Here is a 56,380-nt window from a genome sequence, read left to right as displayed (position 1 = left end):
TGTCGGTCTGGCCGTCGTCGTCACAGGAGCCGTACTTGCGCTCGATGTGGGAGGAGGTCAGGTCGAAGCCTTCGCCGACCTGGGAGCCCTGGTTGTTGGAGTTCGCGGTCCGGCCGTCGATGGCACCGCTGCTGTACGAGAACGACATCGCGGGCACGGGCCCCGCTGCGGCGGGCGGGACGGCCAGCGTATACGACCAGGTGAGGCCTCCGCTGGAGGTTCCGGATCCCCAGGTGGAGGAGGCGGAGAGCGGGGTCGCCGCGAAGTTGCCGGCGCCCTTGGGCGATGCGGTGTCCGTGGCCATGACCGCGAAGACCGCCGGAGCCTGCGCCGGGGTCTTGGACTTGGCCGCGGAGGAGGTTCCGGCGGGGAGTGAGGCGACGTCGGCAGTTACGGTCTGGTTCTTGATGTTGTTCGCCGAGGGCAGGGGCGTTGTCTTGCGGCACTCCGCCTTCTCGGGGGTGGTGAGCGCACACGCGGGCAGGCTGACCAGCCCGAGGCGGGTGGACCAGCCACCGCCGACCGCGGAGGCGAAGGACCCGTAGTTCACGGTCAACTGAGAAGGTCCGCCGGCGGTGTCGGCTGCCGTGAACAGGACGCCGGTGATCCCGGCCTTCTCGGCCGCCTTCTGGTCGAGGACCTTGACGGTCGACTTCCCGACCGCTCCCTCCGGAGCCGCGGCGGGCGCCGCCGGCCCCTTGGGCACGGACGGATTGAGCAGCGGGCTCTTGACCCGAGCCGTGGACCGTACGTCGACCAGCGGGCGCGAGCCCGACCGTACGGCCGAACCCTCCAGCGTGGCCGCCTTCGGCCAGGCGGCCTTGGCCTCGGCGCGGGCCCGGTCCGCCTGGACCTTGTTCGCGGCCTGGTTCCTGGCCACCAGCTCCCGGGCTTCCTTCGCGCCCTGCGCGTTGACGGCCCGGACCTTGGCGTCCTTGTGCTTCGCGATCTTCGGGGCACCCGGAAGGTCCGCGGCCTCCGCTGTCGGGGTGATGACACCCGGCACCACGAGGGCCAGGGCCAGTGCGGCCGCCAGCGGCAGCCGGCGGCGGATTGTTCCGCCTGGTGGTCGGATGGACACGAATGCTCCACGTGGATAGGAGTTTTGGGTACGGGTGAGGCCGTGGCCGCCCCTGTGCGGGGCGGCCACGGCACATCGGTGGTGGAGTCGGAGGGTCAGCTACCGGAGCCGAAGACGGTGTCCGTGACCTGCTGGGCGTCCTTCATCGCGCCGGACCACAGGCGCATGTCCTTGATCTGCCCGGGCAGGAAGTTGCCCCAGACGCTGTTGGTGAAGCCCTTGCCGACGGCGAGCTCGCCGCTGCCGACGCCGGCCGTGTAGGCCTTGGGCTGGGCCTGGCCGACCGCGCCCACGTAGAGGGTGATCGTGCCGTCCTGGGCGTTGTGGACCCCGGTCACCTGGACGCCCGCGTCGAGTGCGGCCAGGCTGTCGCTGACCACCGAGGTACCCGTGCCGTCGGCTGTCAGGCGGCCGAAGTGCCAGCTGCCCTCGACGAAGTCCCGCATCTTGGTCGGGTCCTGCTCGTCCGGCTCCTGGCGGATGCCGGTCTTCTCGAACCACAGGCTCCAGGAGGTACCGGTGGCCGTGCGCTGGCCGATGACCTGGGCCTTGTAGCCGTTCGGCTTGGCGAGGAGGGCGGTGTTGTCGAGCTTGGCCTCGGCCGTCACCGTGAACGAACCCGTGTCGTCGACGACCGGACCCGCGACGGTGGCCGCCTGGGTGGAGCCGTTCAGGACCAGGGCGCCGCCCGTGACGGGCGTACCGGTGGTCGCGGTCAGGGCGCGGCCACTACCGGATGTGTCGGCGTAGGCGGGACCGGCCGTGGTGAGGTTCCAGGAACCGGCCAGGTCGACGTGGAGCTTGCCGGTCGCCGGGTCGACGAGACCGGCGTCCTTCTTGATCTCTTCGGCGCTCTTCTCGTCCTGCCATGCCTCGACCTCGTCGATCCGGCCTGGAAGCTGCTCCGACCAGGCGGCGGACTGCTTGGCGGCTCCGATGGCCATGACCCCGGTGGAGGCGATGGGGTTGGTGACGGTCATCTGGCCCTGGGGCTGCCCGTTGACGTACAGCTTCGCGAGGTCGGTGGACTCGTTGTATGTGGCGGCGACGTGGGTCCATACCCCGGGCTGTGCGGGGTTGAGGCCGTTGAGTCGTTTGATGGCGCCGGTTCCGCCTGCCGTGTCGTCCGTGGCCATCTGCATCGACCAGGGCTGGCCGGCGGCGGCGGTGATGGCGACACCGCTGAAGTTCTTGCCGCTCTGGCTCAGCATCGAGTAGGTGCCGTCCGTGCGGTCCAGGCGGACCCAGCCGGCCACGGTGAAGGAGCTACGGGTGTCGAAGGCCGGCTTGGCACTGTTCGCGTACTGGCCGTTCGTCAGCTGGAGCGAGCGGTCCTCGTGCGGGGTGGGCGTCTGCACCCAGCCCCTTCGGCCACTCGCAGGACGCTGGGCTCCTGCGGCGAGGTACAGGTTGTTCCTGAGCGCCGGGTCGGTGGTCGAGGTGTCGATGGCCTGGCCGGAGGCTTCGTCGAAGGTCCAGCGGCCGATCGCGTCGGGGCCCTCCTTGACCACGAAGTCGACGATCTTCGTCGCGCCCCAGCGGCCTGCGGAGTCCTTGGCCTTCACGCTCAGCTTCATCGTCCCCGACAGCGGCGGAGTGATCGAGACGGTCGGGTTCGAGCCGGTGATCTCGGTCCAGGTGGTGTCCGTGGACAGTTTGTACTGGAACGCCGTGACGGTGTCGCCGCTCGCCGGAGCGAAGGTGAACCGACCCGCCTGGCCGGGCTTGCCCGCCGCTGTGCACGCGGTGCTGGTGCACTGGCTGTAGGGAGCTCCGAAGGTGACCGCCGGGGCCTTGGGGGCACTGGAGTCGACCTTGAAGTAGCAGTCCTCACTGGGAGCGCTGGTTCGTTCGTTGCCGTCCGCGTACGACCGGGTCCAGGTCCGGAAGCGGTACTGGGCGCCGTCCGTCAGCGTGGCGGGCGGGTCACTCGTGACCGGGACGTTGTCCCCCACGAATCCCGAGGACGGCCGACTGATGTAGTCGGCGTCGGCCGCGTCGGCCTTGACCGGAGCCCAGGTGCCGTTGGTCTCCTTCTTCTCGGTCTGCATGAGAATCCGCAGCTGGGCGCCGGATTCACCACCCCATACGGTCTCGGTGATCGCGGTCATGGCCGGAGTCGGGTCCGAGACGATCGACGGCTTGGCCGGGTCCTTCGCGCAGATCTCCCCCGCACCCGTGACCAGGCCGACGTAGATCGGGGTGTTGGGCTTGCCGATGTAGTCGACGGACAGGACCGCGTCATTGCGGAAGCGCTTCCATGCGGCCGTGTCCGACTCGTCCTCCGCGCGCAGCTCCAGGTTCAGCCGGTTGTACCGACCGTTGGCGAAGTCGCGGACGGTGGGGGTGAGGTTCTCGTCCGGCTCGTCAGGGAGGTTGTCCGAGAATTCGACCGGTGCTGTGGGCGAGTTCGGTTCGCACAGTGAGCCGCGACCGGCGGAGAGCCAGCGGTCTCCCATAAGGTCTGCGTAGTTGGGTTTGTTGCCCCAGTTCGTCGACGGGCCGATCTCTCCGTCCATGCGGACCAGCCACACATTACGCAGGTCGCACTGGAAGGCCCACGGCTCGGTGACTCGGAAGCGGGCGTTCAGGACTTCCTTGCCGACGAGCTTGCTCGGCGAGAACTCGAAGTAGAGGCGCTGCACGTAGCCCGGACCGCAGTAGTAGCCGTTCCAGGATCCGCACTTGCCCATGCCCTTGCCCAGGCCGTCGTCGCCGTTGTCCCAGTTCCAGAAGGACACTCCGTCGTTGCGGAGCGCGGTGTGCTCGGTCCCGTCGTCAAGGGCGACGGAGGGGTCGATGTAGAGGGGGAAGGCCGCGGGGTCCTTCTGCTTCAGCAGCGAGGAGTCCGGTACGACGGCCAGGGAGTCGGCGTCGACCTCGACGGGCATGTTCGCCGCCCCGGAGCCGAGGGCCGGACCGTCGGCGGGACGGCTGCCGGGCTCCGCGCCGGCGGGCGCCTTGGGCAGCGCGCCGCCCTCGCTCCTGACCGCGGCCATCTTCGCCTTCGCAGACATGGCCGGCGAGGTGGACAGGCCCTTCGAGTCCCACATCAGGGCCGGCGGCGCCTTGAACACCGGCTTGCCGTTGGCGTCCGTGGCGGACAGCCCGCCGTCCTTGGTGGAGTTGAGGCGAACGTCCTTCGCCGCAAGGTCGAACTCGACACGCTGGAGCTTCGGGTTCGTCGCCGCCTCCGGCGTCTTGACCACGAGGACCTCGCGGAACCCCTTCAAGGTCGCCGTCATCCGCAGGTCGACCCCGGGCAGCACCTCCTGGTACACGGCGCTGTCACCGTCGAGCACCGGCTTGGGCAGCTTGCCCCCCTGCCAGCCCAGGGTCATCGACCGTCCGCCGTGCTCAATGGTGACCAGACTCGAATCGCCGCCGCCCGAGAACCCGACCGAGGCCTGGGCGGCCTTCGGGCCCACGGTGCCGTCCGGGCGGACCTGCAGCATGGCGTCGGGGGCGACCCAGCCGGAGCCGTCCTTCGCCTTGACCCGGACCGGAACGGCCGAGGCGTCCAGGCGGAAGGACTTGCCGTCCGGATTCGCGTACGTCGTCGTGGACTCGGTCCGTTCACCGAGCACCTCGACGGGCTTGCCCGATGCGGCTGCCGCTTTGAGCGCCTTCTCGCCCTCGTTCACCGGCAGCGCATCTGCAACGGCGGCTACCGGCGTGTACACCGAAGCGACACTCATCACCATGGCCAAGCCGAGCGTGGTCGCCACGGCATGACAAAGCCGCCGACCAAGGGTTGCAGACATTTTCTCCCATTTCATATGACGCGGAGATCTCCCCGGGCGCCGCGCCATGCCCTCAATAGCTATGGCGGTTGAACGTGAAAACGCATGGTGCTCGGTCCGAACCTGTCCGCTTGATTTCGGAAGGTGATCGACCGGGGTTTTCCTGACGGAATACCGGAGTGCTCAGCGAAGGCCCGGCCCGTCGTCGGCAGCGCCGTCCGACAGACGCCAGGCGATGAGCTCGGGTGCGCGCTCAAGGGCGCGCAGACACGCCGCGCGAGCGGTGAGCATGGCCTCGGCTTCCGAGTTGGCGAGGGAGAAGAGAACCAGATCGATGCGATCGTCTCCCGCATCCGCCGTTGCGGTCACGTGCTCGATGCCGTCCGCGGGAGCGAAGTGGGCCGTAAGAAGGTCCCTGACATCGTTCGGGGCTGTGACTGATCCACAGGAGCCGATCAACTTGAACGTGATCATATACATGGTGACTTCCGGCGGCTTGGCCTTTCTCGCTCTGCATCGAAAGCGAAGCTACGGGTGGGCGATACCGTCGCGCGGCGCGCTCCATCCGTAGCCGTCGCCGGCCAGCACGTGGTGCGTGCTGCTCCACCCGAAACCATCGCCCGCAGTCGTGTGCCGCGTTTCCGAGAGGCCGAGAACGAATACACCGGATCCGATGGCGGCGAGGAGTGCGGCGGGCACGAGCAGGCGTGCGGTGACGTAGGACATGAAGAACTCAACCCCAACTGGCGTGCTGGCCGACGGATTCATCTCATCTCCCCCATTCAGGGAAATGCCGTGTGCGATGGAGCAAGCCTGTCCGCGCCGTGAGCCGATGTCACTAGCATGCGAGTGGCGTCAAGACGCCTGGCGCCTTGACGCCACCTGGGTGCCTGTCCGCAGCCGGACCACGCCAGGCTCGAGCGTCAGGAGCGCAAGCAGTCGCCGGACGAAGCCGCAGGCGGCGGGAAGATGCGTAGGCGGGTCGAGCAGTTCGCGTCATGGCGTCGGTGCGGCAGCACGTAGCCACCCGCACTCATACGCCCCGCTCACCAGAACGGTGGGAATGCATCGCAAATCGGTCGATCCGCCAACCCGCGATTTTCTCCACCCACACCGCCTCAGCCCGCAACACTCCCGCCCTTTATAGGCGGAACTTCCTCCGAAAATGGCCTGCAACATCCTTTAGGATCAAGGCTTCGTATCGGGGGGATCTCATGTTGCAGTGGCTGGGCTTGTCTGCCCACGCAGAAGCTGTTTATCGGGCAATGCTCGAGCGACCTGACCACGGGGTGGCCGCCCTCGTCGCGGACACCGGACTGGACGAGCAGGCGACACGGAGCGCCCTCGACGAACTCGCCCGCCTCGCCCTACTCAAACCGTCGGGCCAAACGGGGGCCGGCCTCCGCCCGGTCAGTCCCGAAGTCGGACTCGCCACCCTGCTGGCCTCCGCCGAGGCGGAGATCGCTGAACGCCAGGCCCAGGTGGAAAGCGCCCGAGCGGAGATAGCAGCCATCGCCGCCGCCCACCTCGGCACGAGACTGTCCGACAGCGCCACCCGGCTCGAAGGCCTCGACGCGATCCGCACAAGACTGGAACAACTCCAGCGGACCACGCACTTCGAATGCCTGTCACTGAACCCCGGCGGTGCCCACCGCCCGGACGCCCGCAGCGCAGCCACTCCGCTCAACGAAGAGGCCCTGCGCCGCGGAGTCGTCATCCGAGCCGTGTGCCGCGACAGCTTCCGCAATGACCCCGACACCCTCGCGTACGCCCGATGGCTGACGGAGCGCGGTGGTCAGATGCGCACCGTACCCACCGTGCCCATACAAATGATCATCATTGACCGCCGTGTCTCCATCATTCCCGTCGATCCCGAGAACCCCCGCGCGGGCGCGCTCGAAATCCTCAGCCCGGGCATCGTCACCGCCCTCCGTGCGCTGTTCGAGCAGTGCTGGTCCGCAGGTACACCCTTTGGGGCGCCTGCCCGCCCCGACTCCAACGGCTGCACCCCCACAGAACGAGCGCTCCTGGCCCTCGCCGCCGCGGGCGACACGGACGAAGCCGCGGCCCGCACGCTCTCCGTCTCCCCCCGCACCGTCAGCCGCATGATGTCCAACCTGATGGAGAGGCTCGAGGCGGTCAGCAGATTCCAGGCAGGGGTGAACGCCACGAGGCGCGGATGGCTGTAGCGCCGGTACAAACCCGATAGCACGGCGGGGGCGATGTCGCGGACCCGGTGGCCGAGCAGGTCATCGGCCCGCACGTAGCCGCGGTGGCCGACGAGGTTAAGGGCCCCGACCGTCCGGGGGGTGCCGAGCGGGGCGGTCGAGACGGGATCGCGACCGCCCAGGCGTGGGACCGGCTCCGTCTCCGGTCGACACGCAGGGCCGCGTGGGGGGATCACGGGGGCCGTCGCCGATCATCGAGGGCACGGTGATCCGGTCGGCCGTGGCGAAGCCGCCCAGCGGCGGGGGTCGACAAGCCGGTCCGACTGTGGTGCTCGGGCACGGGCGCCCTCGCGAACGTCGACCGGTGTGGGTAGGCGTTCCTGCGCAGGTTCGACGTCGAGCACACGTTCCGCCTGCTCGAGCGGACCCTCGGCCGGACCCGGCCCGAGCTCCGCGACTCCGCTGCGGCCGACCGCTGGACCTGCCTCGTCCTGGCCGCCCACGCACAACGTGCCTCGCCCGCCCGCTCACCCCAGACCTTCGCCGGCCGTGGGAACCACCGGCGGAACCGAACAAACCCACCCCCGCCCCCGCCCTCAGGCTCCGGGGAGGATACGGCGCGTTTCGTAGGCCCACATCGCGATCTCGACCCGGTTGCGGGCGCCGAGTTTGGCCATCAGGCTGGCCAGATGTGTCTTCACCGTGCTGAGGCTGATGTGTAGTGCGTCGGCGATCTCGGTGTTGGTCAGCCCGCGAGCGACGGCGAGGAGCACCTGCTCCTCTCGGGCGGTGACCGGGGAGACCGGCTGGGCCACGGGCCGGCCGGCGGGCAGGTCCGCGAAGGCCTGGAGCAGACGGACGGTGACGCTGGGCGCGATGAGCGCCTCACCGCCGGACGCCGACCGTACGGCCTGGGCCAGGAGGTCTGGTCCCGTGTCCTTGAGAAGGAATCCGCGGGCGCCGGCACGCAGTGCGCCATAGACGTACTCGTCGAGGTCGAACGTGGTGATGACGACCACGGCCGGCGGGTCGACGACACCCGGGCCGGCGACCAGCCGGGTGGCCTCCAGCCCGTCGAGTACGGGCATGCGGATGTCGAACAGACAGACGTCGGGGCGCAGTTCACGGGCCAGACGTACCGCCTCCAGCCCGTCGGCGGCCTCGCCGACCACCTCGATGCCGGGCTGGGCGTTCAGCATGATCCGCAACCCGGTGCGGATGATCGTCTGGTCGTCAGCGACGAGGACGCGAATGGACACCGCTCTCGCTCCTCGCTCTCGGCAGTTCGACGTCGACATGCCAGCCCCGGTCGGTACCCGGGCCGGCTTGTAGTGTGCCGCCGAGCAGCGTCGCGCGCTCGCGCAATCCGGTAAGTCCGTATCCGTCGCGACCCCGGCCGGTGCGCCGGCCGTTGTCGCGCACGCTCACCCGCACCATGTTCCGTGCCGCGGCGACCCGGACGACGACCTCGGTCGCGTCGACCGCATGGCGCATCGCGTTGGTCACCGACTCCTGCACGATCCGGTAGACGGCCGCGTCCACGGCCGGGGGCAGCGCGTCCAACTCGCCGTCGAGCCCCAGGTCGACCCTGAGGCGACCACCCGGCGTGCGCACCAGGCGCTCCAGATCCGCGACACCGGCGGGCGGGGCCAGCTCGGCGCCGACCCCGTGGTCGCGCAGCGCGGCGACCATGGCGCGCATTTCCTCCAGCGTGCGCGCCCCTTCCTCCTCGACTCCCTCCAGCGCCTCGACGGCGGCGGACGGGTCGGTGCCCGCGAGTACCCGGCCCGCCTGGGCGATGATCACCATGGCCGACACGTGGTGGGCCACCGTGTCGTGCAGTTCCCGGGCGAGCTGCTCGCGCTCGCGGGAGCGCACCTGCTCCAACTGCCGCTCGCGAGCGGTCACCCGGAACCGCACGGCAGCCCCGACCACGCCGGGCAGCAGCAGGAAGACGAAGCCCACGACCTTTTCGACGACCGGGGTCTCGTCCGTGACGACACACAGCGCGCCGACCGCGAGGATCACCGCGCCGCCCAGCACGATCTCGCGTCCCGATCCCCATCTGGGCAGCGCGTACACCAGCACGAGCACGACGGCGCCGGTGTACAGGCCGACGGGCTCGCGCGGTGCGGCGACGAGCGAGGCCACCGGAAGCAGGGCCACCGATCCGAACGCCAGCGTCACCATCGCCAGCGGGCGGGTCCGGCGCCACAGGGGCAGCAGGCACAGCCATACGGCGATCACCACCGCCACCGGCCGCCACACGACGTTCTCGCGCAGGGTGGCCTCCAGCACCACAGCGGCAAGGCCCGCCGCGAGCAGCGCCCAGTCCCGACGCACCCGGGCGGGCGCGTGGGACGGCCGGGGTTCGGTCCACAGGGTTCGCAGGTCGTCTCGTAGCACGGTTCTCAGCCTAGGGACCACGGGGCGGCGCGCATCGGCCGAAAGGACGGGTCGTCGCTCCGCCCTGGGGCCGACGGATTCGCGGCTCGCGGGCTGATGCCGTGGAGCGCCGTGGCGACGAGCCTCGGCATCGGAGGCCGAACAAGGACGGCCGACGAGGTGGTTGGAGGACCCCGATGCTCTCGAAAGCCCTGTTGCGCCTGGGCACAAGCGCCGCCCGCCATCCCTGGCGGGTGATCGCGGCATGGCTGGTCGCCGCCACGCTCGCCGTCCTCGCCGCCGTAGCCTTCGGCGGGCGGACCGCGGACTCGATGACCGCTCCCGGACTGGACTCCCAGCGGGCCGCGGAACTGATCGAGCGAGCCGGCACGGGCCAGGAGGGGATGACCGCCCAAGTGGTCGTCACCCCCCTCGACGCCGGCGCGACGTTCTTCGACGACGACGGCGCGCGCACCGCTCTCACGCGGCTGGGGACCGAGGTGGAACGGCTGCCGCACGTGCTCGGCACGAGCGACCCGGCGGGGGCGCTCGACGCGGGCGAGGACACCGCCGTGCGCGGAGGCCTCGTCTCGGCCGACGGGCGGGTCGCGGTCGTCCGGGTGCAGTACCCCGACCAGAGCCGGCTGTCGGCGGAAGACCTCGACGCCCTCGTCGAACTGGGCGACCGGCTGCGCCCCGAGCTGCCGCTGCGCATCGAGATGGGCGGGAACCTCTTCTACGCCTTCTCCGACCCCGACGGCGGCGCGAGCGAGCTGATCGGCCTCCTCGCCGCGGCCACGATCCTGTTCCTGGCGTTCGGTTCGCTCGTCGCCGCCGCGCTGCCGATCGGCATGGCGGTCTTCGGGCTGACCGTCGGGGTGGCCACGATGACGGTACTGGCGGGGGTGACGGAGGTCCCCACCTTCGCACCGGTCCTGGGCAGCATGGTCGGGCTCGGAGTGGGAATCGACTACGCCTTGTTCGTGCTCGCCCGGCACCGTGAGTACCTCGCGCGCGGGCTCGATCCGCACGCGGCGGCCGGACGAGCGGTGGCCACAGCCGGGCGGCCCGTGGTCTTCGCCGGCGGCACCGTCGTCGTGTCGATCCTCGGCCTGGCGGTCGCGAACGTGCCGTTCATGACGGTGGGCGGGCTTGCCGTCTCGATCGTCGTCCTGACGATGGTGCTCGCGTCGGTGACGCTGCTGCCGGCCTTCCTCGGCGTGGCCGGCCCGCGGCTGGGCCGGACCGGCCGGATCGGCCGGATCGGCCGGATCGGCCGGGCACTTCGGGCCGGGCGGTCGGGCCGACGCGACCGACGGCGGGACGCGGCGGCGGGCGCCGTCCCCGCCGGGTGGCGGCGCTGGATCGGGCACGTCGGCCGGCACCCGGCGCCGTACGCGGTCGGCGCCGCGGCACTGCTGCTGACGGCGACGCTGCCCGTGCTCGGCCTGCGCGTCGGCCTGCCCGACGACGGCTCACTGCCCCACAGCCGTACCGAGCGCCGGGCCTACGACCTCGTCGCCGACGGGTTCGGCCCGGGCACCAACGGTCCCCTCGTCATCGCCGCGGACCCCACCGGTGATCCGGGAGTGGTGGACCGACTCGTCGCAGCGGTCGCGGCGGATCCGGGCATCGCATCCGTCGCGCCGACGCACACCGACCGGGCCACCGGCATCGCGACCCTCGTGGTCTTCCCGACCACCAGCCCTCAGGACAAGGCCACGGCCGACACCCTCGCCCGGCTGCGCACCGACGTGCTGCCCACAGCGATCGGGCAGAGCCCGGCCAGGGCCCACGTCGGCGGCGCCGCCGCGAGCCTGTCCGATGTGGGCCGACGCACCAGCCAACGCCTGCCGGTGTTCGTCGCCGCCGTGCTGGCGATGTCGTTCCTGCTGCTGATGCTGGTGTTCCGCTCGATACTCGTACCGCTCAAGGCGGTACTGCTGAACCTGCTGAGCATCGGCGCGGCCTACGGCATCATGGTCGCGGTCTTCCAGTGGGGCTGGGGAGGCGCACTCATCGGGCTGGAAGCGACGGTTCCGATCGTGTCGTTCATCCCGATGTTCCTCTTCGCCATCCTGTTCGGCCTGTCGATGGACTACGAGGTGTTCCTCCTCTCCCGCGTACGCGAGGAGTACCTGCGCACCGGCGACAACGGCACGGCGATCGTCGAGGGCGTCTCGGGCACCGCCCGGATCATCACCTCGGCGGCTCTCATCATGGTGGCGGTCTTCCTGTCCTTCGCCGTCGCCGACGACCCCTCCGCCAAGATGTTCGGGCTCGGCCTGGCCACCGCGATCTTCATCGACGCCACGGTCGTACGCATGGTGCTGGTACCGGCGACCATGACACTCCTCGGCCGGAGCAACTGGTGGCTGCCGAAGTGGCTGGACCGGATGCTTCCCCGCGGCCCGGTCGGCACCGACGACACCGACGCGGAACCCACGGGTGAGGCTCCGCGTCCACGGCCGGCTGACCGTTGATTCGCTTCCTGCCCGTTCTTGGCGTCCGGGTACGTCCCTTCGCGGGGAAGCGCGGCGGCGAGAGGAACCGTGTTGCCGAAGCGGACGCCAAGAGGCGTCTGGTGTAGGGCGCGCTGCGTCCGGGCTCGAGCCGGGGGATGCGGACAGCGGTAGGGAGATCAGCAGGACCGCCGAGCGGCTGCTGAGGGTGCGGGCCGCTTCGGTGAACCGGTAACGCTGAGAGACGGGCAGCGGCCGCCCACGAGGACGGCCCGTACGCGGCCGACCCGCGCCTCCACCGGCGCAGCACGACACCGACGGCCGCCGACGTCGCTGACGGGAAGCCGCCCCGCCCGCACACCGCCGAGCAGGACTACCTGCCCCGCCCGTGCACGGTGTCCCCCGCACCGGCCGTGGAATACCGGAGCTGGGAGCCGCCGTCCTGAGCCGCCGGTGCGGGCCGCCGGCCCGGGAGTCGCTCACATCAGCGGAGGAGAACCGCACGTGTAGGGGTACGAGTCGTCCGGATCGACCGTGGGTACGCTGTGCAAGCCGCGCGCTGCCAGGAGAATGATCCCGGTCACGAGCATGAAGACGCCGACGCCGAGGCACCACGCCACCCCCGTTGTCGGGCGGGCATGCGACGTCGGGCCACCGGTGTGCGTGAACAGCCCGATGAGCAGGAGCAGCAAGCCGAGTGCGGCGGTGCCCACGAATGCTCGCTTCAGCCCGTCGGTGTCGTCCGTCGGATCCGGCACCGGCGAGGCCGCGGTCGACGGCGGCACCGGGTCGGCGGTGCCGCCGTCGAACTGGGTTGCGCCCTGGGCAACCTGTGGCCGGCCTGCGGCTTCGCCGTTCTCCTGTGGGACGGGGTGGCGGTCGAGGACCTGGCCGACAGCCTGCAGCGCCGGGGCGAGCATCCCGTCCTCGACGTGTGTGTCCTGGCCGGCGTGAGTCGCTGCGAGTTCCACCTGAAGGCCCACCAGGTCCTCGCGCAACCGGGCGGACTCCACACGGAGGCGGTCGCGTTCCTGCCGTAGGGATGTCGCCTCTGCGGCCGAGTCCTCCAGCAGGCCGCGGAGGTCCCGGATCCTGTTCTCCTGCGTGAGCAGGTCCTGCCGCAGGCGCGCCTCTTCCTCCCCCCGCGCCCGCAGCTGCTCCTCGTATTCGGCTCGCACCTGGTCGAGCCGGGCGTCGAAGGAGGTGCGGTCCCGTCGGCGGGCGTCCTGTTCCGCTTCGATCAGGGTGTTCAGGCGGGTGGTCTCGCGTCGGTCCTGCTGTCGCCGTGTGCGGAGCGCGTCCTCGGCCGCGGCGAGGGCCCGGCTCGTCGCCTCGTGCCGGGCCAAGAGGTCGTCGTAGTCGGCCTGCTGCCGGCGGTGCTCGCCGAGGGCGTCCTCCAGCCGGGCCTGGACCCGGTCGTGGAGGACGACGGCCTCCTCGTAGGCGTCGGCCATCACCAGGCGTTCGGCGAACGCCGGATGTGCCTCCCCCAGAGCCGCGGTGTGCAGGCGCAGCGACAGGGCCCGGACCTCCTCGCTCGCACCGCAGAGCCGGATGATCGACTCCACCGTGGAACGGTGGGGGAGCCGGTCTCCCGACAGGTTCTTCGACAGGGCCGAGGCGCTCAGGGCCACACCCGGGGCGACGTGCTTGCTGGCCAGGTCCGCGGCCCCGATCAGGGACCGCAGGTGCTCGACGAGCGCCAGCTTGTGCGGGCGGTTCCTGAAGACCTCCGTTTTCAGCGGGTTGAGCGGCCGGCGGGCCGGCGGCCGGGGCTCCCCGGAACCGGCGGGCCCTTCACCGCCGGTTCCCTCCTCGGCAACACCTGTCATGCCTGTTCTCCCGGTTGACAGTTACGGAAAGAAGATCGTTGCCCTTGGCGCACCCGCCGCCACGACGCGACGCTCGCACCACACCCCGCCGCACGCCGCTCCAACGGCAGGCCTGCGGAGGTGAACTCCTGCGACCTTCCCTGTACTGAGGAGAACCATCGTGCCGAGCCGTCGCGCCCCTCGGGGCAGCTTTTCCGTAGATCTCGCCGTATTCCTGGCGATCCTGGCCACCGGCGTCGTCCTCGTCCTCGTCGGCCACGTCTCCCCCGAGGCACTCGCCGGCTACGCCTCCGCGCTCGCAGGCCTCTACGCGGCCTGGCACCACCGCCCCCGAGGCGGAGAGACCCAGCAGCCCCCTCCCGAAGTCCCGCCCGCGCCCGAGCGGTAGAGACGGTCACCTCACGCCACCCCATCCGCAGGAACTCCTCGCGCCGACGCAACCCACCCTCCGGACCACGCGCCCGGCGGGCACCCGGCTCGCCGGCGCGGCATGTGCAGCCGCAGGGCGTCGCATCATCGGCCCGTGCGGTGCCGGAGACGCGCTTGCCCGGGGCGGCGGAAGGCGGGTGATGCGGGATCCGGTCCTGGGGGGTGAGCCCGTGCTTGCGCACATCCGACCGCGCAGCCGCGTGCGAGGCCGTACGGGCAGGCTTCCGCTCGGAGGCGGTCGCCTTCGTCGTGTGCCGGTAGGTCAGGTCCGGTGAGGCGATCCCTTCCTGCCGAAGTCCGGCAACCGGACCGGCTCACGGGTGCCGTCGATGGCCCGTGACCCGCCGCGGAGCCCCCCATACCGTTGCCCCCGTACACGAGCAGGGCATACGGGGGCAGGGACATGGTGGATGAGACGGTACGTACAGACGCCGGGCACCGTACGGAAGTCTTCGCGTGGCTGGGCCTCGCGCTGCTCCTGGGCGCACTGTCGGCACTGGTACTGACCCCCCAGGCCCAGCATCTGCGCTCGCTCCGCGACGGTGTGCGCGCCGACGCCACGATGCATACCCGCGGCACGTGTGCGCTGGGACGGTGCAAGGTCGCCTTCGAGGCACAGGGCCGCACCGTCGTGGCGGCCTTGCCGCCGGGCAGTAGCGGCAGCCAATACCCCGTGGGCGCGCACCTCACCGTCCGGTACCGGGCGGACGATCCCCAGGTGGTCGCCGGCGCGGCCGACGTGGAGGGAGGCGAGGCGACCTTGCTGGCCGCCTCGACCGGCGCGGGGGCCGTGGTGTTCCTGCTTCTACCGGTCATGAGAACGGTGGGCCGGGCACGGCGGCGTGCTTCGTCCAGCGGGGTCGGATGACGGCGCGAGGGCCGACCGGCCTTGCCGGCACCGGCTTCTACGTTCTGACCGCCTTTCACCTGGAGGAGTACAAGCATGCACAACCCGGTGGCAGAGCGGGACGACCTGGCCTTCGACTTCGGAGCGACCGCGCTGGGAAGATCTTTCCACTACGACTGGACCAATTACGCCGTCAGTCCGTTGGACCACATTGCCCAGCGGTACGGGGAAAGGGGCGACCCGACCCCGATCCTCCTGCTCGTCGAGGACCTCCTGCGCCTGCGTGACTCCGACCTCAGCGGCGGGGAGATCAACCTGCTGTGGTGTGCCACGGACATCGCCCTCGGCGCTCCGGTGACTGCGGGCAAGGAGCGCGACTGGCTGCAAGAGGTGGGGTCCTTCGTCGTTCCCCTCGCGAAATCGCGCGGTGCTTCGACCGCCGCCTGCTCGACCTACCCGGAGTGCGTGCCCGACGGCACCTCCCCGGCGGCAGCTGTCGGCCGACCGGGCAAGGCCCTCGGCCCATCGGATCATCGGTGGGCCGAGGGCCTTCGCGCATTCGTCCTCAGGCAGGTGATGCGTCGGGCCACCGCCCGCCAGCGCTCGACGCGTGTGTCGCGCGGCTGATGAGCCCTGCCGGGGCGCCGGTCACGAGGACTACCGGCCGCCTACCGCATCGGCCTGCGCCGACCACCCGGTCCGCGAAGACATTGTTTCCCGCTGCAGCGGACGATGCCGGCGCGAGTGGGGCGGAGCGGTTCGGGCCGGGCGGGTCCCGTGAGCGATGCGTTCGCTCCGTCGCCGCGGTTTCAGCATCGGCATGGGCTTCCGTGATTGCCTTGCGGTCGGTTGTTCTCGACGACGGCTTCGGCCCCGCGCCACGTTGCATCCCTGAGTGACAGAGCGTCTGGCTCTCCTCTCGCAGAGCGGTACGCGTCCACGCTGTCCGCTCCCGGGCGCGGCGCGGGCGCGGCGCGGGGGCGGCTCAGGCGTGCGCGTCGGCATCGGCGTCGACGTAGGCAGGCAGTTGCCAATCGCCGCCGCGGTCCTCCTTGGAGAAGCGCGCGACCAGGTCGGGGATCCGGAAGAAGCAGGCCAGCGCGGTGGCGTTCTGGAAGGCGCTGATGGCGTGTTTGTTCAGGGGCATGCCCACGCGCAGGATGCGGGGGTCGACCTCGCTCTGGATCTCGTCGACGAAGGGCCGCAGGACGCGGTCGTAGTTCGCCAGCGCGGTCGGCAGATCGTCCGCGTACCGGTTGATCTCGCCGGCCAGGACGTACGCGCCGACGAGCCCACCGGAGGTGCCCATGCCGCTGTAGGGGGAGGCGCAGTGCGCGGCGTCACCGGCCAGGGCCACCCGGCCTTCGGACCAGCTGTCGATCCGCACCTGTGCGATCTCTTGGGAGTAGAAGAACGGGCTGTCCTTCATGCCTTCGACGAAGCGGTCGGTCTGCCATCCTGCGTCCCGGAACCGGTCGGCCCAGAACTCCTGCTGCCGCTCGACGGGCGCGCGGTGGATCGCGGACGCTTCCGCCGACTCCTCGCGCATCACGAAGTACACCTGCGTCTCGGTCGCGTTGTGGCTGCGCCGCATGATCTGCCGGCCGCCCGGGACCATGTAGGTGTCGCGGATGTTGCTGTCGGAGGCGATGCGCGGCACGAACCAGTAGGCCATGTGGATGCCCACGCGCCAGTACGGGTCGAGGCCTTCCGGCAGCAGGGCTCGGCGGGTGCGCGAGCCTTGCCCGTCGGCGCCGATCAGCAGGTCGTACGCGGCGGAGGTCCCGTCGGAGAAGGAGGCCGTGACCCGGTCCGCGTCTTGATCGAAACCGTCGACGCTCTTGCCGAAGACGTGTTCGGTGTCGTCCTTGGTCGCGTCGTGGAGGATGCGCACGAGGTCGCCGCGCATGATCTCGTACTGCGAGGTGAGGGTCTGGCGACCCTTGCCGGAGGTGTTCGCCATGATCGTCGCTTTCGGCCTGCCTCGGTGGTCGACGAAGGCCACGCCCGCCTCGTCCACCAGCCGGCCGCGCACCGTCTCCAGGAGCCCCATGCGCTCGATCGCCTCGATGCCCTGCCCGCGCAGGTCGACCTGCGCGCCTGTGGCGCGCAGTGCGGGGAAGCGCTCGACGACCGTCACCCGGTGACCGCCGCGGGTGAGCCAGAAGGCCAGCGCCTGCCCTGCGATGCCGCCGCCGGCGACGAGGATCCGCAGCGAAGGCTTCGCGATCTCGTGCGCCATGCCCGACCCCATCCAAAATCTATCGGTGATTGATTCCTCCTCAGAGTCATCTATCACCGATAGAATGTCAACGTGACCAAGATGAACCGCGAAACCGTCGTCACAGAGGCGTTGGATCTGCTGGACGAGGTGGGCCTGGAAACCGTCAGCACTCGACGGCTGGCCAAGCGCCTCGGCGTCGAGCAGCCGTCGCTCTACTACCACTTCAAGACCAAGAAGGACCTCCTGGCGGCCATGGCCGAGGTGGCCATGGCCCCGCACGCCGACGCGCCGCTGCCCTCCCCCGGGGCTGACTGGCGCGAGTGGTTCCTGGAGAACGCCCGCAGCTTCCGCCGCACGCTCCTGACGCGACGTGACGGCGCCCGACTGCACGCCGGCAGCACCCCGATCGCGGACCTCGACCGGATCCGCAGCAAGATGGCCTTCCTGGTCCGTTCCGGGGTGCCCGAGCGGGACGCTCAGATGGCGATGCTGGCGGCCGGCCGCTTCACCGTCGGCTGCGTGCTGGAGGAGCAGGCGGACGCTGACTCGCCGCACGGTGAAGACCTGCCGGACGACGTCCCCGTACTGGATCACGAAGAGGCATTCGAGGCGGGCCTCGCGCTCATCCTCGGCGGCCTCGAACGGCACACCGCGGCAAAAGGGCGTCGCGAGCGGGCGAGCGGCCCGACTTCGTCGTGACGAGTTCTTCCTGCCGACGTGGGACGGTTCGCAACTGCCGTGCACGGTCACGACACGGCCTTCCTTCCTTCCTTCCTTCCTTCGCGTCTCCGCCGGGAGGCGCCTAGACCTGGCTACCTCCCCTCGAGGGGAACGCGCATGATGTCGCTGCAGAACCCGGAACTGCCGGGGAACGCCATCATCCGTCTGACCTCGTTCGGCCACCTGCACCTGCCCGCGGGCCCGGACGGCTCCCCCGTTCCGCCCGCCGTCGACCGGATCGAAGACGTCCACGACCGGCTCCGCGAACCCGCCGCCACCGCCCGGGACATCCTCGGCCTCGACGGCTTCCGCCTCCGCGTCCAGGACGTCGTCCTCGGTACACCCGGCGCCCGCCGGCTGCCGGCCGACCTCGCCGACCATGCCGACCTCCCCGCCGACCCCAGCCGCATCGCCATCGGCCGCGCGGGCGGGTGGGCGGTCGGCACCGGTCGTCGACCGGACTACCGGGGGACACGCCGGACCTGAGCGCCTTCCCCGCTCGGCCCGGTCGGTAGGCGTTGCGCGTTGGGACGGTAACGGGGGCGACGGAGTCGAACGAGCGCTACCGTGGTGTCCGCCCATCCGCCGCGGCCCCGAGACCGGTTCACCTGAGGAGCCAGGTGACGACGGCCTCGGCGGCGCCGCTCACGGCGGCCAGCGCGAGGAGTCGTAGGCCTACGGCGAGCCGGCGGCGGGTACGGGGGGACGGGTTCGGGGTGTCGGTGTCGGTGTCGGCCATGACAGTTCTCCTTCGCCACGTAGCGGGTCGCCCGGTGCGGCCCGTCTGCGGCGCCCAGTACCGCTCTTCCGGGGGGTTTCCGGCGAGGTTTCCGAGCGCTGTGGAGGCCTGTGCGGCCGTGAAGAGCCTGATGGGCTGAGGTGGGCTGACATCTCACCGTTTTTACGGGGAGTTGGGAGGGTGACGGTGGAGGAGCGGGCGCAGCGGTTCTGGGCGGAGCTCGCGGCGGTGTACAAGAGCGCGGGAGACCCGACGCTCAAGAGCCTGGTGCGCCTCGGAACTCAGCAGACCCCGCCGGTGAAGATCTCCGCGTCGACCATCCACGACTGGCTCAACGGGCGCACCGTGCCGAGCAGGGACTACGACCGGTACGTGATGGCACTCGTCGACTTCCTCCAGCGGGAAGCGGCGCGCGCGGGGAGCGGATACGCACAGCGGCCCGAGGGACGGTGGCAACAACTACTGGCGGCGGCCCGCCAGGAGCGCGAGGCCGCACGCGGCGGCCGGCCCACGACGCGGGCCACGTCGCCGGGCCCGTCACCCGGTGCTGTGACGCTGCCCCCGGACCCGGCGGGATTCACCGGCCGTGCGGCCGAACTGGACCTGATCCTGGAACTGCTGGACCCGGACGGTGGCCCCGGTGGCGGTCCGGGCGACGCCGCAGCGGCTGCGGTGGTGGTATCGGCGGTAGCGGGGATGGGAGGCGTCGGTAAGACGGCCCTGGCTGTGCACGCCGCTCATCACGCCCGGGAGCGAGGGTGGTTCCCGGGCGGGATCCTCTTCGCCGACTTGCGCGGCTACAGCAACGGGCCGCAGGTGGAGGTGGGCGCGGTCGCGGACCGGTTCCTGCGAGCACTCGGCGTGAAGGTGAAGGATCTGCCGGACACCGATGCGAAGCTGGATGCCTGGCGCCTTCACCTGAACACCCAGGCCGCACAGGGCCGTCCGCTCCTCGTCGTTCTGGACAACGTCCGCGAACCCGGGCAGATCGGTGCCCTCCTGCCCGCAGCGCCGCACCGGGCCCTGGTCACCTCGCGGCACACCCTGTCCTCGCTGCCCGCCCGCCGCGTCGACGTCTCCCCGCTGAGCCCGGCCGACGCCGTCGACCTTCTGGACCGGACGCTGCGCGACGCGCGCGTCGCCGGGCAGCGCGATGACGCCCTGCGGCTGGCGCGGCTGTGCGGGCACCTGCCCCTGGCGCTGAAGATCATCGGTGCCCTGCTGAGGGACGACCCCGTCCGGTGCCTGGCAGACCAGGCCGACGAACTGCAGGACGCCCGGGACCGCCTGGACCTGCTCACCTACGACGGGGACGACGACGAAGGCCGTCCCCTGGCCGTGCGGGCATCGCTGGAACTGTCCTACCAGCACCTGGCCGAGCCGCAGCAGCGCGCACTGCGCCTACTGGCCGCGGCGCCCGGGCCGGACGTGTCGACCACCGCGGCCGTCGCCCTCCTCGGCAGGACCGCCACCCACGCCCGGCGTCTCCTGGTCGGCCTGACCAGGATCCACCTCCTGGAGCCCGCCACCACAGGGCCGGAGCGCTGGGCGATGCACGACCTCGTCCGCCTCTTCGCCGACGACCTCGGCCAGAGGGAGGCAGCAGGCGATGACCGGGCGGCGGCGGTGTCGGGCCTGCTCCATCACTACCTCGCCACCGCTCAGGAGGCCGACTCCCACCTGTGGCCCGAGCAGACCAGGCCCGCCTCGGGGACCTTCACCGACCGGAACCAGGCGCGGATGTGGCTGGACGCCGAGCGGGGCAACCTCGTCGCGGCCGCCCTCGCCGCCCCCGCACATCACCCGGCCGCCACCGGCCTCGCCCAGGCCCTCGCCACGTACTTCACCCATTTCGGCCACTTCACCGACTCCATCCGCCTGAGTACCGCGGCCGCCGCCGTCTTCCGCCAGGCCGGCGACCGCCTGGGCGAGGGCGACGCCCTGAACACCCTTGGCGCGGCCCTCGTCTCGGTACGCGACCTCGAACGGGCCGCCGACATCTTCCGGGAGGTCGTCGACATCTGCCGGGATGCCGGCGACCGCCGCCACGAGGCCATGACGTTGCACAACCTGGGCAGCGCTCTGATGCGCCTGGAGAGATTCCCCGAAGCGGCCGAGACCTTCCACCGCGCCCTCGCCCTCTTCAGCGAGACCGACGATCTGTTCGGCCAGACCCAGACGATGGGTAGCATGGCGGCCCTCGCAGTGGACGCGGGCCAGCCGGAGCATGCCGTACACACCCTCACGGAAATCGTGGCCCTCTTCCGCACCATGGGTGCCCGCGGCAGCCTGGGCATGGCTCTGAGCAACCTGGGGGTCGCCCTGGCCAGGTTGGGCCGACCGGACGAGGCCGTCACGGCATACACCGATGCCCTCGCCGCTTTGCGCCACGCCGGCGACCGCCAGGGCGAGGGCACGACGTTGCGCAGTCTCGGCTCCGTCCTGGTCGAGTCAGGTCGGGCGGAGGAGGCCGCCAGGACACTCACCGACGCGATCGCCGTCTGCCAGGAGACGGACGACCGCCACGGCGAGGCCATGGCGCTGACCGACCTCGGCCTGCTCCGGTACCAGGAGCGGAGATTCTCCGACGCCGTCGACCACTTCACCACCGCCGCCACCCTCTTCGGGGAGACGGGCGACCGCAACCACGAGGCCTCGACGCTGAACAACCTTGGCGGCGCCCTCGTCGCAACAGGCAGGCTGACCGACGCCATCGACGTCGGAACCCGCGAGTTACGGATCTGCCGCGCACTCGGCGACCACGAGGGCGAGGGCATCGTGCTGAAGAACCTCGGGCGCACGCTGTCCGAGCTCGGCCACTTCGATGAGGCCGCCGACCACCTCACCGACGCCGCCGCGGTCTTCCGTGAGCTCGGCGACCGAGACCGCGCAGCTGAGGCGCTGCTGCACGCGGTCGCGGCGCGGGCCCGCGCCGCGCGAGGACAGCCTGATTGATCCCGTGCGGCGGGGCGCATGCGGGAAGCACTGTCGGAAGCACGAAGCACGAAGCACGCCCGCCTGGGCGGGGCGGGATCACCCGCGTGGCGCGCCGGCCTTCAGGGGTGCCTCCTCCCCGGACTACCGCTCGCCCGCCCCACGGCTGCCGCCCGGCCGGAGCGCCTCCGCGCCCCGAACGGGGCTTGCGGAACGCCGAGCTCTCGCGCTCCGGCCTCCGAAGTGATGGCATACGCTGCCCAGGGGCGGCGCGATGGGCGCGTCGGCCCTGGGGGCGGATACGCGGCGGGGGCCGATGACACAGCGACGAGACGCCGGACCGCAAGGGGCGCCCGGGGCGGTGGGGTTCCGTGTCGGCGGCGGCTGGGACTCCGCCCTGTCGGCGGGGGAGTTCGCGGCGGTCCGGGAAGCCGGATTCGATCCGGTCGGGCAGGTCCTCGGCACGACCGTCTTCTCTTTCGGCTACACCGGCGTCTGGGGCTGCCCGGGCGCCTGGTCCGTCGAGGAAGGCAAGAGGACGAGGCCCGTCACGGCGTGGGACTCGTCCTTCTCCCACCTGATGCGGTCCTTGTACACGGCGCGCCGGCTGGCGCTGAGCCGCGCGGTGGCCGACTGCCGTGCGCTCGGCGGGGACGGGATCGTCGGCGTGGAACTCCGGGTGGACGAACTCGACTCGGAAAAGGTCGAGTTCACCGCACGGGGTACCGCGGTCCGGGCCCGCTCACGCGTCCGGCCGCGGGCGCCCTTCACCTCGCACCTCACCGGCCAGGACTTCGCCAAACTGCTGCACCGCGGATGGGTCCCCACCGGACTCGTCCTCGGCATCGCCGTCGAAACCCGGCACGACGACTGGCGTACCAACCGCCGGACCACCTGGACCGCCGGGAACCAGGAGATCGACGGCTACACCCAGTTGGTCGGCCACGCCCGCCGCACGGCGCACGAGGAGCTGGCCCGCGACGCGGCCCGGCACGGCGGCGACGGGGTGGTGGTGGACGAGATGCGGCTGGTGGTGCGAGAGCACGAATGCCCTTCCTTCGGATACGGCCGCGACCTCGTCGCGGAGGCGGTCCTCGTCGGCACTTCCCTCGCCCGATTCGGCCGCACCGAGCGGCCCGCCGGGCCCGGACCACTGACCATCATGAGACTGGAGCGCGAGTACTGACATGAGCGAGCGAACGGGGCGGGAACCGGACGGGACGACCGCACGGCAGGCCGCGGACGGCATCCCCGAGGACGCGATGCGGCGGCTCGCCCAACTCCAGCCGGGCGAGAAGGGGTCGCTCTTCACCTCGGACCTCACGGTCAACGAGTTCCTGCTGGTGCGCGAGGCCGGCTTCCGCCCGCTCGGGCTGGTCCTCGGTTCCTCCGTCTACCACGTGGGCATCCAGCTCGGCCGGTGGTCGAAGAACCAGGAGCTGACCAGACTCTCCCAGGCCATGTACGAGGCGCGCGAGCTGGCGATGGGCCGGATGGAGGCGGAGGCGCACGCCCTGGGGGCGGACGGGATCGTCGGGGTACGCCTCGACATCGAGTTCAAGGAGTTCGGCTCGGACATCGCCGAATTCATCGCGGTCGGCACGGCCGTCAAGGCCGACGGCGCCGACCCGGGACCGGGCGGGAGCTGGCGCAACAACAAGGGCAGGCCGTTCACCTCCGACCTCTCCGGCCAGGAGTTCTGGACCCTGATACGCGCCGGGTACGCACCGCTGGACCTGGTCATGGGGTCGTGCGTCTACCACGTGGCGCACCAGCGCTTCACCCAGGTCATGGGGAACACCGGGCGCAACGTCGAGATCGAACCGTTCACCCAGGCCCTGTACAACGCCCGTGAGCTGGCGATGAGCCGGATGCAGGCGGAGGCGCAGGCCCTGGAGGCCGAGGGGATCGTGGCGGTTCGATTGCGGCAGCACTCCCACCACTGGGGAGCGCACACCACGGAGTTCTTCGCCATCGGGACGGCAGTGCGCCCGCTGCGCGAGGACCACGTCATCGACCGGCCGTCCTTGGTGCTGGGTCTCGATGCCTGAGATGGACGCGGAACTGCTGGCCGCCACCCTGCGCCGGGACAGAGCGGAGCTGAGCCTCTACGTCGCCGTGCTCTCGGTGACCCTCTCGGAATCGCTGCCGCCCGGCACCGTCCGCGTCGAACGCAGACGCTCCCTCGCGGAACGCCTCTCCGGGCGCGAGGGCACGGTCACGGGGCTGGACATCGTGCTCGGTGAGCGGCGGCTCTCGCTGCGGATCGAACGGGGCGAAGTGGCCGGGGAGGTCTGCCACGAGGTACGGGGCATCGTGCTCTCGCGCCGCCAGGTGGACCTCGACGAGTGGATCGACGCCCTGGCTCGCGCCCTGACCGACGCCGCGGCATCCAGCACCCGCGCCCGCCAGGCCGTGGAGCGCTTCCTGACCTGACCCGGCCGGGCCGGCCATGCCTGGCTGGGCGACGGGCAGGGACAGCGCCACGCCTTCTGCGCCGGCGCCGTGGCGCGGGGGGACGGCAACGCCGAACTGGGGTGTATAGGGGGCGCGTCCGTCGAGCGTCGCTAGCCGAGTAGGTGGCTGATGCCCCCCTGGCCGCTTTCGCCGTTCCACAGCACGGCCACCAGCCAGATCGGTGCCCACCCCACAGCCTCGCCCACCTCTCCTGGCAGAAGAGCGGCGGCAAGCAGCCAGACAACGGGTAGAACGGCGGGCAGCAGGCAGCAGCACCAGCCGTGCTTCCCCACGGTGGGCTGTGGTGGTGTCGAATCTGTGGGCATCCTCTGAAAATAGGCAGCGCCGGCAGCCCCGCACATGAGTACCCGTACTCATGAGCTGCCCCTGACCGCGTCGGTGTCCTGGCCTGCGGATGTGCCGACAGCTCCCGCCGCTGCGGCGTGTGGAGAGGAGGGTCCCGGTGTCCCTGCACGCCCGATCGCGAAGGCTGAACCCCTGCTGAAGGGTTCGGGGGGCGGCGGCCTTGCAGCCGTTGCCGCTGTGCCCTTGTGGTTCAACCGAACCGGACGATGCGTGAGACGGACAGCCGCCGGGGGAGCCGGTTGGCCACGTGGACGACGGAGAGCCGGCGCGGGCTATGTCCGTGGGGAGGCCCCGGGCCGCGGTCACGTACCACCACGGCTTGGAGCTGGTTGGACGGCGCCCCGTTCTACGTGATCCCTGACGACCTATCCGCCCACCTCAACGGGAGAATCCGCAGGTGGGCAGCCCGCGACAAGGCCGAGCCGTGCTTCGCCCCGACGCCGTACCGTCCCGCGCCTTGCGGATGGTGAAGTTGGTGCACGTCAGCGCCTCAGGCAGAATCACGTTCGACTGCAACGGGCCGTGAAGTGCGGCTTCGTGTCGGCGGGAAGGCCTTGGGGTGGGTTTCGACGAGGAGTGGCGGCAGCTGCGGGCCGCCGCGACGGCACGGGTGAACTCGGGGGCGCCGGCGGAGCCGGTCGCGCGGGTGCCTGAGCCCGAACCCGCCCCGGTGGACGCGGCCGCGGCCCGTGAGGCGGTACTGGAGCGGCTGGCGGACTTCCGCAGCCGCGTCGTGCTGGTGCCCTTGGACGAACGCGGCGGTCTGTGGACGGCGGAGCTGGGCGGGCTGGACTGGATCTGCGCGTTCTCGGGCCTGGAGACGCTGGCCCGGTTCGCCGACGCGCGCGGTGAGGCGGAGCGGGAGTGGCCGTACCGGCGGATCGTCGGGGAACGGCTGCTGGACGAGGTGATCCCGGCGCTGGATTTCCCGTGCGGGGTGGCGCTGGACGCGGCGGGGCCGGACGGGATCGTCTTCCCGCCGATGCGGGGGCTGGTGCCGGACGGTGCCGCGCTCGACGGGGACGGACGGAGGGAGAAGGCGTGAGCGGGGACGGGGCGGACATCGATGTCTCGAAGCAGGCGCTGGCACAGATAGCGCAGGGCATCACGGACACGCTGGGCGAGCTGAAAGAGCTCGGGATGGTCGGTTCGGCCAGCATGGGCCGGGGCTTCTCGGATCTGACGCTGTCGGGGATGGAGAGCGGGAACGAGGGCCTGACGGCGTCGATGAAGACGTTCTGCGAGCGCTGGGAGTGGGGTGTGCGCGCGCTGGTGCAGCAGGGCAACCAGTTCGCGTTCGACGTCGGTCTGTCGGCGGGTGTGATGCACGAGCAGGACCAGTACATTCAGGGCAGCTTCAAGGTGCTGACGAACTCCGCGATGGGCAATCCGTACGCGTCGGAGCAGGAGATCATCGACAAGGACTGGGGCGGAGTCCTCTCCGACAACGTCTACACGCAGGTCCGGGACGCGGACTACAGCGACGAGTCCTTCGACCGGGCGCGGGAGAACAGCAAGGAGGCCTGGAAGGGCGCCGTGCGGGACGTGAACAGCTCGGACATCCTCCTCAGCAACCAGATCATCGACGCCGCCGGGCTGCGGGACGAGGTGGACGCGGCGGTCGACGACTGGGTCGGTCCGGCGCCGCAGCCGCAGCCGCAGCCCTCGGGCGGTGAGCGCTGATGCCGGACTGGGGCGGTCTTCTGGACAAGGGTCTGGAGAAGCTGGACGACGGCTGGGAGGGCGCGAAGAAGGTCGTCGGGCAGGGCGTCGACAAGGCCACCGACGGGATCGGCGCGGGGCTGGAGTACGTCGGGGCGGACGACTGGGCGGACAAGGTCGAGGACTGGGGCGACGACGTCGCCTCGGACCTCGGTGCTTCGGTCGGCGAGCAGCAACTCGGCCAGAGCGAGCAGGCGAACGAGCTGGTCCACGGCAAGCCGGCGAAGATCCGGGAGTCGGCGAAGCACCTGACCGACTTCCAGGGGGCCTTCGACCGGGTCGGCCAGGGCATGCGGGCACTGGACTCGGGCCACTGGAAGGGGCAGGCCGCCGACGCGTTCCGCACGAAGTTCGCGATGCATCCCAAGGACTGGCTGCACGCCTCCGACGCCTGCGAGGCGGCGGCGCGCGCGCTGAACCGGTACGCGGAGACGGTGGAGTGGGCGCAGAAGCAGGCGCAGCAGGCCATCGACCTGTACAAGGCGGCGGTGAAGGCCGCCAAGGAGGCCCACGAGGACTACGCCACCAAGGCCCACGCGTACACCGCGGCGGCCGAGGCCGGCAAGAACCCCGGACCGGTGCCCCAGAAGCCGGTCGACGTGGGCAAGGCCGACGGGACGCGGGCCCACGAGATCCTGAACGAGGCGCGCAAGCAGCGTGACGAGGCCGCGGCGAACGCGGCCAAGGCACTGGACGCGGCCCTGGAACACGCCCCGAAGGAGCCCTCGGCGACGGACCGGGCCCTGGCCGGGATATCCGACCACTTCGCCGGCCAGGCGGTGGAGCTCAACCACTTCGTCGGCGGCGTGGTCAAGGGCACGGCAGGCCTGCTCAACTTCGCGCGCGGCCTGAACCCGATGGACCCGTACAACCTGACCCACCCGGCCGAGTACCAGCAGAACCTCAACATGACCCTGGCCGGTCTGGTCTCCACGGCCGCCCACCCGGAACGCATCCCCGCCGGGCTGATCGAGACCCTGAAGGGCGACTTCAGCGAGGGCCTGGGCCGGTTCGTACCGGATCTCCTCGGGACCAAGGGCCTGGGCGGTGCCCGGGCGGGGACGAGACTCGCCCTGCGGGAAGGGCTGGAGGGAGCCGCCGGTACGGGTCTGCGGCACGCTGATGAATGGCTGACCGGTGGCAGGAGGCGGCCCCGGCAGCTCCTCGACGACCCGGCCCAGACCAAGTGGGCGGAGGACGCGTACGCGGACTTCATGAAGAGCGACCGGGACATCGACTCGATCAGCGGTCACACGCAGGGGCTGGCCCGGGACAACGGCTCCACCGGATTCACCCCGGAGGAGATCGCCGCGGTGAAGAAGCACGTGTTCGACACGGAACATCCCATCGTGGACTACGAAACGGGAGGTGTCGTGATGCGGAAGTTCGACGCGGATGCGGAGATCGCGGACGCCTGGATCCGGTTGCGCTCGGGAAACGGACTGCCGGAGGACCGGCTGCTTCTGGAACACGAGCTGGCCGAGCTCACGTACCTCCGCGAGCATCCGGGCTCCACCTACCAGGAGGCGCACCGGGTCGCGAACGAGACGCACAACTGGCAGGAATCCGGACCGCAGGACAAGCGCGAAGACATCGAAGGGGAATGGTAAATGGCCGCGATCGTGTATTTCCGGAAGGTCTCGGAGACCGAAGATCTGGTGGAGTACGAATTCGGTGACGACCCGGAGCGTTTCGAGCGACGGCTGACCATGGACAAGGCGTCCTGCACCTCGACGGTCCAGGACGAACTGGTCGACTACACCTTCCTGAAGGCGTCGCGGAAGCTCAACGCGCTGTACACGGAGCGGGGTGAGTGGCCGGAGCGGGGGATGAGCGTGAGCTGACCTGCCGCAGCGCGCCCGCGTGCGGCTGAGCGGCACGCCTGTCCGGACGCCGTCCCCGGCCCGCGACGCTTCGTCGCGCCGTTGCCCTCGCCGGTTCGGCGGTTCGGCGTGCCCGTACCGGTGGCCGGCAGCACTCCCACGCCGCCGAGCAGCCACAGGCCGGGGTCGTCTCCGGTCCCGGGGAGCTCGGCGGGCGGCGTGGAGGCGGTGCCGCCGGACGCGGTCCGGTCGGCTGCCGGGGGGACGGGAGCGGCGGCAGCGCCCGTCGCCCCGGACGCACCCCGCCCCGCGTCCGTTTCGGTCCCCGTCCCGTCCCCGCCTCCGCCTCCGTCGTGGTGCCTCTCTCCCCCCGAAGGTATGCACCTGATCGCCGATCCCTTCAGCATCGATACTCTGCGGGACAAGATCACGAGCATCCTCGGAGCCCCGCGGCCGGCTTCCGCCAGGCAGCAGCACCTCCCGGAACACCTCGTGGGGGGCGTCATCCGACCCCAAGACCCGACTCCGGCCGCCGGGAGCGTCGGCAAACCGGCTCGGCTTCACCGTGCTGGGGGGCACGTTCCAGCCAAGGCCCCGACGACATCCTGAGCTGCCTGTCCGGCCGCGCCAGTCGCCCGACTACCCCCTGTAGACCGGCAGGCCCTGCGCCCGCGCCTCCTCGGCCGGCCCTCGCAGCTCCTTCAGACGATTCGGTGAGCCGGCCATCGCCGAACCCGCTCACCCGAACCACACCACCCCGGGTCAGAAGCGTGACCGCCGTGCAGCTTCGCCGGCTGCCGGCAACCGGGCCATCTGGCGCCGACTCTCCGGGCGGAGGATCATCCGGTGGGTACGGGCCGCCGATCGGCGGCTGCCGGCCGAGGGCCCGGTTCGAGCGGCCCGGGGGGGGAAAGGCACGTATGTCCGCTGCGGAACAGCTCAACTGGGCAGCCCTGTTGCAGTTCGACCAGGAGCGGCAGCTGGAGAGCTGCCGGCACGACGCGGAGGCCGCCGGCCGCCGGGGGGACGATCCGGCCCGGGCCCAGTACCTCCAGGAGGTCACCCAGCTGGACATGCTGCCCAGGCTCTGGGAGTTCGGGGCTCCGCTCACCGAGGAGGAGTACGAGGACGCGGGACGGGTGCGGTCATGGATGGCCCACGAGCAGGCGACGGCCCGTCACGAGGCACTGTCCCGGCACCCGTCGCCGCCAGGCTGGAGCCGGGACCCTCACATCCGGTACTTCTGGTCGCCGGACGGCCACCTCATGTACGTGACGACGGCACGTGACGACGGCCGGTTCGTCGTCAACCACGGTTTCCTCACCCCCGGATGGGCCGACCGGCTGCGCCGGGACATGCCCCGGCTGGCGCACCTGGTGACCCTGTACGAGCGGAACCAGAAGGCGGGCCGGGGCCACGAGGGAGCCCCGGCCGGCACGCCCCTCACGGGCATCGGCATGCCGGAGCCGCTGAGGCTGTGGCGTGCCCGCGTGGAGGACGTGCTGCGGCGCAGGGCGGCGGAGCAGACCGCGGCCGGCACCGCCGGGTGACGGACGGCGGCTCGGCCTGCCCGGTCACCGCTCCTGCGTCCGCACGACCCCGACGGCTTGCTGCAGGGCGGCCCCGGCCCGCTCGGGTACGCAGAGCAGCTCGCAGGCCCCGTCGATCAGCTCGAGCTTCTCCGCCGTGTCGAGCAGCGTCTTCTCCCGGGCAAGCCTGACGGGGATCGCTTCGGACTCCGCACTGCCCTCTCGCCTCTTCGTGGAGGGCCTGGGCCTTGGCGATGCGGACGGCGCAGACAGCTGTCCACGTCCGGACGATCGCGCCGCGTGCCGAGCCGGAGACATAGGAGCGGTACGCCTCGCCGACGAGGGGCCGCACGTCCGGATTGAACACGCGGTGACGCGCGCTCCTCAAGGTCGATCATGTTGGCCCTCCCGGCGCGTCCGTCCTTTCGGCCCCGGGACGATCCCGTCCTCCGCTCCCGGGTCCCGGTCGGCCTCCCCTTGTGCTATGTCCTGGTACCACGAGGTAGCTACAGTGTGGATATGGCGAAGCAGACGAACATCCGGCTGGACGAAGCTGTCAAGGCAGCCGCCGAGGAGCGAGCCAAGCGCCGCGGCATGACCTTGCAGGGCTATGTGGCCGATCTGATCGAGGCCGATGTGAACGAGTCGCGCGCCGCCTTCATGGCCGGCGCCGCGGCGTTCCTGGCCGCGTACGCGGACGAGTTCGAGGCAGAGCTGGGTGAGGACCGGTACCCCGGGCTTCCCCAAGGGCTCGAGGAGCACGCTCCGAGGGACGCCGCGTGAATCTCCGCATCGATCTCGCCTGGATCTTGGCAGTGGCGCAGCAGATTCCGGGCGATCCCCTGGTCGTGGACTACGGCGTCCCGGTCGCGGCGGAAGCACGTCACCGGGCGGAAGTCCTGGACCACGAGGTATATCCCGAGCCTCACCACAAGGCGGCAGCGCTGCTGTGCGAGCTGGCGAGGAATCCCAGCCTGGAGGTGAGGAACCTCCTCTTCGCGGCCACGGTGACCGCGGCCTACCTCTCGGCGTGCGGGCTTCAGGTAAGTCCTGGACTGGACAGCGTCCTGCCCTTGGCCCGCGCCGCCCGGGACGGGCTCCCGGTGCGTGAGGTCGCCGCGCGGATCAAGACCTGGACGAGTTGATCGGGCAGAGTCGTGTGCGGGCGTCCACCGGCCGGCGGCACCTGGTCAGAGACCGGAGTGCGGCGTCATTCTCACCGGGCCCGGTCTCGCTCCCCGGTGCTCGTGGCTCGTCCGGGTCGGCCGGCGATGTCGGTGACCAGCGCGCGGATCCGGGGGGAGCTCGGACGTCCTCGGCGGACCGCTGATCCGCCTCCACCCGGTCCATCACCTTCTCGAAGGACAGCAAGGCCACGCGGCTGCGGCGCGGGCCCAGCCCGGTCCGGGCCTCCTGCACGGGGAGCTCCCTGGCATCCGCGCGCTCGGCGCCGTGGTGCAGCGGGGTGATCCGGGTCGGTACCCGCGCCACACCCCAGGACCGCGGCCGGCCGGGACCGCCGCGACGGAGCGCGGCAGGGGAGCCGGTCGGAGGTGTCGGCCGGCGCCGTTGCGGGATGGGCGGCGGGCCGCTCGCCGCAGTGACCAGGTGTGGGCATGCGTGTGGGGTGGCAGCCCGGTGGCTGCCGCCCCACACCTACGCCGCCCGAACGGCACTGGTTTCACAGGGCTGGTCTCAGAGGCGGTTCGACAGGTCGCCGTAGTAGCCGCCGACCTGACGGTGATACTCCTCGTCGCCGAGGTGCTTGTCCTTCTCGAACTCCGGAGCCGCCTTGATCTGCTCCTTGGTCCAGCCGACGTAGATCTTCTCCTCCTGCACGTCGACACGGTCGATCGTGCCCGCCGGCAGGAGGACCTCCTTGCCGAAGATCCACGGGCCGGTGTCGACCACGACGTACGACGAGCCGACCTCGTCGGAGTGCTTGTCGACCTTCCCGATGGAGCCGTCGGCCGCCTCGACCTTGTAACCCGTCAGGTCGCCTCCGACCGTACGGCCGGACGTCTCGCGGCAACCCCACACATTCTCGGTCATAGCAACAATCCCTCCACGTCATCTCCTCGGAGCGCGCGCCTCCGATCCCACGGGCCCCGCCACCGTCGCACGCGCGCCTGCCCCGAAAGGCTCGGCCGAACCAGGCCGCCGCCGGATTCCGAGGAGACCGTGTCCTCGACCCGGACCCGCTGTGCCGGGAGGACACCCCGACGAGTTGACGGGCGAACATGCGACGTCGTCGGAGCCGATGCCGACGGAATCGGCCACCGTGGGAACACGTGCGGGTGCGGTGCACGGCCCCCTCCCGGCCCGGGGCGGCACCTTGTTCGCAGGGGTCAGCCGAGCAGGCCGCGGCCCGCACTCGGCCGGCTGAAGTCGGGCATGGTGGTGGAGTCGGCGAGGATGTCCAGGACGGTCCGCCGGTGACCGGAGAAGCTGGTGCGCGCCCTCTCCCTCCCGTCGTCGGCGTAGCCCTTGACCCACTTCGCGCCGGCCCACTTGCCGGTGTCGGCGGTGTCGGCGGTGAAGTCCTTGAAGGCGGACCCCTGGCCGGCTGCGAAGTCCTGATGCTGGGTGGGAACCTCGGAATACAGGCGGACGACCGGCTTCCCCATGCCGCGGTCCGGCCAGTCGACCCTGACCGAGGCGATCCTTTTCAGACCGGTCGCCTTCAGGGAGTAGGTGGAGCCGTCCATCGGCAGGACACAGCTGTCACCCGTGTGACCGCTGCCGCTGAACAGGGTGACCTCGGGCCGCACCGGCCGCCGGGCAGAATCGGACATCGTGCTCTCCAGGGGGTTGGGGACCTCACATCTACCCCATCACGCACTCTCCGTAACAGATGAACACATTCCGTGACGATATCGACGGTGGGGCGAGTCGTCGCCCAGGGATGGTGACCCCTCCCCCGCACTCGGGATGCCCGGCCGGCATCCCTCCCGCTACGCACCGCGGGCGCGGGGCGTTCTCGTCGAGCCGGAGAAGGTCGTCGCCGGAGCCGAGCTCGCCGGGAGGAGGGGCACCGGGTCGGTGTCCTTCTTGCTCCGCCCCTCGCCGGAGCGACGGTCGAAGCACATGCCGTGGTGACGCTGCCGCAATCGTCGGCGGCCTACGCACGGGGGCTGTACGGGTACGGGTTCCTGCGTGAGCTCGACCAACAGGGGTGCGACCTCATCGTCGCGTCCCTGCCGGCGGAGGGGGTCCGGGGCCGGCGATCGCCAACCGGCTGCTCCGGACTGCGGGGCCCCGAGCTCCCGTCTACGCGGACACGGCCGGCCGGGTCAGGACGCGGTGAGGACCGCTGCGTCGAGGCCGCGGGTGGCGATGAGCTGGGCGCTGCCGTCGGTCAGGCGGTAGGAGAGCCCGACCACGGCGGTCCGGCCGGCGGCCACCGCCTCGGCCAGGACGCGGGAGCGCTCCAGCAGCAGGTCCACGGTGTGTTCGATGTGCTCGGCCAGGATCTCCTCGGCGCTCTCGCGTCCGGCGGCGCGGGCGGCCAGCACGCTGGGGGTCACCCGCTCGACGACGTCACGGACGAAGCCGCCCGGTGTCCGTCCGTTTTCGAGAGCCGAGCAGGCGGCGGCGACGGCGCCGCACGAGTCATGGCCGAGGACGACGACCAGCGGCGCGTTCAGGACGCTCACTCCGAACTCGATCGAGCCGAGGACTTCGGTGCCGGCGACGTGTCCGGCGGTGCGGACCACGAACAGGTCGCCCAGGCCGCGGTCGAAGATGATCTCGGCGGCCAGCCGGGAGTCGGAGCAGCCGAACAGCACCGCGAAGGGCTGCTGGGACGGGGCGGTCTCGGTACGGCGGGTGGCGTCCTGGTTCGGGTGCTCAGGGGTTCCGGCGACGAAGCGCCGGTTACCGGCCATGAGCAGGTCGAAAGCATCACGGGGCGTCGATATCTGGGTCATGGTCGCAGCCTACGAGGCGGTGGTCCCCACCGCTCGGCCTGGTGGCCACGGGCACGCGGTCCGGGACTCGCCCCGACCACGGCTGCCGACTGCCGGCTGCCGGGACGAGCACGAGGCCACCCGCCGCCGATCCGGTCGGCGAGCGGTGTGACCGTACGATCGACCGGGTCGCCGCCTTTCAGGACCGCTGGGGCGGCCTCGCCCTACCACCGGCCCCGTTCCACGAAGACGGCCCGCGCATCCTGGCCGCCGACCGTCCCGAGCAGAGGCCCGCAGAGGCTGGGTGTTCCGGCACGGACTGCCGGGTGTCCATGGCACGGACGGGTGGGTGGAACCCCTCGCCCCGGCCGCCCGTGCCCGTCGGTTTGCCACGACCATCACGAGGATCGAGGGCAAGGCCGTGGAGCTCGCTCTGAGCGGGGTGTGCCGGGCAGTCCGGGCCCCGTTGGGCAGGCCCGTCACGCCAGGTGCGACTCTGGGCGGATGCACGAGACAGCTGCCGCACCGGCGACCGCTCGGTGGCGCCTCACCACGGGCGGGGAAGCCGACTGGTTGCGGGACCTGACCTGCGATGACGGACTGACAGGGTTCATGCCGCCGGCGCTGCCCGACGCGGTCTGGGTGCTTCACTCCATGTATGAGCACGAGCTCGGACCGACGTGCATGTCCTACGTCGAGTACGAGCGGCGCGTACTACTGGGGGGCGGGCCCGAGATCGTCCCAGGTCTGGACCCGGCAGACGTGATGGACGCGGTCCCCGGTGAGCCCCGCGGACCACGTTGGCGCCGACTGCGATGGACGACTCTCGCGGGCCGGATCGGTGACCCGACCGTGCCGGAGGGGCGCCTGCCGTGCCACGGCTCTTTCCCCTCGATCGAGCCGCGCCCCTGGCCGGTCGGAATCCAGGTCCCACGCGAAGGCAGCATGGACCGGGCCGCCTGGAACCGCCTGATCACGATCCTCACCGAGCACAGCCGGCAAGGCCCCGACACCCGCTGCCTGGCCTACTACAGCCCGCTGCTGCACGGAGCCGAAGACTTCGACAACCTACACATCCGAACCGGCGCGCTCGCGGATGCCCACGTGCTGTACGACCACCCTGAGGAGGACGGCTGGAGCCCGTCCAACTTCTGGCCGCGGGACCGGTCCTGGGTCCTGTGCACGGACTACGACCTCTGGGCCACCAAGGTGGCCGGCCCGACCGCGCTGATCGAAGCTCTCCTCGACGACGGGGACCTCGAAGCCGTACGGCTTCCATGGGCCACCTGACCGGCCGGGGCGGAGCTGTGCATCGGAGTTGTCCGTCCGCGCCACCCGTCGTGCGAACCATCCTGAACGGGCCCCCGGCATCGCCGGGAACTGCCGTTCGCCTTCGTGCGGAACTCTGCCACCTGACTTTGGTCCGACCGGCTGGATGTGCCGGTGGTTCGTGCCGGGGTGCTCCGCGGCGCTGCGGAGTCGAGGTTATGAAGGATATCGAACGGAATCGGATGAAAGTTCGCCATCCGATCATCCCCCCACATCGATCTCAGGAGTCGCAGATGCGCCCCATCAGAGCCGCCTGCCTCGGCACGGCCACGCTGGTCACCCTGCTCGCCTGCACCCCCGTCGCGGCCGCCGCGACGGACACCGGTTCCGCCCAGGCCATGGACAAGGCCCGGACCATCACAGTCCTGGGCGAGGTGCAGCAGCTGACCCGCTTCCCCGTCGCCACCGGCAGGGTCTCGCAGGGCGATCAAGTCGTCGTCCGCTCGGTCCTCACCGACGAGGCGGGCAACCCGGTCGGCGAGACCCACGGCACCTGCACCACCACCCGGGGCATCGTCAACCCGGGTGACGTGGAAGCGGAGCAGTGCCTCGTGACCTACGTCCTCCCGGGCGGCCAGCTCACCGTGCAGGGAATGTACTTCAACTACCTCGACCAGGGTCCCTTCGACAACGCGATCACCGGCGGCACCGGGGCCTACAAGAAGGCTCGCGGCTGGGTCCACTCCGACACGATCCAGACGACCCCCACGGTCAAGAGGCGCTTCACGATCCACCTCGTCTGACGGACCCGAACGTCCGCATCACCCCGGAATCCGGCCTCCTCCCCTCGCGTCGCACCATCGGAGACGGTCGTACGAAAGGAAGTACGGGGCACGGGGACGTCCAGGGCGACTCACCCTTCAGATCGTCAATCGCACCGACGACACGAGCGGTTCGTGGTGCTTCCCCGCAGGTGGGTCGTGGAGAGGACGCTGAGCCGGCTGATGCTCTCGCGCGCCTTGCCCGGGACTGCGAGACCCGGCCCGAAAGAGGCGATGCCGCCGTCCTGTGGTCGATGACCATGCTCACGGGACACCGCCTCGCCCGCCACCGGAGCCGAATCGTCACCCGGCGGCCCGCCTCGGCGTGAACACGCCGGGCCGCTCATCGGCCGGCCGGCCCCGCTCCACCAGCCGCTTCCAGGCCCAGCCGCACGACCAACTCCCGCGCCCGCACCCGCAGCCCGGACCCCGCCCCCTCCGCCTCCGCCTCCGCCTCCGCCTCCGCCTCCGCCACCGACCTTGAAGCGGCGTTCGCCGCCCGGCCTCTTCGCCGGGGTCCGGCGCCGCCGACGCACCGGCGGACGCGGGAGCTGTCACCCCGCGTCCCTTGGCCGAAGGTCTTGTCGATCAAGAGCTTCGGGCTCGCCGGGGCTTCCTGGGCTCCAGGTACGGGAACGCCGCCGCAGTCGTAGGCCGGCTGCCGCGGCCGTCCTACACCTCGCCCGGATGTCCGGGGTCGACGACGAGGACCTCGTCGTCGCGCGTCTCGACCACGAACCCGGCCGTACGCAGCGCCGCCACCACCGCGAGGCCGAAGGCGTGCCGCAGACCGGGCTGCACGGCGGGATCGTCCAGGTCCGGGGGGAGGGTGCCGGGTTCACGGCTGATCGCCACCGGCCGCCATCCGACCATCACCCCCCGGGCATGGCGGATCAGATGCACACCGTCCCCGCCGGGCCCGGAGGGCTCGAAACCGGCCCCGGCCAACGCGGCACGCACGCACAGCAGGAACTCGTCCTCGTGAGCATCCATGTGACGGACTGTAGAACCAGCGGCGCGCTCGGCCGGGCCGGACACCGGCGAGCCTCCTGTGTCCTGACGGTGGAGGTAGCGTGCTGTGCAGGTGCGGTGTCCTCACGCCCCCACGTCGTACGGTCACAGGGGCGGGGCTTGGCGGGCGCGGGGTCGAGGGGACCGGTTGCGGAATCGCCGAAGGTGACCGTCGGCTCCCAGGCGGACGACGTGTGCGCGGCCGAGCCGCCTGCTCGGGCGACCGCCACGACGGGGGTCACCCGCGCCTGACGGCCACGGCTCCCGCGACTGCTGCCTCCGTGTTGCTCGAGCCCACCGACCGAGGCTGCCTTGACCTCCTTGAACATCTCCCCCGGGTCTTGCGCAATGCGTCCATCGGACGCATGATATGCGTCCGATGGACGCACAAAGGGAAGAGGGCGACATGGAGGAACCGACGGCCGACCGCATGACCGAGGGCGGCACGGCAACGGCCGGTGCGGTTTGCGGCCTCCGCGGCAGCGCCTTCGTCCCGCGTCAGGAGGACCTGGAGCTTTCGCTGCCCCCGGTGTTCGACGACCCGGACCAGGAGCGCGAGCACCGCAAGCAGCGACTCGCCGGAGCCTGCCGGATCTTCGGCCGGTTCGGATTCTCCGAAGGCGTGGCGGGTCACATCACGGTGCGCGACCCCGAGTACCCGGACATGTTCTGGGTCAACCCGTTCGGCATGTCCTTCCGGCACATCCGGGTCTCCGACCTGCTCCTGGTCGACCACGAAGGCCAGGTACGCCACGGCCGGCGCCCGGTCAACCGGGCGGGATTCGTGATCCATTCCGCCATCCACGCGGCCCGTCCCGACGTGGTCGCCGCCGCCCACGCGCACGCCGTGCACGGCAAGGCCTTTTCCAGTCTCGGCCGCCTGCTGGACCCGATCACCCAGGACGCCTGCGCCCTGTACGAACAGCACACCGTGCACCGCGACGGCGCCGGTGCCGTGGTGGTGGACGAGGAGGCCGGCCGGCAACTCGCCGCCGGCCTCGGCCCGCACAAGGCGGTCATCCACCAGAACCACGGCATCTTCACCGTCGGCGAGTCCGTCGAAGAGGCGGCCTGGTGGTTCATCTCCATGGAGCGCAGCGCCCAGGCACAGCTGCTGGCGCAGGCCGCCGGCACTCCGCTGCTGATCGATCCCGAGGCCGCCCGGCACACCCGTGACCAGACCGGCTTCCCGCTCGCCGGCTGGTTCTCCTTCCAGCCCCTCTGGGACGAGATCGTCCGCACCGACCCCGACCTCTTCGAGTAGGGCACCGACATGGCAACCGCCTCCGACCACCCCGCGCCCGCCGGCGTCTCCCCAGGTCCCGCGGCACCCGGTTCCGCCTCGTGGTGGCAGGCACGCTACGCCGAGCGCGACCGGCGCCGCCCCCGCACGGGCGGGCTGACCCTCGCCCGGATCACCGCGGGCGCGCTGGAACTGGCCGACCGCGACGGGCTGGACGCCCTCACGATGCGCAGCCTCGGGGAGCACCTCCAGGTCCGCCACACCTCCCTGTACCGCCATGTGGCGAGCCGGGAGGAGCTTCTGATCGAGACGGTGGACCACATGCTGGGCGAGATCAGGCTGCCTTCCCTCGAAGGGGACTGGCGGGCCGGTCTGGAGCAGGGGGCTCGGGAGTTCCGCCGGGTCCTGATCGCCCACCCGGCCCTCGTACCGGCGCTGACCAACGGTCAGCTGCTCGGCCCCAACGCCCTGCGGGCACGTGAACACGCCCTCGGGCAGCTCCTGGCCCAGGGGTGGGCCCCCCGTACGGCCGTGCACGTCTACCTCACGGTCACCCACTTCGTGATCGGCTCCGCCGTGCTCGACACCGGTGGCGCGGCGCGGACCGGCCCGCAGCGCGCGGCGATGGCGGAGCTGTTCGCCGGCCTCTCCCCCCTGACGCACCCGGTCGTCCGCCGCCACGCCGACCTCCTCAACTCCCCCGATGGCTCCGAGGAGTTCGCGTTCGGGCTGCGCGTGCTGCTTTCGGGGCTCGGCCACCTGCACACCGAGGAGGTCGGAAAATGAAGAGCGCTCGGGTCCTGCCACCACTGGACGAGTGGACCCGGGGCGGCACCCGCGTCACGATCGGCGGCCACGGGGTCTTCGTACGCCAGGACGGTCCCCCGGACGGGGTGCCGGTGACCCTGCTCCACGGATTCCCCACCTCCTCGCACGACTGGGCGGCCGTCGTCCCCTCCCTCACCGCGGCCGGACTGCGGGTCACCACTCTGGACTTCCTCGGCTTCGGGGAGAGCGACAAACCACGCCGGCACACCTACTCGGTGCTCTACCAGGCCACGCTCGTCGAGGAGGTGTGGCGGCTGTGCGGTATCGGACGCACCGCCCTGGTGGCCCACGACTACGGTGTCAGCGTGGCGCAGGAGCTGCTGGCCCGGGATCCGTCCCGGGTCACCCGCATGGCCTGGCTCAACGGCGGGCTCTACCCCGACCTGCACCGCCCGGTGCTGACCCAGCGCCTGCTGCACGGCCCGCTCGGCCCGCTGCTCGCGCCACTGACCACGCGCCGCCGGTTCGGCGCCGCCCTGCGCGGTGTGCTGGGGCGGGAGCTCGGCGACGCGGATGTACGGGAGTTGTGGGCGGCGGCGTCAAGGGCGGGCGGGCACCGGCGCGCGCCGCGGGTGCTGCGCTACATCGACGAGCGCCGCCGCCACGCCGAGCGCTGGACAGCCTCCCTGGAGGAGTACCCCGGCCCGACTCGCTTCGTATGGGGACCGGCCGATCCCATCAGTGGTGCTCATGTGCTGGCGCGGATCCGCACCAGGCTTCCGCGCGCCGGCGTCGTCGAACTCGCAGGACCGCCCGCGGTCGGGCACTACCCGCAGTTGGAGGATCCGCGGGCGGTGGCCGACGCACTGCGTTCCTTCCTGGGCTCCTGAGGTCCACCGCCGGCGGCGGACGGGGCTTCCGGGCCACCAGCCGGAGGGCTCTCCGATCCCTCAGCCCTCGGGAGACCACGTCGTCTTCGAGGTGCGTCCGGACGCACCGTAGCGGTCCGGAGGGGACGGCAGGCGCAGGCCGCCGCGCCCTCGGGCCTGCCGTACTGCCGTTCTGCCGGGAGCGCACGCCGGTCGAGCGGATGTGCTCGACCTGACGACCGGCCGTTCCCGGACCGGCTTGCCCGTCCGGCCCTCACCCCGACCACCCCCCGAAGGTGATCGCGGAGCGGGACCGCCTCACCGGCGGCCGCCTCTGGTCCGAGTGGGGGAAGCGGTGTCCCTCGTCGGGAGGCGAGCAAACGATTCCGTCCTTCCGTCCGCCACCCGGCACGGAAACGATCTTCTCGCCCCGGTCGGCCGCCGGGATCCGACCCCTTCACTGAAGGTGGCCCCTGTGGTTCTCGTCATCGTCGTCGCCCTCCTGGCCCTGCTCGCGGGACTCGCCGCCAACCGCTGGCTGCGGCCACGGCTGGTCGACTCGGCCGACGACGAGGGCATGGCCGTCAAAGACCTCGTCGGCCCCCTGCTGACCATGACCGTCCTGCTGCTGTCCTTCGTCCTGGTCACCGCCAACGGCTCCTACGGCAAAGCCGAAGTCGCCTCGCGCGGCGAGGCCCGCGCCTTGGACCAGCTCGTCGAGACCGCCGAGTACGCCCCCGCCGCCGAGCGCGCCCGCGTCCAGGCCGCCGCCGTCTGCTACGCCCGCGCCGTCCGCGCCCAGGAATGGCCCGCCATGGCCGATGGCAACGGCTCACCCGCACCCAGCGTCTGGTCGACCGACGTCCGCCAGTCCTTCAAGGGCCTGGCCGGCCAGCCCGTCTTCGGCATGCTCGTCGCCGCCGACAACAAACGCTCCGACGAACGCGAGGAACGCCTCACCCAGGCCACCTCCAGCATTCCCCCCGTCATCTTCTGGTTCCTCCTCGCCACCCTCGTCATCACCGTCACAGCCCTCGGCATCTGCCTGCCACGCAAGAACAACCGCGGCCAGATCGTCACCCTCGTCGTCATCACCGCCCTGCTGACCACGGCTCTGGTCATCATCCGCGACGTCGACCGCCCCTTCGGCGGCATCATCGACATCACCCCCACCGCGATCACCGAGACCGAACGCCAGGCCCACCGCGACTTCACCACCAACCACCCCACCACCGACCTGCCCTGCGACCACAACGGCAACCGCCACGCCGCCTGAGCCCAAGACCACGGTCAGTCGCGGGAACGTCGGTTGCTCGGAGGCGAGAACGCTTCTCGCGACGTGGGAATGCTGTCGCTGAGATGGGGTTCTGGCTCACTTTCCGTGGAGCTTGCACCCTGAGTGACGGTTGCGCCGGCTGCGGCGGCTGGTCCGAGTGTGTGCACGGCTCCTGTCTGCGTCTTCCTGCCGACGTGCGCAGCGCAGGCGGGCGACCTGGCTGGTGGCGCGTCTCCGCACGCGTGCGATCATGCTGTTCGCCGACGTGGCTTGGAGGGGCGGATGGCCGGCGTATGGGTGACGGTGTGTCTGCCGGGCGAGGCCGCAGGCGATATCGAAGGGGCGCTTGGAGAGGCCCTCGCGCCCTTCTACCTGGACACGGCTGACAACCCCGTCGACCGTGGCATGTGGGACGCACGCCGCATCAGCGGAGGCAGCTTCGGCATGGGTTTCGCGGTTGCCCCTGGACACATGGGCGATCCCGGACTCATCCACGACGACCCTGGATACGACGGTTCGCCCCGTCCCAGCGTCCCGGGCGTCTGCGCCGGAGGACCGCGTGCTCTGCTCGATTTCTCGCAGCCGAACCTTGCCCACGAGTGCGCGGTCGCCGCGTCCTGGGACCTGTGGCACAGCCTGTCCGCCCTTCACCCTCCGGCCATTGCCCTCGCGGTCTTCGTCGACCGCTGGTGGAACGATCCCGACGCGTTCCCCGGTGACCGGTGGGGAGACGAGATGCTCTCCGCCTACCGGGCTCAGCCGCTGATCAGGGCGTACCTCGACCACCCCTTCAGCCTCAACATGAGGCATCTGGGGTTCGTGGGCCCTGTCGGTCCCCAGGAGCACCCGGTGATCGGCTACGACGGAACCCGTGCCGAGTACATCCGTGGGCTCACCAGGTCACACCCGCCGGACACGGACGTGCTCACGCTTGCGGCGGGCCGTGCTTGTGTTCTTCAGGGAGAGGTCGCCCCACGGGCGGGATGCGGACCGCCGGGGGCGTGGACGGAACCGCTGTCGGATGCGGAGGCTACGGTCGGCGGCGTACGACCATCAGCAGCAGGAGACCTCATGCCGTCAGGGCACATACAGCAGGACACCTCGCGGCGCCCGGCTGGGCCGCGCCCGTTGGCGCCGATCCCCTTCGATGTCGAGGCGGTCTTTCCGGAGCTTGCCGGCACGGCGCGCACCACCACGCTCCTCTACCCCCGGGCCGGGCGACCGGGCCCCGGCGACAGCTCCATCGGCGGGCCCCTGCTGTGGCCGGCCGACGAGCCCTGGCCGACGTGCGCCGAACCGGACCACTACAAGCCGCTCGACGCGCCTGTCGGCCCCGACCCGGTCGCGATGGTCCCCGTGGTCCAGCTCTACGCACGGGACGTGCCCGGCCTCGTCTACCCCACCGGCACCGACCTGCTCCAGATCCTGTGGTGCCCGCTCGTGCACGAGGACGACCAGCACGCGGCCAACCCGCGCCTCCACTGGCGCAACACGGCACTGACGGCCGCCGACGTCGCCGACGGGAAGCCGCCCCGCCCGCACACCGCCGAGCAGGACTACCTACCCCGCCCGTGCACGGTGTCCCCCACACCGGCCGTGGAATACCCGATCTGGGACCTGCTGGACGGACTCGGCGAGCAGCTCGGTGAGCGCTTCGAGGCCCTCCGGGAGGAACGCGGATTCGGCTACTTCGAGGTGGCCACCACCCAGCAGAGCAAGGTCGGCGGATATCCGAGCTGGACCCAGCCGCGCGACCGGCCCGACTGCGCGGGCTGCGGCACGCGCATGGAACACCTGCTCAGCGTCACCGCGACCGAACCGGGTTCGGGCCGTTGGCTGCCCCTGGACGAGCGGAGCCCCGGCCAGGGCCGAGGCGGATCCCGCCGCCCTCGACACCTTCGGACACCACATGTACCTGGGCGGCGGGGGCATGGACTTCTTCGCCTGCCGCACCTGCCCGAACACCCCCTACACCCACCGCTACGACCGCTACGACCGCTGAGCGATCGTGAGGGGCACCGAGGAGACAGCCGGCAGCGTCGATCATCCGGACGAGACCCACCCTGCCGTCGCGGGCGTCCGTTTCCTTCTTCGCCTACCCGAGTCCACCGAGACGGTGGGCGTTCCTGATCTCGCTGAGCTTCGCGGTGCTCACCGGGGCCCACTCCTTCGCCTGCTCACCGAGACGGAGGGCGTTCTCGATCTCGCTGAGTTTCGCGGAGGACAGGGCGCCCGCACGCTCGATCAGGTCGTCCCGGGACACGTTGGTCAGCCACGTGCAAGGGGTGAAGCCCGGACGCGGGAACGCGAACCGAAGCACGCCTTCGAAGGGCAGTCCTTCCACGGCGCCTACTGCCACCTCGACACCCAGACCGGTGATGTCGACCCCCGCCCGAGCGACGACCTGCATCACCCGGATCCCGGACGCCTCGTCTCCCGACAGCAGCACCACCGGACGCCGCTCGTCGAACTCCACCCACCAGATTTCGCCACGTTGCACGTGTCCTCCTGACACAGGACGGCGGGCGGACCTGCGCGAGTCCGACGCGCTTGGAGAGGGGTGCGACCACCCGTTGATCATCGATGCGTGGAGACAAACGATCATGCGGTGGCCGCGGGTCACAGCGTAGACCCCGCCCGCTTGCAGGAGGCGTTCGCAGGCCTGACGAGCCGGATGGCAGGACGGTTCACGCCTGTCGAACCCCCGTTGCCACGTACGAAAATTGGTGCTCGAACTGCCGTCGGACCGGGGCCGGGTGGGCAGCGCGTGGTCCCGCTGTCCCGGAGCAGCCGGACATGGACCGAGGTCGACATCTGCGGGTGGTCGAGCATCCGGTCGGCCGCCTCCGAACACGTCCTCGAATTCAACGTGTAGCTCGACCGCCCGCCAGATGGGCTGCTCAGGCTCCCGTCACGGCCCTCGCCTTCCCTCCCTCACGCACGGTCGGACGAGGTCCCCGCACGGCACGCCGGAGTCGGCGTCCCCCTGCACAGCCTGACCGTATGTTAGGGATATGAGCGGAAAGATCCGCTGAGCAGGAGGTATGTCAGGATGCGTACGACTCTTCTTCGTGTGGCGACCGTGCTGGGTGGCGCGGCAGTCGTGGCCGCCGTCGGCATCGGTACGGCCGGCGCCGACGGGGTGGGCAGCGCAGGTATCGGCAACCATGGCGTCGGCAACGCCGGTGTCTTCAACGACGGCGTAGGAAACGCCGGGGCCTTCAACAACGGCGTAGGAAACGCCGGCATCGCCAACTGGGGGCTGGGCAACGCGGGCATCGCGAACACGGGCATCGGCAGTCACGGCATCGGCAACTCCGGCGTCGGCACCGCCGGCATCGGTAACTGAGACGGCCGACGGGCCCGCACGACCCATGGGCACGATGCGCCCGGCTGCCGGCCGGGCGCATCCACCTGAATCCCGCCCTTCACCGGCGCATCCACCTGAGCCCCGCCCTTCACCGACTGCCCGCCGGCCCAGGTGTTTGACGTCCGGCGGTGGGCCCGCGAGAACGGGCCGATCGCCCGAGCGGGCAGCGGGGCAACGGCACGGGCGGGCCGAGTCACGCCCCCGCCCGCGCCGGCGGAGGCGTTCCCGGGGAGGAGATGAGCCGCTCTCCACCAGGCGGCCGACCGAGGCGTCCCACGGGCCTGCCGCGAGCCGGAAGGGCCTTGCCGCTTAGGATCCCGACGTGGAAATCGAACTGTCCGACGTGCTGGACGAACTGGTCGAGCTGCAGGAAGCATCCGACGATGCGCACGCCGAGTTGATGCGCCTTCAGGAGAACCTCGGCGACTCGGCTCAGTGGACCGAAGAACAGCAGGTGACCTGGCGGGACGCGTGGGAGGACGCGCGCGAGCCCTGGTGGCTGCTGGATACGGCCCTGGACCACTACGCGGAGACGATCGGTCTGGAGCGCGACGAGCTGGAGGCCAGGGTGCGGAAGGCCGCAGGCCGCGCCCCTCTACCGGACGAGACCTGACAGACCACTGCCGGTCGACTCTGTGACCACCCCCTCGATCGCGAAACTTGAGGCCTCGCCGTACTCGTGACCGTCGGCCGGCCCCGGCGCCCGGGTGACACCGCGGCCGGGCGGCCCGGGGCGACGTCCCGGGCTCACGGCTTCCCCCACCACCACGGGGAAGCGCACGCCGTCCCACGAGTGTCCCGGGCCGACTCCGCCACATCCCTGCGCGCCGCAACATCCCTGCGCGCCGCGACATGTGATGATCCGACACTCGTCGCGCTACGGAGCCGACGCCTTTCGCCGGTGTACGGAAGCAGCCGCCCGCACTCCTGGGTGCTCCGAGCATGGACCGCCCAGCGGGCGGACACCTACCGCCGGCCGGCACTCGGGCAGGACCGTCACGTCGTCCAGGTGCGGCGGTTGATCGCGATCGCATCGATCACCTGCCGGTGATCCCACCCTCGCCCACCGCGCGTCGGTCGACGACACGCATCACCCACGACCCGGCGATCGGTAAGAACGACCTGATCTGCTGTGCGCGCTGGGGCACTCCCCTCCCACAGGCCTCTACATGTGTAGAGTGCGAGGCATCATCCTCTACCGATGTAGAGGATGGCTTCGTTCGACTTCAAGGAGCCACGGTGAACGCAACCGTCACACCCGTTCTCGAGCACAGGCCCCGGCCCAAGCCGCTACGTCCCTTCAGAGTCGGGGCCGGCGGCTTTCTCCTTCTGGGCACGGGCCACCTCTCCCTCACGGCCGCGACGGCGCTGGGCGATCCGACCCCCCAGCAGCGAGCCTCCTCGGAAGCCATGCGGGAGTCGAGCACGACCCTGCTCGGTCTGGAACGGAGCACCCTCGACGTCGTCGAGGGCATGAGCCTCGCCATGGCCCTGTTCGTCGTCGTCTGCGGGCTCCTCGCTCTCACCGCCGCTCGGCACGCCCCGGCACTGATCGAACGGCGCACCGCCTTCGGCTGGATCGCCCTCGTCGCCTCACTGGTGGGCTTGGCGATATCCGTCCTGCTCCTCCCCGTGCCGCCGATCGTCGTCCTCGCCGTCACCAGCTGCGCGTTCGCCCTGTCCCTGCGCCGAGCAACGCCCTGATCCGGTCACGGTGGGCGCGCAGCACCCGCCCCCCGTCGGTCGGCCCGGCCACCCCGCCACACCGGCCGGACAGCCATGCGCACCGCACTGCCCCCTTGACCCCGACAGACCGAGGCGGCGGTCGGTCCCCGGCACTTCTGCCGGGAAGGTGAAATCGTCCGCTCCTCGCAGAGCCTGCCGCGAAGGATGACGTCAGGGGCAGCTCTCGCCGAACTTGACGACGCCGACCGAGATCTTCTCCGTGACAGGTACGGCCTTGTTCTTGGGGTCCTGGTCGCAGATCTTCCAGTTCGTCAGGAGCAGTACAGTGCGTCCCTGGCCGCTGACGTCGTGGAACGAGGTGGCCTTGTAGCCGTCGGCGAACCCTGCCGTCTTGAGGGCGTCCACGAGCAGATCGCCCGACTTGCCGGTCATATCCGGGACTTGCGCCGTCTGGGGCGCAGCTTCCGGCGTCGGTGACGCTTCGGGCGCCTTGGCCGCTACCGGCGGGGGTGCGGTGACCGTGACAGTCGCGGTGACAGTGACCGTGACGGTGGGGGTGGGCTTCGCCTCGGAGGGCTTTGCCTCGGAGGGCGACACCACCGCTGCGATCATCGTGACGATGAGGAAGAGGGCGACCATGCCTCCGCAGCCGAGAACGGTCTTGTGCTTGGCGTTGAGCTGACCGGCGGGCTTGTCGGCGCCGCCTTCCGACGGAGCGGGAAGGGTGAAACCGACCGCTGGCGCTTCGGGGACGGGAGCGCCGTCCGGCTGCTGGTGGTTGCCGGGGGCAGGGGTGGGCATGGTCATCCATTGCTCCTGTAAAAGGACAGAGGGGAGCCCCAACTTGGTGCGGTGAAGTGGGGTTCTCACACTGACGCGGGGAGCTGGCGGCGCTCAACAGACAGGTTGAACGTCGAACAACACCAGAGGCTGTGACTGGCGCGGATGAACGCAGCGCAGGCTGCTGACCTGCGACGTCAGCGCTTGCCGGGCAGTTGTCGGCCGAGGGACACCGCCGGTCGGCACGATTGCACAGAGTCCTCTCTCCTGCTGGCCTGAGTCGACTGCCGGCTTCGCCCGCGTGAGCCCGACCGCGTCGACCACGAGCTCGTACGCGTCGCGCGGTTGTGGCGCGCGGTTGTGGCGCGGGCACCCTGGCGGCCTCGTCGGGTTAGCGTCTTGGGATGGTCGAAGAAGGCGCTTCCGTGGTGGTCGACGTCCGGAAGTACGACGGCAGTCTGAGCGCGCGGTGGACTGCCGTCCGGCTGGGCGAGGACGAACACGGCATGTGGTTGGGCACGGCGCAGGGTGTTCCCGTCAGTTCTTCGACGGGTGAGGAGCCGAGCCGGTTCGCGTTCGTGATGTTGGTCCCGCGCGGTGGGTGGTGGACGGCCACGTTCAGTGCGGACCCGGGTCCGGAGGTGTATTGCGACGTGTGCACGGTTCCCGAATGGACCGCGGACGGGGCCGTCGTGAGCATGGTGGACCTCGATCTCGATGTCGTTCGACCTCGGGGTGGCGAGGTCCATGTCGAGGACGAGGATCAGTTCGCCGAACGGCGGATGCGCTATGGCTACCCCGACGGCGTTGTCGAGGCGGCCCGGCAGACCTGCGAGTGGTTGCTGAGCAGGGTCCGCCGCGAAGGCGACGGTGGTGGCGACGAACCCTTCGCCTCGACGTACCGCTACTGGCTCGGCCTCATCGGATAGGACCCGCATCAGCCACTCCCGCTCGGCTGTGCAACGCCCTGGTGGCCCGCCCGACCCCGACGCCAACCGCCACTGGCTCTACGGCCCCACCCAGAGCCTGTCCGCGGCGCGCCGCGAGTGCGCGGCGGCGTCGCCACGTCCTCCATGACACGCCCGGGCCCTCGCCGTGGGCCCCCAAGGTCCTCACCGCCAAGGCCGCGCAAGCGTCCGCGTCCGGCCGGTACCACGGACGGCGGACGGCGCCCTGACCTGCCCGGGCACGGAACACGCCGAGACCGCGATGCGTGCGCTCCCACCCGCGACCTTCCGTGGACGCGATCCAGGCGGGAGCATTCCGGTGACGGTGGACGGGGGTGGCGGACCATGAGGCGTGGACGGGGTGCGTGGGCCGGGTCGGCGGTAGCGGGAGGGACCGCTTTGGTGGCGGCCGTGCTGGGGCCGGTGACCAACTACGCCAGTGAAGCGGTGCCCGGCTGGGCAGCACAGGCGTGGGTGATCTGGCCGGTCTTCGCCGTGCTGGTGGCGGTCAGCATCGGGCTGTTGCTGTGGGGCCGGCATCTGGATGCGGCAGCAGGGCCCCCGGCGCGGCCGGCACCGGTGAGCCGACCGGCCCGCGGCCGGCAGGCTTCGTTACGCCCCCCGCATGTTCAGCGCGTGCGGGGGCGTGAGGGAGAACTCGCCGTGCTGGCAGGCATGCTTCGGCGGCCACAAGGCCGGTTCGCGGTGCTGTGCGCGGTCGGCGGGATGGGCAAGACAACGGTGGCCGCGCAACTGGCCACCCAGGCCGAGGCGGCGGGCTGGCGAGTGTTCTGGGTGCGTTGGCGCGACGGCGCCGAGCTGACGCAGCAGATGGTGCAGGCGGCGCTGGCCTGCGGCCTGCCGGAGGCAGAGCTGGAGGCCGCGCGAGCGGGGCAGGCGAGCCTGCCGGATGTGGTGTGGCGACAGTTGGGCCGGGTGCGGCGGTGGCTGCTGGTGGTGGACAACGCCGACGAGCCGCACGAGATCGGCCCGGCAGGGGAGCCGGTGGCCGACTACCGGGGCTGGATCCGTCCTCACGGCCGGGGCCTGCTGGTGGTGACCAGCCGGGACGGCAGCGAGCAGACCTGGGGCCCGTGCGCACGGCTGCTGCCGCTGGAGCCGTTGCCGGTGCCGGCTGCGGGGCAGGTCCTGCTGGACGCCGCTCCCGCAGCCGGCACCGCCGAGCGGGCCCGGGAGCTGGCGGCGCGACTGGGCGGGCTGCCACTGGCGTTGCACGCGGCAGGCAGCTATCTGGCCGAACCCACCAGCCGCTACCGCACCTTTGCCGCCTACCACCAGGCCCTGGAACAGGAACTGCGGTCCTTGTTGGGAGCGGCCCACCCGAATGCCTCCCATCCGCAGGTCGCCCGCGCCGTGGTGCGGCACACCTGGGAGGTGTCCTTGGACCAGCTCGCCGCGGAGGGCGACGCTGTGGCCCGACCATTGTTACGACTGCTGGCCCTGCTGACTCAGGCCCCCGTCCCCCTGTACCTGATCACCCCGGACCTGCTGTCCGTCGTCACCGGACACGACGTCGACGCGCCGGCCCTGGAAGCCGCGTTCGCCGGCCTGCACCGTTACGGTCTCCTCGGCCTGCCCCCCTCTCCCGGCAGCACCGGCCCGGCTCCGGGCAGCAGCGAGGGGACGCAGGTGGCGCTGCATCCCCTGATCCGAGAGATCAACGCTGTGGCCCTCACGGCCGAGACCTCCGATCTCGCCGTGTGGCACCGGGCCCTTGCCGAGCGGCTGACCACGGCCGTGCATGAGGCCGACCAGCGCGGGCGCGCCGGTTGGCCGGCAGCCGTGCTCCTCGCCCCGCACGTGCCGCTGCTGCTCGACTACGCGGACCCGCGCACCGCCACGGACCACCACGCCACCCTCGACGCCCTGGCGCAGGTGCTGCAGAGTGCCGGCGCTTTCGGTGCGGCGCGCCTGCTGCATGAACGGGTCCTCGACGTCGAGACCCGCGTGCTGGGCCCCGAACATCCCGATACCTTGACCAGCCGCAACGACCTGGGCAACGCCTTGTTCGGAATGGGAGAGCCGGCCGAGGCGATACGCCTGCTGCGGCAGACCCTGGACGACCGCGCCCGCGTTCTGGGCCCCGTGCACACCGATACGTTGACCAGCCGCAATGATCTCGCATGCGCTTTGGACGGGACGGGTGAGCATGCCGAAGCGGTGGGTCTGCTGCGGCAGACCCTCGACGACCGTACCCGTGTCCTGGGCCCTGATCATCCGCATACCCTGGCCGTCCGGGACAGCCTCGGTCTCGCCCTGGACGGGATGGGCGAGCACGCACAAGCAGTACGCATGCACCGGCGCACCCTTGACGACCGCATCCGTGTCCTGGGCCCCGAGCACCACCTCACCCTGCTCAGCCGCCACAACCTCGCCGGCGCCCTGACCAGGGCAGGTGAGCAGACGGAAGCGATACAGCTGCTGCGGCAGGCGCTCAACGACCACGCCCGCATCCTGGGCGACGAGCATCCGCACACGCTGGCGAGCCGGGACAGCCTCGGTCTCGCCCTGGACGGGATGGGCGAGCACGCACAAGCGGCGCGAACGCACCGGCAGACCCTGGAGGACCGCACCCGCATCCTGGGCCCCGAGCACCCGGACACCCTTTCCAGTCGCCACAACCTCGCTCTCGCTTTGACCAGCGCAGGTGAGCAGGCCGAGGCGATAGACCTGCTGCGCCGAACCCTCGATGACCGCCTCCGCATCCTGGGCGACGAGCACACGCACACCTTGCGCACCCGCAACGCGCTGGATACGGCGCTGGCCATGTCCACCCGACGGCCTCCGAGCCGGTGGTGGCACGGGCTGCGACGCGGGAACGCCGCAGCCGGTGGGGGTTGAGGAGGCCAGTCCTCCTGCGATGGGCCGGCCGTGTCCGGGCCGTGTCCGCGGGTTAGGCCGGACCGCCCCGATGCGAGGACGTAGGCACCGTTCCCTCGGACGGTCAAGCCCCGAGATCGAGGGTCGTGCCCCACCCGTGCGGGGTGGGGCCTACTGGAACCACGAACCGCAGCTCAGGGCGGACGGGCACGCACAGCAGGAGGCAGCCGTGGCGATGGTAGGACTGTTCTGGATCACCGAGGACTCGGTGTACGTGGGTTCCCCGCCGAACGCGGAGGGACACTGCGCCCATATCAGCTCCGAAGGGGTACGGGCGCGCGGCCCGGACGGCGTCCGAGCGTGGCCGTGGGCGAGCCTGCGCTCCGCGGGCGTGGAGGCCGCTCCCGTGGAGGGCCCGACCAGGGGTGCGGGCCGCTTCCTGGCGGCTGTGCTGGAAGCGGTGGTCACGCTGGGGTCGAGCTACGACGGCGAGGGTCCGCCACAGATGTTCCTGGTCCTGGAGACGCGGGACGGTACGGAGGAGGTGCAGGTGTCGGCAGCGACCTGGGGCTACACCTCCCAGGAGATCGCCCTGTCCCAGGGCCTGCTGACCCGCTTCCGGGAGGGCACGGCAGACCCCCGCACCCTCATGACCTGGAGCCGGGACCACGGCGATGACACACCGAAACCGTCCGAGCGCGAAGCCCTCCTACGGGCCTGGGCACAGGCCTGAGCCGGATCGGGCGAGCTCGCTCGCACCGTAGCGGGAGGCGGGGGTACCTCCCACTCCCCCGCGCCCTGAACCGGGGTTCGGGGGTGGGACCGGCTCGCCGGGATCGGCTGGGGCCAGGGAGGCGTCCTGGGGGCAGGAAGCGGGCGGCGATCCGGGCGAAGAGGTAGAAGACGCGCAGGAGCCGGCGGTGGTTGGCGGTGTGGTCGGCGCATGTTGCCGCTGATGCGACCGCAGTCCCGTGGGACCGGTGCGAGACCGGCGACGCCGGCGAACCGGCTCGCGCTGCCGAAGGCAGCCAGGTCGCCGCCGGTGCAGGCGATGACCTGGGCCGCAGCCGTGCTCTTGCGGGTCACGGCGGTGTGCTGGGCCTCGGCCGCGGCGACGGCAGCATCGGCCATGGCCTGGGCGCTCCGGGGCGTACTCGAGATGGCCCTGCGGGAAAGGAACGACCGGCTCGGCTCAGGAGATCCAGAGGAGCATCGCGTCGCCTTCCCGGGCCGCTGCGCGCAGGTACTCCGCGAGGTCGGCCCAGTGGGCGGCGACCCAGTCCGGTTCCTCGCCGCGTTCCCAGATGATCTGCGGGTAGACGTTCGCGGCGGCCAGATCGGCCGGGGTGACACCGTCGGTCAGGGTGTCGGGAGCGTGGGCCTCCAGGGCGTCCACCGCGGCGCGTACCCGGTCCGCGGTGAGGAGCCGGGGCGGGCCGTATCCCCAGTCCTCACCCTGCGGCCAGGGCATGTCCGCCTCTCCGAAGACCACGTCCACCGGGAAGCCGCGCCGGCTCAGCAGGAAGTCGAGGGCCTGCCATGCCTTGTCGGTCTCGTGCACCCGTGCGTCGGCGGCCGCGTCGTCGCGGTCGTACAGCGCGTACGCGTGTTCCGCCGCCCAGTCGGGGTCGTGCAATGCACGCTCGAGTTCGGCCGGGGTGAGACGGAGGTACTGCCCGATCATGCTCATGGACCACACCGTAGGAGGAGCCACTGACAGGACCACTGTGTCCGGCAGGGCGAACAGCCGGAACGGCCCGTTGCCGGTTCCCGCAGCGCGCGGGTGTGCGCGGCCGGGGAAGTGGGTCGGGCTCCGATGAGGTCCCGCTCGGCGGGCGGTGTGTGGATCAGGGTGGGATCAGGCTCCGATGCCGACGGAGGAGACGTAGGCGTAGGCGGCGTAGTCGGAGTCGAGGTCGGTGATGACGTCGTCCCAGATCTCGTCCACCATCGCCTCGTCGCGAGCCGCCCAGGCGTCGACCAGGTCCGACCAGATGTACCGGACCATGATGGACCGGTCGCTCAGGGGGCGGCTGTACTTGGCGTCGACGTGGCTCTGGTCGACCGGGTAGATCTCCATCCGGCGACCCCGGCCGTCGTTGTCGAGGTGCCGGACGAGCCAGCCGGAGCGGATCAGGTTCTCCCGCCGGCGCCACCAGTACGCCGCGTCGATCCGCTCCCTGGACGCCGCGGAGGGGGTGGCCTTGCCGCGCATCCAGGACCGCACCGTGCGGGCCGTGACGCCCTGTTCGGCCAGCGCCTCGCGGCCGGCGGGGCTGTCGAGGTAGCGCAGGCGGGCGGCCAGGCCTCGACGGGAGGTGACGGGCGAGACGATGCCGGAGGAGTGCACGATCCGGTTCAGCTCGACGATGAGGGCCTCGCCGCCCTTCACGCCGCGGGCGTCGTGGCGCTGCCACTCGCCCCAGCGGGCCCACAAATCCTCTGATCCCGCCATCAGCGCTTACCCCCGAGCATGTACGTCTGCTTCTCCTTCACCTGGTTCAGGTCGCGGCCCTCGGCGAAGACCGTCCGCCAGTCGCCGACGACGTGGAGCTCGTCCGTGCCGGAGATTTCCACGACCTGCAATCCGGCCTTGTGGATCTTATTCGCTTTCATCCACAGATTCGCGAACGCTTTCGCGCGCATGATGTGCATCCAGTCAGGACGGCGCATCTCACGATTCGCGGTGGACTCACCCAGGGTGGAAACCAGCTTGGAGTACATGGATTTCACGTAGTTGACGGTCAGTTCGTCGCCCTCGGCGAGAGCGGTTTTGCGCACCTCGGCCAGCGCCCGGCGGAGTTTCTCCAGGAGGACTTCGGTGCCGCCGGAGACGAGGGAACGGTGAAGGGTGGGGGCATCGGCGAGGCCGTCGCGGGCGCAGTCGAGGAGGAGGCGGAGGGTGGATTCGGTCACCCACAGCTCCCCCGGCTCCATCCGGTTGCCCAGCGGGTCGGGCAGGTCGGTGTGCTCCCACTCGGCGGGGGTGATGAGGTGGACGCCCGCCTTCTTCCGGTCGTGGACGCCGCTGGTGTCCTCGCGGAGTTGGCCGATCGGGAGCCAGCACTTGAATGCCGACAGGTAGGCGGCGTTCATGTCCAGGGCCGTCACCTCGAACTCCGCGCCCTTCTTCGCCGCCTGGAAGACGGTGCGATTACGCCACTTCGGACGACCCTCCCAGATCTCGTCCGCGCCCTTCTGGGAACGCTTGCGCAAGACGTCGGCGGTCGGGGGGAACTCCGAATGCTCGTACCGGCCGCCGACCCTCGATTCTTTGAAGTACTTCATGACGTCGGGGATCGCGGCCTTGATGAGCACGGCCTGCGCGGCCTCCAGGTCCCCCGAGCACTCTTCCAGGACCTCTTGCACCCGGCCCGTGATCTCGTCGACCAGCACCCCGGACGCGTACGCCCGCGGCCCCCGCGCGGCCGGCCCCGTCCGCGCCGGCGCCAACACAGGCTCGACCCCCGTCTCGGGCTCGGGCTCGACCCCCGGCTCGGGCTCGGGTGCGGGTGCGGGCGTGGGTGTGGGGGCTACGGGCTCAGCCGTGGCTCCCGCCGCGGGTTCCGGGGTGGGGGGCTCGGCAGGGAGCTGCTGCGGAACGGGTGCCACCGGGGCCGGGGTCGCGGCGGCGACGGCGGCCGCGCACTCCTCGGCGCTCAGATGCTGCGGGAACCCGTCGACCTCCTCGCTGCACGGCTGCCCGCACAGCACACAGGACATTGCGGGCGCGGCCGCCACCGGGTCGGGCGCGGATGGGGCGGGCTGCGGGGGCTGGGCGGGGAGTTGGACGGCCGGGAGAGAGAGCTGCGGGGCTCGGGGTGGGGCGGCGACGTCGAGGGGGCGCAGAGCGGGAATCGAGCCGTGCAGCACGCCGACGGCGTGGGTCGGGCCGGCGAGGAGGTCGAGGACGTGCAGACGGTAGTGGGCGGCCAGGCCGTCGACGTCCTCCAGCGACCAGTGCTGACGCCCCGCCTGTTTGCGGGAGACCTGGGCCTGCGACAGGCCCAGGGCCTCGGCGACGACGTTCTGACGCTCACCGGTACGCGCCATCAACGCGGCGACCGTGAGCCTCAACAGTTCTTCCGTACCCATCACCATGACGCAAGACTAGCCGATGAAATGCGAATATCGCATAGAAAATGCGCAATGCATCGCGGACTTGGGTGCTGTCGATCATGAGGGCACCACGCTCCGTCCGGGCGGTACGCGGGCTCACGCGTGCGCGGCAGCACCGGCCCCCGACCGCGGCACCTGCCCGGGGTGTACTCTGGCGAATGATTGAACGTGTTCATTTTTGAGACTGCCCGGGGCCTCCCGAGCAAGCCGGGGGGTGCGCAGTGGTGCGGAGGCTCACGAGCAGGCGGGCCCTGTACGTCGCGGGGTATGCGGCAGCAGCGCAGTACGCGGCCATCGGCATCGTACTGATCGCATTGTCCCTGGTCACCGAAGGCCTGCCGGTCGAGTCCAGCGACTGGCTGTACTCGCTGGTGTGGCTCGCCCTTCTCAGCGCCCTCCTGGGACTGGTCCAGGCCGTACTGTTCGCCACTCCGACCGCCTTGATCGGTGAAGCCCTGGCTCGGAAGCTGCCCGGCAGGCGCATTCTGTGGCACCTGGCACCCGTCCCCGTCCTGCCGCTCGTCCCGGCTGCCGTCGCCTACTGGTTCGACGGCGCGGCCTGGCAGTGGTGGGCCTGCCTGAGCCTGCTGGGCTGCGTCCCCGCGCTGGCGCTGGTGCGGGTTGGGGTCCACCCCGGCATCCACGCCTCGCACGCCCCGCTGCGGTAACCATGACCGCACGTGTCGGCGACCAGAAGCACGCGGTCTTCGAAGCGAAGCGTCCAAGGACGTCCAGGGCGTGCTACATGCGCACCTCGACGCCACAGGGCAGCGACCGGCGCGCGAGGCGCTGGTGAAGCGCACCGCCTCCTCACCCGGGGCGGCCGGCCGGAAGAACGGCTCCGCGTGCGCCCGGCGTCGGCGCGACCTCCGCGCGCGCAGGACCGCGGCCGGCGCCGACCGGGCGGGGCGGGACGCCCGGAGGTGCTGCGTGGCCCCGGCCGGGGTTCCCGCCGCGGGGCGGGACGTGGCTGCTGAGCGGCGCCGGCCGTCCGCATAGCGGACGGAATGGATGGCTCCGCGGGAGTGCGGCCGGGGGTGGGTCTTTTCGGCCAGGATGGAATCCGTTACTCAGGGTAAGTGGCGCCGCTCGACGGCTCGTTGCACCCCGGTCCCCCCTTGCCCCGTCCACCCCACGCCGCATACGCAACCAACCGGAATTAACGCGGCCGCATCCCGGTTGGTACGCAAAATTTCCCGATCTGTGACCGCAATGCAGCAAAACAAGTCCGAAAGCGACAGGTTTACTTTGACTGTTGAGCGATGGGTCCGTGAATGTCGTTCACATGTCCGACACATCCCGAGCCACCCCCGGTGGCCCTCTGCGCCTGCGCGACTTCCGACTGCTACTCGCGGGAGCCGCCACCGGACAGCTCGGTGCACAAGTGACCCTGGTGGCACTGCCGCTGGTGGCCGTCCTCGAACTCGACGCTCCCGCCTTCCAGGTGGGCCTCCTGACCGCCGCTGAGACCGCCGCCTTCCTGCTCGTGGGCCTGCCCGCCGGAGCGCTCACCGACCGGATGCGCAAGCGTCCCCTGATGATCCGCGCGGACCTGCTGCGCGCCGTGGCCATGGCCGGCATCCCCGCTGCCGCCCTCGTCGACGCCCTGACCATGGCCCAGCTCTACGTGGTCGCTCTCGTGACCGGCGTGGCCACCGTGTTCTTCGACGTCGCGCACCAGAGCTACCTCCCGCAGATCCTGCCCCGCGACCAGCTCGTGGCCGGCAACGGCGCCCTGGAGACGGTCCGTTCCACCGCCCACGTGACCGGTCCCGGGATCGGCGGCGGACTCGTCCAGCTCGTCGGGGCGCAGTTCGCGGTCATCGTCGACGCCGTCGGCTACCTGCTCTCCGCCCTCTTCCTCCAGCGCGTCGGGCGGACCGAGGAAGCACCCGAGCCCGCGGCCGCGGGAGCCTCCCTGCGCAAGGAGATCGGCGAGGGCGTCCGCTTCGTCTTCGGCCATCCGCTGCTCCGCGTCATCGCCCTGACGACCGGCCTCGCCAACTTCTGC

General features: G+C 71.0%; 51 protein-coding genes and 2 pseudogenes (2 of these 53 running past the window's edge). 34 read left to right on the top strand and 19 right to left on the bottom strand.

Annotated elements, in window-relative coordinates:
• The 4 genes from ACGFYY_RS16380 to ACGFYY_RS16365 form a co-directional block, all read right to left on the bottom strand.
• Positions 1 to 1,081, bottom strand: the 5' portion of a protein-coding gene (locus ACGFYY_RS16380; protein WP_393709928.1) for an RHS repeat domain-containing protein. 5,504 nt of this gene lie to the left of the window's left edge; the window shows 1,081 of its 6,585 coding nt (coding positions 1–1,081); its start codon is at positions 1,079 to 1,081; its stop codon lies beyond the left edge, outside the window.
• A gap of 95 nt (positions 1,082 to 1,176) precedes the next feature.
• A complete protein-coding gene (locus ACGFYY_RS16375) occupies positions 1,177 to 4,764 on the bottom strand; it encodes a LamG domain-containing protein (RefSeq protein WP_393709926.1) in 3,588 nt (1,195 codons plus the stop codon).
• A 243-nt stretch (positions 4,765 to 5,007) separates the two neighbouring features.
• Positions 5,008 to 5,298 carry a hypothetical protein gene (locus tag ACGFYY_RS16370; RefSeq protein ID WP_393709924.1) on the bottom strand — a complete coding sequence of 97 codons (291 nt, stop codon included), beginning with the start codon at positions 5,296 to 5,298 and terminating at the stop codon, positions 5,008 to 5,010.
• Between the two features lie 54 nt (positions 5,299 to 5,352).
• Entirely contained in the window at positions 5,353 to 5,592 is a 240-nt protein-coding gene (locus ACGFYY_RS16365; RefSeq protein WP_393709922.1) for a hypothetical protein, read from the bottom strand.
• 446 nt (positions 5,593 to 6,038) lie between these two features.
• On the opposite strand from ACGFYY_RS16365, the gene ACGFYY_RS16360 reads away from it, so the two are divergent.
• Positions 6,039 to 7,013, top strand: a complete 975-nt coding sequence (locus tag ACGFYY_RS16360) for a LuxR C-terminal-related transcriptional regulator (RefSeq protein ID WP_393709920.1) — start codon at positions 6,039 to 6,041, stop codon at positions 7,011 to 7,013.
• A 575-nt stretch (positions 7,014 to 7,588) separates the two neighbouring features.
• On the opposite strand, the gene ACGFYY_RS16355 is transcribed toward ACGFYY_RS16360, so the two are convergent.
• Complete coding sequence (locus ACGFYY_RS16355; RefSeq protein ID WP_393709918.1) at positions 7,589 to 8,251, bottom strand: response regulator; 663 nt, start codon at positions 8,249 to 8,251, stop codon at positions 7,589 to 7,591.
• Positions 8,226 to 9,398 (bottom strand): sensor histidine kinase, encoded by a 1,173-nt coding sequence (locus tag ACGFYY_RS16350; RefSeq protein WP_393709916.1) that lies wholly within the window; start codon positions 9,396 to 9,398, stop codon positions 8,226 to 8,228. The genes ACGFYY_RS16355 and ACGFYY_RS16350 overlap by 26 nt, the downstream gene beginning before the upstream one ends.
• Before the next feature lie 176 nt (positions 9,399 to 9,574).
• On the opposite strand from ACGFYY_RS16350, the gene ACGFYY_RS16345 reads away from it, so the two are divergent.
• The gene (locus ACGFYY_RS16345) at positions 9,575 to 11,860 is read left to right on the top strand and encodes an MMPL family transporter (protein WP_393709914.1); all 2,286 of its coding nucleotides are present in this window, start codon (positions 9,575 to 9,577) and stop codon (positions 11,858 to 11,860) included.
• A 458-nt stretch (positions 11,861 to 12,318) separates the two neighbouring features.
• Here the strand turns inward: ACGFYY_RS16345 and ACGFYY_RS16340 are convergent, their stop codons facing one another.
• The gene (locus ACGFYY_RS16340) at positions 12,319 to 13,671 is read right to left on the bottom strand and encodes a hypothetical protein (protein ID WP_393709912.1); all 1,353 of its coding nucleotides are present in this window, start codon (positions 13,669 to 13,671) and stop codon (positions 12,319 to 12,321) included.
• A 160-nt stretch (positions 13,672 to 13,831) separates the two neighbouring features.
• Between ACGFYY_RS16340 and ACGFYY_RS16335 the strand changes: the two genes are divergently transcribed.
• The 3 genes from ACGFYY_RS16335 to ACGFYY_RS16325 all read left to right on the top strand — a co-directional run bounded on the left by ACGFYY_RS16335 (position 13,832) and on the right by ACGFYY_RS16325 (position 15,574).
• Positions 13,832 to 14,059: a hypothetical protein gene (locus ACGFYY_RS16335; RefSeq protein ID WP_393709910.1), complete on the top strand. Its 228-nt coding sequence runs from the start codon at positions 13,832 to 13,834 to the stop codon at positions 14,057 to 14,059.
• A 444-nt stretch (positions 14,060 to 14,503) separates the two neighbouring features.
• Positions 14,504 to 14,968: a hypothetical protein gene (locus tag ACGFYY_RS16330; protein WP_393709908.1), complete on the top strand. Its 465-nt coding sequence runs from the start codon at positions 14,504 to 14,506 to the stop codon at positions 14,966 to 14,968.
• Positions 14,969 to 15,043: 75 nt separating this feature from the next.
• Positions 15,044 to 15,574 (top strand): hypothetical protein, encoded by a 531-nt coding sequence (locus ACGFYY_RS16325; protein WP_393709906.1) that lies wholly within the window; start codon positions 15,044 to 15,046, stop codon positions 15,572 to 15,574.
• Positions 15,575 to 15,932: 358 nt separating this feature from the next.
• Here the strand turns inward: ACGFYY_RS16325 and ACGFYY_RS16320 are convergent, their stop codons facing one another.
• Entirely contained in the window at positions 15,933 to 17,189 is a 1,257-nt protein-coding gene (locus ACGFYY_RS16320) for an FAD-dependent monooxygenase (protein ID WP_393709904.1), read from the bottom strand.
• Between the two features lie 81 nt (positions 17,190 to 17,270).
• Between ACGFYY_RS16320 and ACGFYY_RS16315 the strand changes: the two genes are divergently transcribed.
• Together ACGFYY_RS16315 and ACGFYY_RS16310 are read left to right on the top strand one after the other, a co-directional pair.
• Positions 17,271 to 17,870, top strand: a complete 600-nt coding sequence (locus ACGFYY_RS16315) for a TetR/AcrR family transcriptional regulator C-terminal domain-containing protein (RefSeq protein WP_393709969.1) — start codon at positions 17,271 to 17,273, stop codon at positions 17,868 to 17,870.
• 138 nt (positions 17,871 to 18,008) lie between these two features.
• Complete coding sequence (locus ACGFYY_RS16310) at positions 18,009 to 18,377, top strand: hypothetical protein (protein WP_393709902.1); 369 nt, start codon at positions 18,009 to 18,011, stop codon at positions 18,375 to 18,377.
• Positions 18,378 to 18,495: 118 nt separating this feature from the next.
• On the opposite strand, the gene ACGFYY_RS16305 is transcribed toward ACGFYY_RS16310, so the two are convergent.
• Entirely contained in the window at positions 18,496 to 18,630 is a 135-nt protein-coding gene (locus tag ACGFYY_RS16305) for a hypothetical protein (protein ID WP_393709900.1), read from the bottom strand.
• A 180-nt stretch (positions 18,631 to 18,810) separates the two neighbouring features.
• Here ACGFYY_RS16305 and ACGFYY_RS16300 point away from each other — a divergent pair, with 180 nt between their 5' ends.
• The 11 genes from ACGFYY_RS16300 to ACGFYY_RS16250 all read left to right on the top strand — a co-directional run bounded on the left by ACGFYY_RS16300 (position 18,811) and on the right by ACGFYY_RS16250 (position 30,606).
• Positions 18,811 to 21,585: a tetratricopeptide repeat protein gene (locus tag ACGFYY_RS16300; protein ID WP_393709898.1), complete on the top strand. Its 2,775-nt coding sequence runs from the start codon at positions 18,811 to 18,813 to the stop codon at positions 21,583 to 21,585.
• A 340-nt stretch (positions 21,586 to 21,925) separates the two neighbouring features.
• Positions 21,926 to 22,750: a heavy metal-binding domain-containing protein gene (locus ACGFYY_RS16295; RefSeq protein WP_393709896.1), complete on the top strand. Its 825-nt coding sequence runs from the start codon at positions 21,926 to 21,928 to the stop codon at positions 22,748 to 22,750.
• 1 nt (position 22,751) lies between these two features.
• Positions 22,752 to 23,615, top strand: coding sequence for a heavy metal-binding domain-containing protein (locus ACGFYY_RS16290; RefSeq protein ID WP_393709894.1), 864 nt, complete (start codon positions 22,752 to 22,754; stop codon positions 23,613 to 23,615).
• Positions 23,608 to 24,000 (top strand): hypothetical protein, encoded by a 393-nt coding sequence (locus ACGFYY_RS16285; protein ID WP_393709892.1) that lies wholly within the window; start codon positions 23,608 to 23,610, stop codon positions 23,998 to 24,000. The genes ACGFYY_RS16290 and ACGFYY_RS16285 overlap by 8 nt, the downstream gene beginning before the upstream one ends.
• Before the next feature lie 946 nt (positions 24,001 to 24,946).
• Positions 24,947 to 25,432: a hypothetical protein gene (locus tag ACGFYY_RS16280; protein ID WP_393709890.1), complete on the top strand. Its 486-nt coding sequence runs from the start codon at positions 24,947 to 24,949 to the stop codon at positions 25,430 to 25,432.
• The gene (locus ACGFYY_RS16275) at positions 25,429 to 26,070 is read left to right on the top strand and encodes a hypothetical protein (RefSeq protein WP_365270421.1); all 642 of its coding nucleotides are present in this window, start codon (positions 25,429 to 25,431) and stop codon (positions 26,068 to 26,070) included. The genes ACGFYY_RS16280 and ACGFYY_RS16275 overlap by 4 nt, the downstream gene beginning before the upstream one ends.
• Positions 26,070 to 27,719, top strand: coding sequence for a putative T7SS-secreted protein (locus ACGFYY_RS16270; RefSeq protein WP_365270424.1), 1,650 nt, complete (start codon positions 26,070 to 26,072; stop codon positions 27,717 to 27,719). Before ACGFYY_RS16275 ends, ACGFYY_RS16270 begins: the two co-directional genes overlap by 1 nt.
• Complete coding sequence (locus tag ACGFYY_RS16265; RefSeq protein ID WP_393709887.1) at positions 27,720 to 27,953, top strand: hypothetical protein; 234 nt, start codon at positions 27,720 to 27,722, stop codon at positions 27,951 to 27,953.
• A gap of 899 nt (positions 27,954 to 28,852) precedes the next feature.
• On the top strand, positions 28,853 to 29,482 hold the full coding sequence (locus tag ACGFYY_RS16260) for a hypothetical protein (RefSeq protein ID WP_393709885.1): 630 nt from the start codon (positions 28,853 to 28,855) through the stop codon (positions 29,480 to 29,482).
• A 498-nt stretch (positions 29,483 to 29,980) separates the two neighbouring features.
• The gene (locus ACGFYY_RS16255) at positions 29,981 to 30,244 is read left to right on the top strand and encodes a hypothetical protein (protein WP_365270436.1); all 264 of its coding nucleotides are present in this window, start codon (positions 29,981 to 29,983) and stop codon (positions 30,242 to 30,244) included.
• Complete coding sequence (locus ACGFYY_RS16250; protein WP_393709883.1) at positions 30,241 to 30,606, top strand: hypothetical protein; 366 nt, start codon at positions 30,241 to 30,243, stop codon at positions 30,604 to 30,606. The genes ACGFYY_RS16255 and ACGFYY_RS16250 overlap by 4 nt, the downstream gene beginning before the upstream one ends.
• A 550-nt stretch (positions 30,607 to 31,156) precedes the next feature.
• Here ACGFYY_RS16250 and ACGFYY_RS16245 read toward each other — a convergent pair.
• The gene (locus ACGFYY_RS16245; protein ID WP_393709881.1) at positions 31,157 to 31,513 is read right to left on the bottom strand and encodes a PRC-barrel domain containing protein; all 357 of its coding nucleotides are present in this window, start codon (positions 31,511 to 31,513) and stop codon (positions 31,157 to 31,159) included.
• A gap of 296 nt (positions 31,514 to 31,809) precedes the next feature.
• Positions 31,810 to 32,256 (bottom strand): hypothetical protein, encoded by a 447-nt coding sequence (locus tag ACGFYY_RS16240; RefSeq protein WP_393709879.1) that lies wholly within the window; start codon positions 32,254 to 32,256, stop codon positions 31,810 to 31,812.
• 136 nt (positions 32,257 to 32,392) lie between these two features.
• On the opposite strand from ACGFYY_RS16240, the pseudogene ACGFYY_RS16235 reads away from it, so the two are divergent.
• Positions 32,393 to 32,768 (top strand): annotated as a pseudogene (locus ACGFYY_RS16235) (Sua5 family C-terminal domain-containing protein); the annotation flags it as partial.
• Here the strand turns inward: ACGFYY_RS16235 and ACGFYY_RS16230 are convergent.
• Positions 32,755 to 33,390 carry a carbonic anhydrase gene (locus ACGFYY_RS16230; protein ID WP_365270448.1) on the bottom strand — a complete coding sequence of 212 codons (636 nt, stop codon included), beginning with the start codon at positions 33,388 to 33,390 and terminating at the stop codon, positions 32,755 to 32,757. The pseudogene ACGFYY_RS16235 and the gene ACGFYY_RS16230 sit on opposite strands and share 14 nt — an antisense overlap.
• A gap of 483 nt (positions 33,391 to 33,873) precedes the next feature.
• Between ACGFYY_RS16230 and ACGFYY_RS16225 the strand changes: the two genes are divergently transcribed.
• On the top strand, positions 33,874 to 34,659 hold the full coding sequence (locus ACGFYY_RS16225) for a hypothetical protein (RefSeq protein ID WP_393709877.1): 786 nt from the start codon (positions 33,874 to 33,876) through the stop codon (positions 34,657 to 34,659).
• Positions 34,660 to 34,931: 272 nt separating this feature from the next.
• Positions 34,932 to 35,441 (top strand): hypothetical protein, encoded by a 510-nt coding sequence (locus ACGFYY_RS16220; protein WP_393709875.1) that lies wholly within the window; start codon positions 34,932 to 34,934, stop codon positions 35,439 to 35,441.
• Between the two features lie 690 nt (positions 35,442 to 36,131).
• Here the strand turns inward: ACGFYY_RS16220 and ACGFYY_RS16215 are convergent.
• Positions 36,132 to 36,452, bottom strand: coding sequence for a hypothetical protein (locus ACGFYY_RS16215; RefSeq protein ID WP_393709873.1), 321 nt, complete (start codon positions 36,450 to 36,452; stop codon positions 36,132 to 36,134).
• A 424-nt stretch (positions 36,453 to 36,876) separates the two neighbouring features.
• Between ACGFYY_RS16215 and ACGFYY_RS16210 the strand changes: the two genes are divergently transcribed.
• The 5 genes from ACGFYY_RS16210 to ACGFYY_RS16190 all read left to right on the top strand — a co-directional run bounded on the left by ACGFYY_RS16210 (position 36,877) and on the right by ACGFYY_RS16190 (position 42,756).
• Entirely contained in the window at positions 36,877 to 37,734 is an 858-nt protein-coding gene (locus ACGFYY_RS16210) for a class II aldolase/adducin family protein (protein WP_393709871.1), read from the top strand.
• Positions 37,735 to 37,743: 9 nt separating this feature from the next.
• Positions 37,744 to 38,499 carry a TetR/AcrR family transcriptional regulator C-terminal domain-containing protein gene (locus ACGFYY_RS16205; RefSeq protein WP_393709869.1) on the top strand — a complete coding sequence of 252 codons (756 nt, stop codon included), beginning with the start codon at positions 37,744 to 37,746 and terminating at the stop codon, positions 38,497 to 38,499.
• Entirely contained in the window at positions 38,496 to 39,371 is an 876-nt protein-coding gene (locus tag ACGFYY_RS16200; RefSeq protein ID WP_393709867.1) for an alpha/beta fold hydrolase, read from the top strand. The genes ACGFYY_RS16205 and ACGFYY_RS16200 overlap by 4 nt, the downstream gene beginning before the upstream one ends.
• A gap of 454 nt (positions 39,372 to 39,825) precedes the next feature.
• Positions 39,826 to 40,626 (top strand): hypothetical protein, encoded by an 801-nt coding sequence (locus ACGFYY_RS16195; protein ID WP_393709865.1) that lies wholly within the window; start codon positions 39,826 to 39,828, stop codon positions 40,624 to 40,626.
• Positions 40,627 to 40,908: 282 nt separating this feature from the next.
• Entirely contained in the window at positions 40,909 to 42,756 is a 1,848-nt protein-coding gene (locus tag ACGFYY_RS16190; RefSeq protein ID WP_393709863.1) for a hypothetical protein, read from the top strand.
• On the opposite strand, the gene ACGFYY_RS16185 is transcribed toward ACGFYY_RS16190, so the two are convergent.
• A complete protein-coding gene (locus tag ACGFYY_RS16185; protein WP_393709861.1) occupies positions 42,722 to 43,126 on the bottom strand; it encodes a type II toxin-antitoxin system PemK/MazF family toxin in 405 nt (134 codons plus the stop codon). The genes ACGFYY_RS16190 and ACGFYY_RS16185 overlap by 35 nt on opposite strands.
• 552 nt (positions 43,127 to 43,678) lie before the next feature.
• On the opposite strand from ACGFYY_RS16185, the gene ACGFYY_RS16180 reads away from it, so the two are divergent.
• From ACGFYY_RS16180 to ACGFYY_RS16170, 3 genes are all read left to right on the top strand, one after another.
• Positions 43,679 to 43,975, top strand: coding sequence for a hypothetical protein (locus ACGFYY_RS16180; protein WP_393709860.1), 297 nt, complete (start codon positions 43,679 to 43,681; stop codon positions 43,973 to 43,975).
• Positions 43,976 to 44,318: 343 nt separating this feature from the next.
• Positions 44,319 to 44,609 carry a hypothetical protein gene (locus tag ACGFYY_RS16175; RefSeq protein ID WP_393709858.1) on the top strand — a complete coding sequence of 97 codons (291 nt, stop codon included), beginning with the start codon at positions 44,319 to 44,321 and terminating at the stop codon, positions 44,607 to 44,609.
• A 626-nt stretch (positions 44,610 to 45,235) separates the two neighbouring features.
• Positions 45,236 to 45,700 (top strand): hypothetical protein, encoded by a 465-nt coding sequence (locus ACGFYY_RS16170; protein ID WP_393709856.1) that lies wholly within the window; start codon positions 45,236 to 45,238, stop codon positions 45,698 to 45,700.
• A gap of 192 nt (positions 45,701 to 45,892) precedes the next feature.
• Here the strand turns inward: ACGFYY_RS16170 and ACGFYY_RS16165 are convergent, their stop codons facing one another.
• On the bottom strand, positions 45,893 to 46,489 hold the full coding sequence (locus ACGFYY_RS16165; protein WP_393709854.1) for a hypothetical protein: 597 nt from the start codon (positions 46,487 to 46,489) through the stop codon (positions 45,893 to 45,895).
• 377 nt (positions 46,490 to 46,866) lie between these two features.
• On the opposite strand from ACGFYY_RS16165, the gene ACGFYY_RS16160 reads away from it, so the two are divergent.
• From ACGFYY_RS16160 to ACGFYY_RS16150, 3 genes are all read left to right on the top strand, one after another.
• Positions 46,867 to 47,391 carry a DUF402 domain-containing protein gene (locus tag ACGFYY_RS16160; RefSeq protein ID WP_393709852.1) on the top strand — a complete coding sequence of 175 codons (525 nt, stop codon included), beginning with the start codon at positions 46,867 to 46,869 and terminating at the stop codon, positions 47,389 to 47,391.
• A gap of 420 nt (positions 47,392 to 47,811) precedes the next feature.
• Positions 47,812 to 50,271, top strand: coding sequence for an FxSxx-COOH system tetratricopeptide repeat protein (gene fxsT, locus ACGFYY_RS16155; RefSeq protein WP_393709850.1), 2,460 nt, complete (start codon positions 47,812 to 47,814; stop codon positions 50,269 to 50,271).
• Positions 50,272 to 50,479: 208 nt separating this feature from the next.
• Positions 50,480 to 50,983 carry a hypothetical protein gene (locus ACGFYY_RS16150; RefSeq protein ID WP_393709848.1) on the top strand — a complete coding sequence of 168 codons (504 nt, stop codon included), beginning with the start codon at positions 50,480 to 50,482 and terminating at the stop codon, positions 50,981 to 50,983.
• A 121-nt stretch (positions 50,984 to 51,104) separates the two neighbouring features.
• Here ACGFYY_RS16150 and ACGFYY_RS16145 read toward each other — a convergent pair.
• From ACGFYY_RS16145 to ACGFYY_RS16130, 4 genes and pseudogenes are all read right to left on the bottom strand, one after another.
• Positions 51,105 to 51,312 (bottom strand): annotated as a pseudogene (locus ACGFYY_RS16145) (transposase); the annotation flags it as partial.
• A 130-nt stretch (positions 51,313 to 51,442) separates the two neighbouring features.
• Positions 51,443 to 51,940 (bottom strand): YfbM family protein, encoded by a 498-nt coding sequence (locus ACGFYY_RS16140; RefSeq protein WP_393709846.1) that lies wholly within the window; start codon positions 51,938 to 51,940, stop codon positions 51,443 to 51,445.
• 168 nt (positions 51,941 to 52,108) lie between these two features.
• Positions 52,109 to 52,705, bottom strand: coding sequence for a hypothetical protein (locus ACGFYY_RS16135; protein ID WP_393709844.1), 597 nt, complete (start codon positions 52,703 to 52,705; stop codon positions 52,109 to 52,111).
• Complete coding sequence (locus ACGFYY_RS16130) at positions 52,705 to 54,351, bottom strand: helix-turn-helix domain-containing protein (protein WP_393709842.1); 1,647 nt, start codon at positions 54,349 to 54,351, stop codon at positions 52,705 to 52,707. The genes ACGFYY_RS16135 and ACGFYY_RS16130 overlap by 1 nt, the downstream gene beginning before the upstream one ends.
• Before the next feature lie 242 nt (positions 54,352 to 54,593).
• On the opposite strand from ACGFYY_RS16130, the gene ACGFYY_RS16125 reads away from it, so the two are divergent.
• On the top strand, positions 54,594 to 55,037 hold the full coding sequence (locus tag ACGFYY_RS16125; protein WP_393709840.1) for a hypothetical protein: 444 nt from the start codon (positions 54,594 to 54,596) through the stop codon (positions 55,035 to 55,037).
• A 617-nt stretch (positions 55,038 to 55,654) separates the two neighbouring features.
• On the top strand, positions 55,655 to 56,380 hold the 5' portion of the coding sequence (locus tag ACGFYY_RS16120) for an MFS transporter (RefSeq protein ID WP_393709838.1). The gene runs 627 nt beyond the window's last position; only the first 726 of its 1,353 coding nucleotides appear in the window; its start codon is at positions 55,655 to 55,657; the stop codon falls past the right edge of the window.

Source organism: Streptomyces sp. NPDC048331, assembly GCF_043201215.1.
Lineage (GTDB): Bacteria > Actinomycetota > Actinomycetes > Streptomycetales > Streptomycetaceae > Streptomyces.
This window is presented reverse-complemented; position numbering and strand designations above follow the sequence as displayed.

Excerpts from the sequence above, each read along its gene's own strand:
- ACGFYY_RS16165 (WP_393709854.1), bottom strand. The coding sequence starts at position 46,489 with ATGACCATGCCCACCCCTGCCCCCGGCAACCACCAGCAGCCGGACGGC.
- ACGFYY_RS16370 (WP_393709924.1), bottom strand. The coding sequence starts at position 5,298 with ATGATCACGTTCAAGTTGATCGGCTCCTGTGGATCAGTCACAGCCCCG.
- ACGFYY_RS16200 (WP_393709867.1), top strand. The coding sequence starts at position 38,496 with ATGAAGAGCGCTCGGGTCCTGCCACCACTGGACGAGTGGACCCGGGGC.
- ACGFYY_RS16140 (WP_393709846.1), bottom strand. The coding sequence starts at position 51,940 with ATGAGCATGATCGGGCAGTACCTCCGTCTCACCCCGGCCGAACTCGAG.
- ACGFYY_RS16260 (WP_393709885.1), top strand. The coding sequence starts at position 28,853 with ATGTCCGCTGCGGAACAGCTCAACTGGGCAGCCCTGTTGCAGTTCGAC.
- ACGFYY_RS16320 (WP_393709904.1), bottom strand. The coding sequence starts at position 17,189 with ATGGCGCACGAGATCGCGAAGCCTTCGCTGCGGATCCTCGTCGCCGGC.
- ACGFYY_RS16245 (WP_393709881.1), bottom strand. The coding sequence starts at position 31,513 with ATGACCGAGAATGTGTGGGGTTGCCGCGAGACGTCCGGCCGTACGGTC.
- ACGFYY_RS16365 (WP_393709922.1), bottom strand. The coding sequence starts at position 5,592 with ATGAATCCGTCGGCCAGCACGCCAGTTGGGGTTGAGTTCTTCATGTCC.
- ACGFYY_RS16215 (WP_393709873.1), bottom strand. The coding sequence starts at position 36,452 with ATGGATGCTCACGAGGACGAGTTCCTGCTGTGCGTGCGTGCCGCGTTG.
- ACGFYY_RS16290 (WP_393709894.1), top strand. The coding sequence starts at position 22,752 with ATGAGCGAGCGAACGGGGCGGGAACCGGACGGGACGACCGCACGGCAG.
- ACGFYY_RS16190 (WP_393709863.1), top strand. The coding sequence starts at position 40,909 with ATGGCCGGCGTATGGGTGACGGTGTGTCTGCCGGGCGAGGCCGCAGGC.
- ACGFYY_RS16135 (WP_393709844.1), bottom strand. The coding sequence starts at position 52,705 with ATGGCGGGATCAGAGGATTTGTGGGCCCGCTGGGGCGAGTGGCAGCGC.
- ACGFYY_RS16130 (WP_393709842.1), bottom strand. The coding sequence starts at position 54,351 with ATGGTGATGGGTACGGAAGAACTGTTGAGGCTCACGGTCGCCGCGTTG.
- ACGFYY_RS16345 (WP_393709914.1), top strand. The coding sequence starts at position 9,575 with ATGCTCTCGAAAGCCCTGTTGCGCCTGGGCACAAGCGCCGCCCGCCAT.
- ACGFYY_RS16255 (WP_365270436.1), top strand. The coding sequence starts at position 29,981 with ATGGCGAAGCAGACGAACATCCGGCTGGACGAAGCTGTCAAGGCAGCC.
- ACGFYY_RS16180 (WP_393709860.1), top strand. The coding sequence starts at position 43,679 with ATGCGTACGACTCTTCTTCGTGTGGCGACCGTGCTGGGTGGCGCGGCA.
- ACGFYY_RS16360 (WP_393709920.1), top strand. The coding sequence starts at position 6,039 with ATGTTGCAGTGGCTGGGCTTGTCTGCCCACGCAGAAGCTGTTTATCGG.
- ACGFYY_RS16220 (WP_393709875.1), top strand. The coding sequence starts at position 34,932 with ATGCGCCCCATCAGAGCCGCCTGCCTCGGCACGGCCACGCTGGTCACC.
- ACGFYY_RS16315 (WP_393709969.1), top strand. The coding sequence starts at position 17,271 with ATGAACCGCGAAACCGTCGTCACAGAGGCGTTGGATCTGCTGGACGAG.
- ACGFYY_RS16230 (WP_365270448.1), bottom strand. The coding sequence starts at position 33,390 with ATGACCCAGATATCGACGCCCCGTGATGCTTTCGACCTGCTCATGGCC.
- ACGFYY_RS16240 (WP_393709879.1), bottom strand. The coding sequence starts at position 32,256 with ATGTCCGATTCTGCCCGGCGGCCGGTGCGGCCCGAGGTCACCCTGTTC.
- ACGFYY_RS16305 (WP_393709900.1), bottom strand. The coding sequence starts at position 18,630 with ATGGCCGACACCGACACCGACACCCCGAACCCGTCCCCCCGTACCCGC.
- ACGFYY_RS16325 (WP_393709906.1), top strand. The coding sequence starts at position 15,044 with ATGCACAACCCGGTGGCAGAGCGGGACGACCTGGCCTTCGACTTCGGA.
- ACGFYY_RS16265 (WP_393709887.1), top strand. The coding sequence starts at position 27,720 with ATGGCCGCGATCGTGTATTTCCGGAAGGTCTCGGAGACCGAAGATCTG.
- ACGFYY_RS16285 (WP_393709892.1), top strand. The coding sequence starts at position 23,608 with ATGCCTGAGATGGACGCGGAACTGCTGGCCGCCACCCTGCGCCGGGAC.
- ACGFYY_RS16205 (WP_393709869.1), top strand. The coding sequence starts at position 37,744 with ATGGCAACCGCCTCCGACCACCCCGCGCCCGCCGGCGTCTCCCCAGGT.
- ACGFYY_RS16340 (WP_393709912.1), bottom strand. The coding sequence starts at position 13,671 with ATGACAGGTGTTGCCGAGGAGGGAACCGGCGGTGAAGGGCCCGCCGGT.
- ACGFYY_RS16225 (WP_393709877.1), top strand. The coding sequence starts at position 33,874 with ATGCACGAGACAGCTGCCGCACCGGCGACCGCTCGGTGGCGCCTCACC.
- ACGFYY_RS16310 (WP_393709902.1), top strand. The coding sequence starts at position 18,009 with ATGATGTCGCTGCAGAACCCGGAACTGCCGGGGAACGCCATCATCCGT.
- ACGFYY_RS16210 (WP_393709871.1), top strand. The coding sequence starts at position 36,877 with ATGGAGGAACCGACGGCCGACCGCATGACCGAGGGCGGCACGGCAACG.
- ACGFYY_RS16330 (WP_393709908.1), top strand. The coding sequence starts at position 14,504 with ATGGTGGATGAGACGGTACGTACAGACGCCGGGCACCGTACGGAAGTC.
- ACGFYY_RS16270 (WP_365270424.1), top strand. The coding sequence starts at position 26,070 with ATGCCGGACTGGGGCGGTCTTCTGGACAAGGGTCTGGAGAAGCTGGAC.
- ACGFYY_RS16160 (WP_393709852.1), top strand. The coding sequence starts at position 46,867 with ATGGTCGAAGAAGGCGCTTCCGTGGTGGTCGACGTCCGGAAGTACGAC.